This window comes from Paraburkholderia sp. (genome assembly GCF_049581445.1).
Classification (GTDB): Bacteria; Pseudomonadota; Gammaproteobacteria; order Burkholderiales; family Burkholderiaceae; genus Paraburkholderia.
The window spans coordinates 1-55984 of the sequence record NZ_JBAURZ010000143.1 but is presented as its reverse complement, the minus strand read 5'-3'; the positions used below and the strand labels follow the sequence as shown (position 1 = coordinate 55984).

Here is a 55984-nt window from a genome sequence, read left to right as displayed (position 1 = left end):
GTAATGCGCCAGCGTCGTATCGGTGACGAGCGTGTCGATGATCTGTAACGCCGCGGCCGGACCGGACGCCATGCCAACCGCCACCGCGCGGTTCAACTCCACAACCGGCGACGGGCTCACCTGAGCCAGGGTGTCGTAGAGTGCGACGATCTGCACCCAGTCGGTCTGCTCAGCAGTGTGAGCCCGTGCATGACACGCCGCCAGCGCCGCTTGCAGCGCATACGGCCCACTTGCCCCGCCAAGCGTTTGCGCACGTTCGAGCGCCGCGAAGCCGCGCCGGATCAACAGCGTATCCCAACGGCTGCGGTCCTGATCGAGAAGTAGCACCGGGCGCCCTTGTGCGTCAGTGCGCGCGTGCAGGCGCGATGCCTGGATTTCCATCAGTGCGACGAGTCCATGCACCTCGCTTTCTTCAGGCACGAGTCCCGCGACCACGCGGCCCAGCCGGAGCGCTTCTTCGCAGAGTGCGGGACGCATCCAGTCATCCCCGGCGGTGGCGGAATAGCCTTCGTTGAAGATCAGATAAATCACTTGCAGCACCGAGGCAAGCCGTGGCGCGCGTGCTTCCGCACGCGGCACCTCGAACGGGACCTTGGCGGCACTTAGCGTACGTTTGGCCCGCACGATGCGTTGCGCGATGGTCGACTCGGCCACCAGAAACGCACGCGCAATTTCGTCGGTCGTCAAACCACCCAGCAGACGGAGCGTGAGAGCAACGCGGGCGTCGGTGGATAACACCGGATGACACGCGGTAAAGACGAGCCGCAGCAGGTCGTCGCCGATATCGTCTTCGCGAGCGGCATCCAGTGCATCGACGAAATCCGGCACAAGGTGAGCCTCCTGCGCATCCAGATCGCGGCCGAGCTCCTCGCGCTTGCGCGCATGCAGCACTTCCTGGCGCAAGCGGTCGAGCGCGCGGTTTTTGGCCGCTGCCATCAACCAGGCTCCCGGGTTGTCGGGCACGCCAGCGTCGGGCCAATGCTCTAGCGCCGCTACCAGCGCGTCTTGCGCAAGCTCCTGTGCGACACCCACGTCGCGCACCATGCGCGTAACGCACGCAATGACCTTCGCGGACTCGATGCGCCAGACGGCTTCAATCGCGCGGTGGGTAGCGGCTGACGTCAAGAGCGCCCCAGTTCCGGTTCGCGCGAGGACGCCGTTGAGCGTGTCGGTCTCGAATCACGGACGATGAGCTTCGCGTCGATTTGCTCGTGCATACCGTGGTCTCCTTGAGCGCTTTAACGTTTCGCTGCGTCCAGTTCGCGAAACCGCTCTACCTCTGGGCCTGGCTCGAAGTCGTCCAGCTCGAACAGCTGGCGCACTTCGATTTCACCATCGGCCTGCTCGCCGAACGGCGCAGGAAAGCGTCGTGCCCATTCCATCGCTTCTTCGCGCGAGCGAACCTGAATCAGCGTGTAACCGGCAATCAGCTCCTTCGTTTCAGCGAACGGTCCGTCGATCACCGTGCGCTGCCCCTCCGAATAGCGAATGCGCCAACCCTTCGAACTCGGCTGCAAGCCGGTTGCATCGAGCAACACGCCGGCCTTCGCCAATTCCTCGTGATAGGTTCCCATCGCTGCCATTAGGGACTCTTCCGGCATGGCGCCGGACTCGCTCAGCGCCGTCGCCTTGACTATGATCATGAATCGCATCGCTGTTGCTCCTTTTTTCTTCGTTGAGTTGATGGGGCCGTTTCGTCCTGGCTTTCATGTACACGACGAGCGACACATTCACAAATCGACACCACAAACCTCTGACGAGGGAAAACCCTGGAACGCATCGGCGACAGATCCATGGCCCCGAATCGTCGGGTCATTGCTTCATCACTGATAGCACGGCCCGATTTCGCGCACTTCAATCGAGCACCACCGGGCGGCCGGACATGCGGTAGCAATAGCGATCGCTTCCTCGCGGGTATCGCAGTTCACCAGCAGAAAGCCACCCACCATTTCCTTCGCTTCCGCAAACGGTCCGTCGAGCAGACGGCGCTCGCCATGACGCACTTCCACCCGCACACCGTCGTTCGGTGACTTCAGCGATTCGCAGGCAAGCAGTATCCCGCGCTCCTTCAGGCCCTCGGCATAGTTGGCCATTTCTTCGAAGCGCGCCCGTCCTTCATCGTCGGTGCGTTCGCCACGTTGATTCATGGGTTCGATCACGAGCAACAGATAAGCCATAGAGAACTCCAGTAGATCGCCAGGCCACTAGCGGTAACGGCAGGCGCGGTGGAACCATGCGAAGAGACGGGACAGGCGTCCGGTCCGCAGGACTAGGCAAGCTTTGAGAAAGGCAGTCTAGCAAGCACGTCGTGCTCAACGCAAACCGGCAGGATGAAGTTCGCAAGCGCTACGCGAGTTCAGCTACTACAGAACAAAACAGGCCGATACGCTGCTGCGCCGCCGCATCGGTTGACGGCACGTGAATTGCTTCGTGGAGGGTATCTCGCAGGATAGTGGAGGCAAAAAATGAACAGCCGATTCAGGTGGATGGGCGTCGTCACGCTAAGCGTTCTGGCATCGCTGGCGACGGGTTGCACGGTCGGCGGCGCGGCAGCAGGCGGCGTCGTCGGCAATGAGGCGACGAATCACAGCACGGCCGGCACCGTGGGCGGCGCGGTGGTAGGTGGTGTGGTGGGTTACGAACTCGGCAAGTAGCGCGGGCGCGTAACCTGGTCAGTTTCAGGCGAATGCGCGCAAACTGGCTTATGCTGATGGCCTTTTCGCACGCATACTGACCATGACCTATTCAGACGTATCGACAATCCAGAGTTGGCACGCTCACGTGTACTTCGATGCCGGGCATCGCGACGCCGCCTGGGTTCTGCGCGAGCAGATCGAGGCGCGCTTTGCGGGCAAGATGGAGATGGGTCGCTTCCACGAACGCCCTGTTGGACCGCACCCCATGTGGTCCTATCAATTGGCGTTCGAGCAGCCCCACTTCGCTGAAATCGTTGCCTGGCTCACGCTCAATCACGGCGCGCTGGACGTTTTCATGCACCCCAATACGGACGATCAACTCAGGGATCACCGCGACGCCGCTGTGTGGATTGGGCACTCGCATCAACTTAAGCTCGAAGTCTTTAACGATTGAATGCCTTTGGGGTGTCAGCCGAGGGTGCCAAAGAAGCCCGATTCGCGCGAAGGCTCGGCTTCGACCCTTCACATATTGCTGTAAGAACTGCACCAGCCAGTGGCCGCCACCTGCTTGTCGCCGAACAGCATGCAACCGCCCCACGCGTCCGTTGACTTACCCTGGAACAGCGAACAGTTGCTGCAATTCTGCCCAGCGACATAGTTGGAAAATTTTGTCTTGTCGACGGTTGAAGCGACCTGCTTATAGCCGAGCGCTTGCGCCTTCGGATCGGTCTCGCTGACCTGTGCTGCATCGGCGGATGCACCGCGCGTCAAAGCCAGCGACGAAGCCGCGCTAATGCTGAAAAGAATAAAGCTGCGACGCGATGTTTTCATGGCTAGGGACTGTCAAGGAGCATTGTTTGCAAAGGACGGCCGCCCGTTACAAAAGCTTACGGAGACACCACCGCCGTCAATGTCAGCAGTATCGCAGACATAGACAAGAGGTGCTGCGAGACACGCGCAATACGTCTTGTTCATGTCTTTTCGGCTTCGTTGGTTTAGTACCGATAGCAATCCCTACAAATAATTTCGCACTACGGATCGTCACTAACTGCGAGTAAGCCTTAAACAGTTACGCGAGCGACTTAACGGTCAGCACGCGCACAAGACGCACATCGTCTTACAGCAACAAGGCGAATCACTTTCTCCGCCTTACAAACCATCAAACCCGACACCGTTATCACCGATAACCTGTTCGATCAGGCTCGCGCCACCGAAGTGCGTTCGTCTTTCGATCGCGTGCGCACCACTGTTATCCAACCTGTTTATCTGGAGGAGAAGGACCATGTCGACTGAATCGTTTGGGATGGCGTTGTCGTCGTTGCCCATACCTACGCTGCCGTCATCGACGCCAGCCGACTCGTCATCGAAGAAGCCAGTCGCCTCAAGCGCTTCGTCCGGCACATCGAGCGCTGGTACAGACCCGCTGCTGGCCGCGCTGTCGCAGACGCTCTCACAACTTGGCTACACGATGCCCGCCGGCTCGCTCGACACCAGCTCTAGCGCGGACAAGTCCACGGACAGCGCCGCGACCACCACAGGCGCTCAGTTCCTCGCCGCGCTTTACCAGGCGCTGGCGTTGCAACAGTCGATTGCTTCGAGCAACGGCGGTGCCTCGTCCTCGGGCGGATCAGCAAGTGCAATAGCCAGTCTTGGCGATGCAACCTCGTCGAGCAGCAGCGTCGGTGCCTACCGCGACCTCAGCTCACGCATCGCGGACCTATCGAACGCAGCTCAGGGCGCCGATGATGCGGACAGCGACGCGGGCGAATGGGACGTCGAGTTCGACGACGTATCCGAACCTTCGGATGAAGATGAATCGGATGACGCAGATCCGTTGGGCAGCGCCGTCTCGAGCCTCAACGATGCGCTGCAGGCCCACGTGGCCGCACTCGATCAGGATCCCAGCGCAACGGTCACGCTGTCGGACGTACTGGAGGGTTTGTCGAACAACGCCAGCAGCCTGAACTGGCAGCCGGTGGGCGTGATGGTGGATGTGGCGATCTGAGCGTGACGATCCAGGAGCGAGCGCGCCGGCGCCTAAAGAACGCCGGAAAGCTGGCGGCGGCCGAGATCGCCAGATCGCTCCAACTCGCATGTGCCCCGCCGCTAAACACGGCGATGAGCGTAATGATGGCGACGTGTCTTACGCGGCCTTACCAGCCCTAAAGATTGCTTTCCCAATGGACGACAAATCGAGGAAGGCGGCCCTGCGCTGCATCTTCGGTTAGGCGAGCGCCGGGACGTTTCGTCAAAGTCGCGTAGTCCTGATACAAGGATGAGGAAAGATTGCCATGCAAATCAGCAATGCCGCGTCGTCGCCCACGCTGACGCAACCGGCCCAGGCGGGGACGGGCGTCGCTTCGAATGTAACGACGTCAAACAGCGGCACGGCCGAGTCCAGCACCTCGCGAGCAAGCCCAAGTCAGGACGCGGCCGTCAACATTTCAGCCGAAGGCACGGCTGCGCTTGCCGGGGATCAAGGCAGCACAGCGGCGAGTTCGACTACGACGCAAACCGGTACGACATCGGGCGACACCACGACCGACACCGACACCGACACGGACACAGACCCTGACACCGCCACCGCCACCGCCACCGCCACCGCAGACGATACGAACAGCACAAATCAATCCGACAGCGCAGATGATGCCGCCAACGATGGCAGCGTCTCAGGCGGGACCACCAGCGTCTCGCCGTTGAAATCGTTTGCCTACGGCTCGCTCGGGCTTGAGCGCCCCGATCAGACACAGCAGGAAACCAACTCGTTCTACACCGCTGGCCGCTGGCTGGCAGCCGGTATCACAATTGGCGGACTCATTTCGCTACTCGTCTGAGGCCATCGATGCGGCACGACCCATCACGTCGCCCCCTTTCCTGATCTGCTTTAGCTCGGGCACGCCGCATGCTATCTCCAGACCAATACAAGCCGCGCCGCGGTCCGCCATGACATAACAAAGTAGCGACATCACCCCGATATTGGCGCACCGCTGGCTTTTTAAAAGGAAGCGCTATGTCCGCCACACCTCATGGGCTGGCAGCGAAACATGCTGCACACCCGCACACCCGCTTTCACGTTGTCCTGACCAGCGTAATCGCCGCACTGGCTGGGCTGCTGTTCGGTCTCGACATTGGTGTGATATCGGGCGCATTGCCCTTCATCGCGCGTCAGTTTCACGTCGGCGATCAGATGCAGGAATGGATCGTCAGTTCGATGATGGTCGGCGCGGCGCTCGGCGCGCTCGGGTCGGGCTGGCTGGCCAAAGCGCTCGGACGCAAACCTTCGTTGATGATCGGCGCCGCGCTGTTTGCCTGCGCTTCCGCCCTGTGTGCCTTTGCATGGAGCCCTGAGGTGTTGATCGGCGCGCGCGTGTTGCTCGGCATCGCAGTCGGCATCGCATCGTTTACCGCGCCCCTCTATCTATCCGAAATCGCACCGCCCACCATGCGCGGTGCGCTGATCTCGCTCCATCAGTTAATGGTGACGGTCGGCATCCTCGCGGCTTTCCTCTCCAACACGGCCTTTAGCGGCTCCGGCGACTGGCGCTGGATGCTCGGCGTGATCGCCTTCCCGGCCATCGCGCTACTGATCGGCTTGCTGTTCCTGCCGCGCAGCCCACGTTGGCTGATGAGCAAGGGCCACACTGATGAAGCGGAGAAAGTGCTCGACCGTCTGCGCAGCGACCGCAAGACGGTCGAAACTGAAATGCATGAGATCGCAGATCAACTGAAGGTCGAGTTTCAAGGCTGGGGCCTGTTCCGCAGTAATCCGAACTTTCGACGTTCGGTATGGCTTGGCGTCCTGCTGCAGGTTATGCAGCAACTCACGGGCATCAATGTGGTGATGTATTACGCGCCGCGTATCTTTGGACTTGCGGGTTACGGCAGCGCGCACGATCAATTGTGGGGAACAGTGATCGTCGGCGCGGTGAACGTAGCGGCCACCTTTATTGCCATAGGACTCGTGGACCGCTGGGGCCGCAAGCCGATCCTTTACACCGGTTTTACAGTGATGGCGCTCGCGCTCGCCACCCTCGGCGCCATGCTGCACGTGGGCATCTCGGGCGGCACCAGCCAGATGATTGCCGTCGCAATGCTGCTCATCTTCATCGCGGGTTTTGCGATGTCCGCCGGTCCGATGATCTGGATTCTTTGCGCGGAAATCCAGCCAATCAAGGGACGTGACTTCGGTATCGCCGCATCGACCTTCGTCAACTGGGTAGCCAATACGATTGCGGGCGCGACCTTCCTGACCTTGCTCAACACGCTTGGCCATGCACAAACGTTCTGGCTCTACGCGGTCATGAATGCTGCGTTCGTGTTGCTCACACTCTGGCTGGTGCCTGAAACCAAGGGCGTTTCGCTTGAGCAGATCGAACGCAATCTGATGGCGGGTCAACCGCTGCGACAACTCGGCGAGTAATACGCCAGCGCGTCATTGCAAGTCATACCTTGTCGATGCGGGAGACGCGATCTTCAGTGTCCCCCGCTTTCGTCTGGAGCTATCGCGATCAGATCGGCAGGCGCGGTAAATGAGGCTTCGGGACGCAAGCGCAGCAGCGCATCGAATTCCGTATAGCCCCATGCCACCGCACCAAAGCCAATGCCGATCTTGCGGGCCGCATGCGCGTCGCGAATCTCGTCGCCGATATAGATCGCTTGCGTCCTCTCAACCCGCGTCACCTTCAGAATCTTGCGCAGCCGGTGCGCTTTGCCGAACAAGGCTGAACTGCATTCAATCGCCGCAAAGCGGGCAACCAACTCCGTCCCCAGCACCGCCTCCACATTGGCACGCGAGTTGGACGTGGCCAACGCGAGCACGATGCCGCGCTCCGCGAGTTGTTTCAAGCCATGCTCGACGCCGGAGAACGGTCTGATTTCACTTAAGCGCCGTTGCATGATGGACCTGAAATCGAGGACCACCTTAGGGACGCGGTGCATGGGCAATTGCAGGTCACGCAGAATGTCGCGCGCGGCCATCCCGCGCAAACGATCAACCTCGTGCGGCGCAACCTGTCTGAAGTCATGGTGCGCGGCGAGATCGTTGATCGATTCGATGAACAACGGGAAGGTATCGGCCAAGGTGCCGTCGAAATCGAAGATGGCAAGTTTTATCGACATGGACCCAACGCTATGCTTTCAGCCATGCCATACCGCGTTCGATCGAATCATGCGCATCGTTCAGAATCAGATCGCCGTGCGCGACCACCACGCGCTCGAAGGGCCATTGCAACAGACGGTCCATGGAGGCACGCGCTGCTTTTCTGTCACGGTATAGCAGGCGATACGGACGGCCCCAAGTGATCTTGCCTTCCAGGCCGCACGCCTTGAGGTACATCCGCGTCGGCCAGTGCGGCGAGGACGTGAAGTTCTCAACGAGATCCGACGTGATCAAAGAACGACTCGGCACGTGAAAAAACACCGTTTCCGCGAGCATGCAGCCGTGGATAGAAAGCGGCACCAGTTCGCCCGACCAGTCTGCGTGCGGTGTTTCGGAGAGATCCGCGTCCAGACGCAAGTCCTTGCGCTTGAGCCGCAACGCCTGCGGTCCGTGCAGCATGGCTTGTGGATAGGCCGCCTGAGCATCGCCCGCGTAGACGTGGTGATAAAGGTTAGGACACACGATGTGCGAAATGGGACCGAGTGCGTCCAACTCGGCGCGCACAGCCGCTGACATCGCAACGGGCGAATGCAACCACAAGCCGCCGTTTGCGAGACGAACTACCGTCATGCGCGTGCCGAGATGCATTGCCAAAAACGAGTGAGGCGTTGCGACAGTCCAGATGTTTTCCGCAAGGCGCTCTAAGTGCGACATAGGATTGCTCCCGTTTGGGATTCGAAGCGCGTCTCATAGGTTAAAGCCACCACGCTACTCCGCGTGTACCGCCACCCAACTTCAGGGGCGGGCAAATCCTTATATTGACAGACGTTGGCATGCCGTACGAAACAAAGCTAAAGTTACGCGCCTGACTTGCGCTGCACGGCCACGCCACGTTATCCGCCATGCATGAAAGGCGCAACCCGGCACGTACCACTCCTTGTCGCCATTGGAACGGAGGCTTTCTTGGACGACTCAGTCACGCAGTCAGCAGAACAGAAGAAAAATCAGACTCCCTCGATTCGGCACAAACGCGGGCTTCGCTGGGTCTTCACCGGCAGCAACGGGATTCGAGCCGGCTGGGGTATTGTCCTTTTTGCCGCGATTTTGGTTTCAGTCGTGTTAGCCATTAGCAAGCTGTTACACCATTTGCTAGGGCCTACGCCGCATAAAACCTCGTTGTTGACGCTGAACTTAATCTCCTACGTCGAGCTTGCCGAGTTCCTCGGGCTGCTGGCCGCGCTGGCCGTGCTGGCCAGGATCGAGCGGCGCTCGTTGCTTTCGTTCGGCTTGCAAGGAACCGCGCGCCTCGCCCGGTTTACAGGAGGCCTCGTCTGCGGCTTCGGCGCGATCAGCGCAGTGGTGTTTTCGCTTGTGAGCATGCATGCCATGACGCTCGATGCGCCATCCCCGGCGGACCCCCAAGCCTGGGTCCACGCACTCGGCTGGGCAGCCGCATTTCTGATGGTAGGTCTATGCGAAGAGTCGGCGCTACGCGGATATCTGCAATTCACGTTTAGCCGCGGTATCGGCTTCTGGTGGGGCGCCTTGCTGCTCTCCCTGGCGTTCGGCGCCCTGCACGGCACCAACGTCGGCGAGACCCCCGTCGGCCTCTTTTCTGCTGCGGCCGTCGGTTTGGTGTTCTGCCTGAGCCTTTGGTACACCGGCTCGCTGTTTTGGGCGATCGGCTTCCACGCTGCATGGGACTGGGGCCAATCGTACTTCTACGGCACGTTCGACAGCGGCATGGTGGTCAATGGCCGTTTGTTTACCGCACATCCGCTGGGTAACGCGTTGATTAGTGGCGGCACGACGGGTCCGGAGGGGAGCCTGCTGGTATTCCCGCTCATTGCGGTTATGGTGCTCGTGATGTGGCTGTGGTGGGGCCGTCGCGGCACGCCAGCCTTCAGCGGCGGCGCCTGGCGGCCTGTGCGGCGGTAATCCGAAAGCCGAACGCAACAATGCCGCTGTAGCCTCCAAAAACCGGGCGATAGCGGCAAAGAAAAATTACACGGGATGGTTGAACGCCGTTGCGTCGCGCAACGGCGGTGATATTCGATGCTGCCGTGCTACACGGCAGCACCGTTTCACTGAACCGAGTTGCCTTGCTCGGTACTGCTGTCTTGCGTGACAGCGTTGTCTTGCTGGACGCTGCTGTCTTCATTGGTAGTTTGCGGCGCGGAGTTGCTTTGCCCGGCACCACCGTTCTCATTGCCGTCCTGTGCGACGGGCGTGTCTGACTGGGCCGCGTTGCCTTCTTGCTGAACTGCGTTGCCTTCTTGCGGAGCAGCGTTGCCTTCTTGCGGAGCCGCCCCGGCCTGCGCCGCATTTTTCGTCTTTTGCCGCTTGGCCTGCAAGCCGCGCGCGCGTGCCGCTTCCGCCGGCAGCACCTGCCCCGCATCCTCACCGTTCAGATCGACGCGCATCGCGTTGTCCACCACGCAAGCCCAGTAGCGGCTGCCCCAGCACCACACCTTGATCGCATCGCGCAGGGCTGCTTCGTTCAAGCCGAGTTCTTCCGCGTGCAGCAGCAGGTCTTTGAAAATACCCACCTTGAGCGGCACCTTCGGAGCCGGATTCTTGGGGAACGCTTTCGGGAACCGCTTCTGCAGTTTACCGATGGACAGCACCACGGGATCGACCGGCTTCGATTTTTGCGCCGGTGCACCCTGGTTTGCACCGGGCGCGGGCCGTCCTGCCCTGGCGTGTCTGGCTTGCTTAGCTTGCGCGTCCGGCCTGGCTTGCTTGGCATGCGCGTCTGGCCTGGCCTGCTTTGCTTGCCCGTCCGGCCTGGCTTGCGCCGTTTGCCTGGATTCCGTGGCCGGCTTCGGCTGCCTGGCGTGCTGCGGCTGCTTTGCCTGCTTGGCCGCGCGTTTCTCAGCCGCCTGTTTCGCCAGTTGCTCTTTCAGTGCAGCGAGTTGTTCAAAGCCCATGATGCAATCTACGACGAGGAAAATGCGTGGATTGTAGCAGTTCAACCGGAAAGCGCTCTGCGCGTAACCGCGTGCCAACGCGACCCAATGCGAGGAGCTTCCGCCTGCAGCGCGCGCAGGACCGCGCACGGGTGCGTTGCGGACTGCGTCAATAGCTGCTTTAGCGATGTCGCTTCAACTGCTTTCCTAACGTGACGCTTGCGCAGATTGTTGCGCTGACCCCAGATAAACGCGTACCAGAAGCCGGATTTCCGCCTGAAGCAAGCGGCGTGCCGCGGCTTTGTCTACGTCGATGGCGTTTAAGCCTTTGAGTACGTGCAGTAGCACGGCTGCCACGGTCTCCGACTTCGCTTTGGGTAAGGCCGGCATCGCGGCCCGCAGAACGCGCCCCAAGCCCTCACGCGCGGCCTGTCGAAACCTTGTTCGTCTCACCTCGCTGCCGCCACGCGCATCGAGCAGCGCAACGGTAAAACCGCGCTGTGATTCTAGCGACAGCATGAAATCAACCAGTTCGTCGGCAAGTTTGTCTTGCGCCATCGACGACGCCCGCTGCGCGAGTGCGTCGAGTTGACCGGTGACGTGTTCCGCATAGCGGAGCAGCAACGCATCCGCGAGCGCTTCCTTCGATGGGAAAAAGCGGTACAGCGAGCCAATCGCCGTCTCTGAGCGTGCCGCGATCTCGGTCATGGTGGCCGCGTCATAGCCCTTTTCGGTAAACACCGCGATGCCGGCTTCCATGATTGCGGCGACGCGCAGGTGTCCGCGCTGCCGCTTCGGTTCGTGCGCGCCTGCAGCGCGTTTGACTGGCATTTCAGATCGTCCTTCTACCGGAGATTTGCGAGGTGTGCCTCGCATGTTAGCGCCGCTCGCGTCGCTGGCCAAGGTTGTACGAGGTAGACCGATGGGGTCGACGCGAGCTTGCACCAGCCAGCACAGGGAGCGTGTTTGACAAATGCGAGGGTAGTCTCTACTATCTTATGCGAGGATATCCTCGCATAATGGCAGCGCTGTGGCGATTTTCTGAAGACTGTTCCATGTCCTCTGGCACACGCGTCGCGTGGCTTCTTTCAGTCATATGACATCTTCACGATCTATGTCGATGCTTCGCCGATTCACACCACTTTTTCCAGGTACAACTGCATGCACTACGTCGCCGCATTTTTCGCCGGGGCTTTTCTTTGCAATTGCATCCCTCACCTCGTTGCCGGTCTGCAGGGCATGCCATTTCCGTCGCCGTTTGCAAAACCGCACGGCGTAGGTGACTCCCCGGCATTGGTGAACATGCTGTGGGGGTTTTTCAATCTCGTAGTGGGTCTGTACCTGTTGTCGCGTCACCCGGTCGCAATCGACTTCGGGCCCGATCTGCTTGCGCTGCTCGCTGGCGTGCTGGTACTTGGCGTAGGTACTTCCCTTCACTTTGGCAAGGTCTGGCAGAGCAAGCACACCCACTAACGGCGTGCCGAACATTGCCGCAGGGTGTCCCGGTCAGCTTCCCGGCGGTCCGTCCATCTTCGGATTCTTGTGGGACACTTCGGGCCGCGCGGGTTCTGGCTGATCCGCCGCAGGGGTTGAAGCCGGCATGGACGCGCTCAGCGCCTCGCGCATCGCGACAATCTCCTGCTGTTGCTGCGCGATGATCTGTTGCGCAATCTGGCGAAGCTTTTCGTTATGTCCGTAGCGCAGTTCGGATTGCGCCATTTCGATGGCGGCCTGATGGTGCGGCTGCATCATCGCCACGAAATCCTCGTCGACGTTGCCCGAGGGTGTAACGTCCATATTCTTCATCATCTTGGACATGGCAGCGTCATTCTCTGCCATGAAGGCCGCATCGTCGGAAGATGGACCTGCCGCATTGACGGTGCTCATCGAACAGAGACATAGCGCCATGAGCAGGCCTCCTCGCGCTGCGCCAGGCAATCGTGATCCTCGACTCATGATGGATGCTCCTTATCCACGGGATTTTCTGGCGCGGGGGTTGAATTACTTACAGCGAGTAGCGCGAATACGTTTCGATCGGAATGATCGACTGAGCCGGAACGGTTCGGGATTCACATGCGCCTCGCAAGTGCTCGACCGCCGTACGCAGCATGAGCCGAAGATCCTGAGTGAGCAAATAATCAATTGCGTCAGCCCGCAAAAGCGGTTCCGTGACGCGGTTGACTTCATGAGTGACATAGACCGTCTGGCCCGCCAGGTTGTATTCGCGCAGCGCTGCCGCCAGACCTTCATTGCCACCCGCTACGTTGTAGATGCCATCGAGCTTGCCATGCTCGGCGAGAAAGCGCCGGGTCGCCTCGTAGGTGGCAGCCCCCGAATCCGCACCCTTGATCACCTCGATGAGATTCACGTTCGGGAAGCGCTGCCGGATCAGAGAACGAAAGCCGATCTCGCGATCTTCGTGACAGGTATAGGAAAACGTTGCGACGACCACCGCGACGTCGGGCGAAGCGTGCGCCTGCAAATGTCGCCCGATGAGAAAAGCCGCGGACTGTCCGGCAGCCCGGTTATTGACACCCACGTAGGTGTGACGGGCGTCGGCATCGACATCGGTTATCAGCGTCACGACTGACTTGCCGGCCACCATACATTTGCGCAGCGCTGCGGTGGTCGCCGCCGTGTTCGTGCAGATGATTGCGATGCCATCCATCTCGTCGGCGGCCTCGCCCACTTGCGCGGCCACGTCCTGATCCGACGCACCTACACAGTTCACGACATCAAGCCGCACGCCTGACGCAGCGAATTCCGCCTCGAGGGCGACCGCGGATCGTGTCAATTCTTCGGTGAATGCGTCCCCTGCCTGCGCCAGCAACCTGAACGCATAGTTGCGCTGCGCAACCGGAAGCGCCGGGCGTGCCGGCGCCCCCGCATCCAGTTGCCGCAATGCCGCGTCGACAGCGCTGCGCGTCCGTGGATGCACCCCCGGCCGGTTGTTCAACGCGCGATCGATTGTCGCCCGGCTGAGCTGCGTCATTTCCATCAATTGCTTGAGGGTCGGCTTGCCTTTCATCTTGCATTCCCAAGGGTCGAAATGCGGACAAGACCGCACGTTCGACATTTTGCCTCAAAAACTGAGTCTTTTGAGACAAGATGCAACGGCATATGACGCAGCAAGGACCAGAAGCTAGTTTCATTGGTTGAAGGAGCCGTCATGGAATACCCTAAATGCTCATAATGAGGCGTTTTAGCGTTTGACGATGGCTCAAAACGAGCCTTAAATGAACTCAAAGATGATCAATGCTTCACCAGACTCATCTCATCGTCAAATCAACCTCACGTACAGGGTGCGCTTCATGTCCGTACAGCAAGACAGCAGGAAAACGATCACCATGGACGACTGGTACAAATGCCGGCTCGACAGGAAGGTGCTCAAGGAGGTCACGCGACGCAACGACTCCGCTGCGCTGCTCCGCTTCGGAGGCTTCATTGGACTGGTCGTGGCAAGCGGCGCGCTCGCGTGGCTGTCGCTCGGCTCGCTCTGGTGTGTCCCGGCGTTTCTCCTCTACGGAACACTGTATGCGTTCGCCGAGGCGATGGAACACGAGCTGCGCCACCGTACGCCGTTCAAGACCGAATGGCTGAACGAGTCGGTTCATTGGTTGATCTGTTTCATGACATGGCGTGAGCAGATTTACAGCCGCTGGTCACACGCGCAACATCACACGTACACGCATCTGACCGCCACAGTTCCGGTCGACGTCGAAATTGCGGTCAAGCGTCCACCGAACTACCTGAAGCTCGCCACCGATTTCTTGCGTGTTTCGCACGGTATTCATCACTTGGGCAACATCGTCCTGCATAGCTTCGGCATTGTCTCGACGAGTGCCAAAGCGGTCGTACCGCCCACCGAATATCGCGCCATGTGCCGCAACTCGCGGGTGATCCTCGCGCTGTACGTTGGCGTCGTCGCTTGGGCGGTCGTGGCTCATAGCTGGTTGCCGGTCATCTTTCTGCTGTTGCCCCGCTCCTACGGCGCCTGGCTGCATGAACTGCTAGCAATCACACAGCACACTGGCTTGCGTGAGAACGAGCTCGACCATCGCTTCTCGACGCGGACCATCAAACTCAATCGCGTGCTTCAGTTCCTGTACTGGAACATGAACTACCACGTCGAACATCACATGTTCCCCAACGTACCATTCCACGCGCTGCCGAAACTGCGCGCGGCGATCGAAGCGGACCTGCCGCCCGCATACGAAGGTCTGCTGAGCACCTGGGGCGAAATACTCCACGTTTTTCGCATGCAGCGGCACGATCGAGAATACATGATCACGCCGTGCGTCCCCGGCAAATCGCCGGCCGTCACGGCAGAAGCCGACACCGCCGCGCCGCTTGCGGCCCAGATACGCTAACTGCCGAGAGACGCAATGAACATCCTGCAATGGCATGAGGTCTGCTCGTGCGATGACATCGACGAAGAGGACGTCCTCGATTTTCGCCACGAAGACAAGCTGTATGCGATCTATCACACCCCCAGCGGCTTTTACGCAACCGCCGGTCTTTGTACCCATGAAACTGCGCGCCTTACCGAGGGACTCGTGTTTGGCGAAATCATCGAATGTCCGATGCACATGGGCCGTTTCCATATTCCGACGGGCGCGGCGAAAGGCGCACCTGTCTGCGTGAATCTGATTACCCACCCGGTGAAGATCGAGGACAACAAGGTGTTCATCGGATTGGCAACTGATTGACCGCTGCGCCTCAACCAAGAGTTGAAAGGCAATGCGACCCTGGCCGGTTTCCTCACGCCGGCTACCAGCAGGATGATAAACAAGGAGACAGCTATGCAATCCACCCTGGGAAAGGCGCTCTGCCTGACCGCCACCGTGTTGAGCCTGGGACTGTGCACCGGCGCTTTCGCGGAACCCGTCGCTCATTTTGATTTCATCACGCACGCACCGGATTCGGATGCGTGGTGGAACACGGTGAAGAACGGCATCACGCAGGCCGATCAGGATTTCAACGTCCAGACCGACTACCGCAACCCGCCCAACGGCGATATCGCGGACATGGTGCAACTGGTCAACCAGGCGGCCGCACGTAACTATGACGGTGTGGTGTTGACGATCGCCGACTACGACCTGCTAAAAGGTGCTGTCTCCAAGCTGAAGGAGAAGAACATCCCGTACATCACCGCCAATACCGGTACGGAGCAGCAGAGCGCTGACCTCGGCGCCATCATGCATGTGGGCCAGCCGGAGTACCTGGCGGGCAAGGAAGCGGGACTGCGTGCGAAGGCGGCCGGCATCAAGACGTTTCTCTGCGTGAACCACTATGCGACCAACCCGCTTTCGTTCGAGCGCTGCCGTGGATTCGGTGAGGCGATCGGTGCCGATACGAAAGCATCGTCGCTCGACGTCGGCACGGACCCGACTGGCATCGAAGCGAAAGTAAGCGCCTATCTGCGCGCTCACCCGGATACTCAGGCTGTGCTGACGCTGGGACCGACCTCCGCAGACCCTACCATTCGTGCGGTGACCAAGATGGGTCTTGCCGGCAAGATCTGGTTTGCGACGTTTGACATCGACCCTGACGTGGCCAAGGCGATCAAGGATGGCACGATCAAGTTCTGTACCGACCAGCAACCCTACCTGCAAGGCTACATTCCCATCGCCATGCTGGCGATCATGCACAAGAATCACAACACGGACGTCGTGGCGGCTCGCACGGAACTCGAAAAGGATCCGAAGTTCATGAAGCGTCTGCAGTCCTATGGACTTAAGCCGGTGTACGAGGCTCGCAACATCAGCTCAGGACCGGGGTTCATTACGCCGCAGAATATTGAACAGGTATCGGCGCTGGCTGGCCGCTATCGGTAACTGAAACGCATGGGCTGTGCTGATAAACCCGGAACTCAAACGAAGACATTTGCGGCAGGCGACCGATTATCCCGATCGGTCGCCGCCAACCCATCAGCGGTAACAATTCACCCCTTCGGCAGCACGGATTGACTGCGACGTTTGCGCGGTTTCGGCTCAACCCCAATGCGCGGATCACGCGCCAGCACAAGGGCCGTCAGCCGTTCCGCAGTGTCTTCAAATGCCGGGTCGTCTTGCGGCACATAAACCCATTTCCCTAACACCGGATGTCGCCGCAAAGCAGGCATCTCGTCGATCAGCGCAGCGTGTCGCTCCTGCGATGTACACACCAGCAAGCCGTTCCACGGCGTGTCGCGATCAGCGGCAACCAGACATAACAAACCGTCGATATAGGCGGCATCGCTGCCGAACATCCGTTTGCTGAGATAGGTTGGCTCACGCTCGAAGGCGTCAAAGATCCAGACGAGCGAATTGCGGATGGTAGATGGCATGGATGCAAGTTCTTTGGCAACGGATGCGAAAACGAGCTTACACACATTCATTGACCTTCGCAGTGGGCGTGCAACGCTGGACGTCTATTTCAAAAGCAAAACGGCCCGGGCGTGTGTCCGCCTCGGGCCGTCGTGCAACCGCTGGCTATGGAAAACCAGAGGCCACTGCTTTCGTGCGCTAACTCTGCTGCTGCGTCTGCCAACCCATCCCAAGGCTCTTCTGTAGCGACACAAAGTCCTTAAGCAATTCAGCCTGCCCCGCGACGACATTCTGCTGCGCCGTAAACTCCTGGCGCTGCGTATCGAGCAGATCGATCAGCGTGGAGACGCCTGAAGAATAGCGTTGCCGCATCAGCGTGGCCGAGTGGGTGGCGGACACCTCCACTTTTTGCAGCGTGACGACATGCTCGCGCTGATGCCCATAGCGTGAAAGCGACGAGTTCGCGTCCTGCAGCGCGCCAAGCACGGTCTTCGTATAACGCGCCTCAGCTTCGTCACGCGATGCCTGCGCCGCGTGCACACTACCCAGCGTGCGACCGAAATCCAACGCATTCCATTGCAGATACGGCGCGCCAATCCAGCTGAAGTTGCTCTTGCGCACGAGATGACCCGGATCGCCAGCACTGAAGCCGATATCACCGAGCAGGGTCACCTTCGGGAAAAAATCGGCGACGTGTTCGCCGATCTCCGCATTACTCGACGCGAGTCGCCGCTCCGCTGCACGAATGTCCGGACGCTGCTGCAGCATCGCTGACGGATCGCCAATCGCCACGGTCTCGGGCATCGCGGGCAGCGGTCGCGTGGCGGCGAGCTGTTCATCCAGCGCCCCCGGCTCGCGGCCTGTCAGCACAGCAAGGCGATCCAGCGTATCGGTCACTTGCGCGTCCAGCGGAATCAGCGTCGAGCGCGTGTTTTCGATCTGTGTAGTCAAACGTTCGACATCGATGTCCGCTGCCGTGCCGTGCTCGCGGCGCTGCTGCGTGAGCGTCAGCATTTTCTGTTCGGTCTCCGCCTGGCGCTGCGCCAGTTCAAGCCGCGTCTGCTGGTCGCGCAGGTCAATGTAGGCCTGTGCAACCTCGGCCGCGAGCGACACCTGCGTGTCCGCGAGATCGGCGTCGACGGCTTGCGCGTCCGCTGATGCCGCTTCGATGGCGCGTCGCGTGCCGCCGAACAGATCGATCTCCCACGAGGCGTCGAAACCAGCTGTATAGAACTGCAGCGGACCTCCTCCTGACGAATCGAGGAAACTCTCGTCAGGCCTGCGCACGCGCAGCGCCGCAGCATCCCCGGACACTTTCGGCAAAGCGTCCGCGCGTTGCACCTGCAATTGCGAACGCGATTCACGCAGCCGTGCCTGGGCAATATGCACATCGGGACTGTGAGCGAAGGCAGCCGCGATGAGGTCGTTCAGTTGTGGATCGTTGAATGCGAGCCACCATTGGCTCGGTGCGGGCGTCGCAGCCGTGCCGGAAGCCGGCGTTCGCACGAACGTCGCGCTGCTGCGCGCGTCCTGCGCAACGGGCGGCGCACCGTGATAATCCGGGCCGACCGTGCAGCCCGACAAGGCGGACATCAGCGCGACGGCGGCGAGTGCGAAACACGAGAGACGGTTGGACATCATGGGGCGATTGAAGAGCATTAGTGTCCGGCGGACGGAGGCGGCGGCGCATTCCTGCGCGGCGTTTTCAGGAGCAGCGCAAGCGGTATGCAGGCGAGCAGCGCGATGCCGAGCAGGTAGAAAGTTTCCGAGTAGGTCATCACAATCGCCTGCTGCTGGATCTGCACGCCGAGTTGCCCAAGCGCGCGCATCTGCGAGTAAGCCATGTCACCCGTCTGCGAGAACCAGTTCGCCGCGTTCGCCGCCAGGTTTTCCTGGCCGTTCAGCGAATTTGCGGTGACCGACTCGCGGATCATGGCGGTATGAAACGTCGTGCGCCGATCGATCACCGTACCGATGATCGCCAGACCGATCGAGCCGCCGAGGTTGCGCGCCATGTTGTAGAGACCCGCGGCGTCGCCGGAATCCTCACGTGCCACGGCCGCCATCGACGCCTGATTGAGCGGCATCATCGCGAGCATCTGTGCGACGCCCCGTATCAGTTGCGACCAGACGAAATCGTGCCCGACGCTCTGCGCCGTCAGGTCGATGTCGATCATGCAACTGATCCCATAGAGCACCAGCCCGGTGATCACCAGCAAGCGGAAGTCGACCTTGCCGAGTAGCCGCGGCAGGATGGGCATCATGAGGAACGCTGGCAGCCCGGAAAGCAGCATGATCGCGCCGGCCTGTTCCGCGTTGTAGCCCGACACGATTCCGAGAAACTGCGGCACGAGATACGACACGCCATATAGCGCTGCGCCGACTGCTGAGACGATCACGATCACACTCGCGTAATTCGGATTGCGCATCAGGCTCAGGCGCACGATCGGCTTCTTCGCCGTTATCTGCGAAGCGGCGATCAGCATCATGCCGAAGACCGATACGCAAGTGAGCGTCACGATCATCGACGATTCGAACCAGCGCTCGCGTTGACCTTCCTCGAGCACCACCGTGAGCGAACTGAGACCGATCGCGAGCCCGACGATGCCCAGCCAATCCGCCTTGAAAAACGCCTCCCAATGCGGCCTATCCGAGGGCAGGCCGACGATCAGCAGTGTCATCAGCGCGAGGCAGATCGGCAGATTCATGAAGAAACACCAGCTCCAGCTGATGTTCTCCGCGAGCCAGCCACCGACGACCGGTCCCAACAGCGGCCCAAGCAACACGATCAGGCCGAACATGGTCATGCCGACCGGCATCTGGGACAACGGCAAACGTGTGCGGATGATGGTCTGCGCAGTCGGAATCAGCGCGCCTCCCGTGAAGCCCTGGCCGATGCGTCCGGCGATCATCATCGGCAAGGTGTGCGACCAGCCGCACATCATCGAGAAGGCAATGAACAGCGCTGAGTTGGCAAGCAGGAAATTACGCAACCCGAAAACGCGTGTGAGCCATGCCGCCAGCGGAATCATCACGATTTCCGACATCAGATAGCCGGTCGAAATCCAGGTGCCCTCGGTGCCGGTGGCGCCGATTTCGCCCTGAATCTGCGGCAGCGCGGAATTGGTGATCGAGATGTCGAGTGTCGCCATCAAGGCACCCAGCGCGCCAGCGGCGACGGCGATCCAGTCGCCCACGCTCGCGCGCTCCTCAGCGTGCGGTGCCGCTGGCACTGCGGCGGTCGAGTTAGTCACGATGATTCTCGGCATCGATGCGCGCATCACGATCGCGCGCGGAACGCGTGTCGACATCCACAGTCACCGACAACCCCGGCAACAGCACGCTGCGCGTTTCCGCTCCCGTGTCGATCCGAATCCGCACGGGCACCCGCTGCACGATCTTCGTGAAGTTGCCGGTGGCATTTTCCGGCGGCAGCAGCGCGAATTGCGAGCCCGTACCCGGCGAGAAACTGTCGACTACGCCATGCAGCGTATGACCGGGCAACGCGTCAACGTGCATTTCCACCGGTTGACCGACACGCATCTGACCTACCTGCGTTTCCTTGAAATTGGCCACCAGATAGGTGTTTTGCACCGGCACAACCGTCAGCATGCGCGTGCCAGGTTGCACGTATTGACCGACACGCACGCTACGATCTCCGACCTTGCCGCCCAGGACGCTGCGCACCACCGTGTTGTCGAGATCGAGTTGCGATTGCTGTGCGCTCGCCTGCGCAGCTTCGAGTTGTGCGCGTGCCTGCCCGAGTTGCGCGGTGGCCGAACCGATCTGCGAACGCGCTGCATCTACGGCGGCGGCGTTCGCGGCGAGCGTGGCATTCGCCTGGTCGCGGCTGCTGGTCAATTCGGACAGCTTTTCGGTGGTCTCAGCACCCGTTGCGACGAGCGGGGCGTAGCGCCGCACTTCGTCACTTGCGTGCTGCGCGCTCACGCGCGCCACCTGCTGCTGCGCCTGTGCTTGCGAAATAGTGGCCTGCTGCTGCTTGATCTCGGCCTGCGCACGTTCGATGTCGGCCTTGCGCGCGTCGATCGTGGCCAGCGCCTGGTCCAGCGCGACTTGATACTGACGCACATCGAGGCGCACGAGCGGATCGCCCGCCTTGACGACCTGATTGTCCGAGACGTAAACGTCGGTGACATAACCGGCGATCTTCGGCGCGACCGTGACGCTGTCAGCCTGCAGATAGGCGTCGTCGGTACTTTCGATGAAGCGCCCGACCGTCCACCAGCGCTCCAGCCAGACCGCGCCGACGATCAGCGCGACAATGCCCAGTGCGATCAGCACGGTTCGCCGGGTGGAACGCCGGGTGCCCGCTGCGGGCGGATCGTCGGCCGGAATTGGGCGTGAGGGAGAGCCTGCGGTCGTTGACATCGTATTAGTCCAATTGTTTCCAGTTGGCACAATTATTCCAGTCGCTAAAATTGTGTCAAGTGATATATTTGTGCCGATGTAACGGAGAGAAAGGCATGAACCCCGCAAAGAGACTGCGCCGCCCCTCTGAGGGCGGCTACGCACGCGGCGACGAGACGCGTCAGCGGATCATCGAAGCGGCCATCGAACTGTTTGGCGAACACGGCTTTGAGGGCGCGTCCACGCGTGACATCGCGGCCCTCGCCGGCGTCAACGCGCCCGCGCTGCAGTACTACTTCGAGAATAAGGAAGGGGTGTATCGGGCGTGCGTGGAAGCGCTCGCCGACGATGCGATGAAGACATTCGGACCGGCCATCGAGCATGCACAACAGGTGTTACGCGAGAACGCCGACACACAGGCGTTGATCGATGCCTTTATCCGCGTTCAGGAAGCGATCGCGGACGGCGCCTTCGCAAAAGCAAGCAATCCTGGCCGGCGGATGTTCTTCGCGCGCGAGCAGGCGGGACACGAACCGGAAAGTGCCACGCAAATTCTTGCCTGCCGGATCCGCGAACCGCTAAACCGGACGAGCGCCGCGCTGGTGGCGCGAATCTCCGGGCGCCCTGCGGATGACACCGTCACGCTAATCCGCAACTTCAGCCTGATGGGGCAATTGGTGATTTTTCACGTCGCACATCGCTCGACGCTGTCGGTGCTCGGTTGGGAAGATATCGACACAGAGAAGGTCGACCTGCTCAAGTCGGTCGTACGGGAGCAAACACGCACGCTGCTTGAAGAGTGGGCCCGGGAACGTGACGCGGAGCGCACAGCAGTTGTGCGCTCCAAGAGCCCAGGAAAGGGTTAAAGACGGATGACGTCCAGCACCGCATCGGCAAATGCCTTCGGCGCCTCTTGCGGCAGGTTATGGCCAATGCCGCCGTCGATATTCCGGTGCTGATACTTGCCGGTGAACTTCTTCGCGTAGGCTGACGGCTCAGGATGCGGGCGCCGTTCGCGTCGCCTTCCATCGTGATGGTGGGAACTGCGATGGTCGGTCCGGTAGCCAGACGCGCTTCGAGCGAATCATATTGCGGCTCGCCTTGAGCCAACCCGAGACGCCAGCGGTAGTTATGGATCACTACGGCGACATGGTCCGGGTTGTTGAACGACTCGGCCGAACGGTCGTAGGTCGCATCGTCGAAATTCCATTTCGGCGAGGCCAATTTCCAGATCAGCTTATTGAAGTCGTGGCGGTTTGCTTCGTAGCCCGCATAGCCGCGCTCCGTGGCGAAATAGAACTGATACCACCAGGCAAACTCGGCTTTCGGCGGCAGCGGCTTTTTGTTGGCTTCCTGACTGCCGATCAGATAGCCGCTCACTGACACCATCCCCTTGCAGCGTTCCGGCCACAGAGCGGCAATGATGTTGACCGTACGCGCGCCCCAATCGAAACCGCCAAAGGTCGCCTTCTCGATCTTTAATGCATCCATCAACGCGATGATGTCCACCGCTACTACTGCCTGCTGCCCGTTGCGCGGCGTATCCGCGGACAGAAAGTGCGTCGAACCATAACCGCGCAGATACGGAACGATGACCCGATAGCCAGCGTTGGCAAGGATCGGCGTGACTTCAGCGAAGCTATAGATATCGTACGGCCAGCCGTGCAGCAGGATCACGACCGGGCCGTTCTGCGGGCCCGCCTCTGCGTAACCAATATTCAGTGTCCCTGCGTTGATCTGGCGAATGGTGTCGAACGATGCCAAACGGGTTGTGCCCAACGGGCTGGTCGCAAGCGCATTGGTCTGCGCCTTCGCAAGTCCACTCAAGCCCAACTCAAGCAAACTGATACCCGCAACGGCCGTACCCAGCACAAGGCGACGACGAGTATTAATCTCTTCCGACATCGGTGACTCTCCTCAAAGATTGGACATCCATTAGCCGCACATGCACCGTGCATGTATCGCTTGCTACGCCAGAACATTCTGGCGTTGATGTATTTGAACCCGTGGATGTATCTGGCGTGTGTCTGTCAAGGCGCGCCAACGCAAGGTCATGTAACTGGCGACGTTGTAGACACAGAGCGATACAGAGACGGCGGGGTGGAAGTTCGCGCCCGCCGATGACAAGCAAGCTGTCGCATCCAGCCTGATCAATGCGCTACGGATACTGGGTTGCCGCTCTTCAACACGAGCTTGGCTTCCAGGCCACCTTCGGGACGGTTATCCAACGACAGCACTGCATCCATCGCCAAGGCGAGTTGCCGTGCAATCGCAAGCCCGAGCCCCGTGCCGCCCGTGCCGCGATTACGCGATCCTTCCAGCCGGTAGAACGGCTCAAACACGGCTTCCAGCGACTCAGCCGGAATCCCTGGCCCGCGATCGAGCACAGAGACTGTCACCTGCCCGCCTGGCGAAGCAGCGAGCCTGATCTCAGCCGACCCGCCGAACTTCAGCGCATTGTCGACGAGGTTGCCGACGATCCGGCGCAACGCCTGAGGGCGTGTTACAAGGGCCGTGTCGATGCGCCCGTGCAGCGACACGTCTTTACCGGCATCCACGTAGTCGAGCACGAGGCTGTCGAACAACGCATCCGGGTCGATACGCAGCGGCGCCTCACTGGCGCCGTGCATGGTCCGCGCATACGTGACGCCTTCCTTGACCATCGTCTCCATTTCATGCAGGTCTTGCTGCAGCTTTGCCCCCTGCGAGCTGTCGTCCATCACGTCGACGCGCAAACGCATGCGGGTGATCGGCGTTTGCAAATCGTGGGAGATTGCCGCGAGGATCTGCAGGCGCTCGGTCATGTATAGCCTGATGCGGTCCTGCATGGCGTTGAATGCGCGTGCCGCGCGTGCCACTTCGTCCGGTCCATCCTCAGGCAGGCGCTCCGCTTTCAGGTCGGGCCCAAGCGTATCGGCTGCTCGCGCCAACTGGCTCAGCGGGCGCGTGGCCAGCCGTACCGCGACCCAGCAGCAGGCGGCCAGCACCACCAGTTGCAATACCAGCACCAACGACAACCACGGCGACAGCGGCGTGCTCGGCATGGGTTGATAGTCGATCGTCAGCGGCGTGCCGTCAGTCAGTTGCAGATGAACCTGCAGACGATCCGGTTCACCCGGGACGGCATTGACCGTCAGCGGATACCGCTTGCCAATGCCTTCGTTGATAGATCGCGCCACCTTCGCCGAGAGCTTCGCATCCGGTGGTTGACCGGTCACCCCAGGCCCCAGAATAAAGTGATAGGTACGCCGCGCCAGCCTCGGCACCCATTCGGCGCGCTCATCAGGCGGCAAGTGATCGAGCAGCGCGACCGAACTTGTGACCTCGCGTTCGATGTAACCCATCATCACGTTGGTCATGGTCTGATCCCGCTCAGTCATGGTGAGCCAGACCGAAGCCGTTTGCGCCAGTGCAAGGCTGACAAAGAGAATCAGGGCGAGCCTTGCGAACAGCGTGCGCGGCCAATGCAGCAACGCATTCAGCTTCATTGATTGCCTTCGGTCATGGTAACGGCCGCAGAGAAGACATAGCCTTCGCTACGCAATGTCTTGATGTAACGCGGTTCGCGCGCGGTGTCCTGCAGACGTTGGCGCAAACGGCTGACCAGCAGATCGATCGAGCGGTCGAACGGATCGGCCTGGCGGCCTTGGGTCAGATTGAGCAGTTGATCCCGCGTAAGCACGCGTTGTGGATGGTCGAGAAACACGCGCAGCAAGCGGTACTCCGCGCCGCTTAACGCCACCATCGTGCCTTCGGCGTCGAGCAAATGCCGCGCGGTGGTGTCGAGCCGCCAGTCGCCGAAGCTGATCATCGGCGCGGTTTCGGTCACCTGCATGCCAGGCGGCAGCATCCTCGCGCGGCGCAGCACCGAGCGGATGCGGGCCAGCAGTTCGCGCACGGCAAACGGCTTGGACAGATAATCGTCAGCGCCCATTTCCAGCCCGACAATGCGATCCGTCTCCTCACTGCGGGCCGTCAGCATCAAGACCGGCACCGCGCGAAACTTGCCAGCGCGCAATTCCCGGCACAACACCAGACCGTCTTCGCCAGGCATCATCAGGTCGAGCACGATCAGATCAGGCGCGCCCTGCTCGAGGACCGTCCGCATCTGGCGGCCGTTCGCGGCCAGCGAAACGCGCATGCCGTTCTTCTCGAGATAGGTAGCGATCAGTTCGCGAATGCCGCGATCGTCGTCGACGATCAGCACGTGATCAATGGTTTCCATCAATGAATCGGTCCTTCCGGCGTTTGATGCGCACGCGGCTCACATTGACCAACGTACAGTGCACGGGGTGCGCCATCTCCGCTGCAAGTCCGCCCGCCAGAAAGGCGAGGATCGCCATTAGCCGTCTCATGCATCCTCCACCACGGACAGGCTGGCGCCATTGGCCACGCTGGCCTCCAGCGTATACGGGTCGACGCCTTCCAGGCAACCGATGTTCACGCGCCAGAGCTGGGGATCCTTGCGCGTCTGGTGGAACGGATAAATGCCGCAGTGCTTGCAAAAGTAGTGCTTTGCCGTGCGCGTATTGAACTGATACAGCGTCAGGGACTCCTTACCGCTCAGGATTTTCAGTTCGCCCGCAGCGAACGCCGGCGACATCAGCGCGCCCTTGCGCCGACACAGGCTGCAATTGCATCGCGAAGCCGGGACGAGGCCGGTCCGCACTTCAAATTTCACGCTCCCGCAGTGGCAGGCCCCGTGCAGCAGGTCGATATCCGCTTCCGAGTTCGATTGGGTGCTCGATTGGGTGTTGGATTCCGTGTTCATGTGGCTCTCCGCGTTAGCAATGCCTGCTTTATAGCCCAGTACGCGCGACGCTTTGTATCCCAATGTATCTGCCCTCTCCCCGGACACAAAACATTGCACCCGCGCCCCTCTCGCGACACAAGCCAGATACGAACGGGCGTTCAAATACGGCCATGCTCACCACGGGTATGCCGTCTGTATCCCTCCCTGAAAGGACTCTGACATGTTCTCACGACTCAAAATCGCCGCTACCGTCGGCGTACTCGCCGCGGCGGTTGTAACCAGCGCCCTCGCCATCGCCAGCCTCGTTCCCAATCCCGCGACCGATAGCTTTGCAAGCCGGGCAAACGTCAACCAGACAGCGCCGGAATTCACCGGCATCGATCATTGGCTGAACAGCGATCCGCTGACCATGCAGCACTTGCGGGGCAAGGTCGTGCTGGTCGATTTCTGGACCTACACCTGTATCAACTGCATCCACGTGCTGCCGTATGTGGAGACCTGGAACCAGAAATATAAGGACCAGGGGCTGCAGGTCATCGGCATCCACACGCCCGAGTATCCGTTCGAGCGCAATACCGACAACGTCAAGAAGGCCATCAAGCGCCTCGGCGTGACGTACCCGGTCGCACAGGACAACCACAACGCAACGTGGAACGCCTACGACAACCAGTATTGGCCTGCGTTCTATCTGATCGACAAGAAAGGGCATATCGCCTACACGCATTTCGGCGAAGGTGACTACGACCAGACGGAGGCAAAGATCAAATCTTTGCTGGCAGAAAACCCGTGATTCGTATCGCAATGTATCTAAACGACGCACAGGTACAGAACAATGCAATCCACCGATTTCCCGACACAAGCCAGATACGTTGACCGGTTTAAATACATTCAACGCCGGACGACAGATGCAAGCAACACCGAGGAGCCTGACCGGATTGCACTTTCAGCTCCCCTGGCGCCTTCCTTTTAACTGACTAATGTACGGATAACGACATGAAGAACTCAATCATCGCCTTGGCTTTTGCTGCATTCGCTACAGTTGGCGTTGCCCACGCCGCTAATGTAACCGCCGATCAACAGGACGCTGCACAAACGCAGCAATGGAGCGCCAGCCAATCCGGTGCGATGCAAAAGACGCGCGCCCAGGTTCGCCAGGAACTGGTGGAAGCGCAGAAAGATGGCCAGCTCGCTGCGCTTCGCAAGCTGTATCAGGGTGCCTGATTGTCGGGACACGGGGGTTGCGTAAGGGCTCCAATACGCTCAGCAATCCTCTTGATTTAAGGTCATATCGATGATACGAATTGGCCTGTCGAAACCGAGCACGATCAAGTTCCAGATACAACGCGCAATCGAATGCGGGAGACAGTCTCGCCATCGATTGCGAACCTGGCTTCACCGCACATCGGAGTCTTTGTGTCAGACGATACCCGTCCCCAATCACCGGCCCGCCGACGCTTTGTGAGTGTGGCAGCTGCGGCCGTTGCTGCCGGTTCATTGAGTCAGCTCGCCTTTGCAGAAACGAATCAGTCGATCACCGAAGCGCCCCAACCGTCTGGCGGCGACAAGACGGCGATTCGTCCGCTACGCGTGCATGTTCCCGAAGCGCAACTTATCGATTTGCGTAGACGAATCAAGGCAACGCGATGGCCGGATCGCGAAACAGTCACGGATGATTCGCAAGGCGTGCCGCTCGCGATGATCCAGGAAGTCGCACGCCATTGGGCGACCGACTATGACTGGCGCAAGGTTGAGGCGAAGATAAACTCGCTGCCTAATTTCGTTACCGACATCGACGGGCTGGATATTCACTTCATCCACGTTCGTTCGAAGCATGAAAACGCCATGCCGCTGATCGTCACGCACGGGTGGCCCGGTTCGATCATCGAGCAGTTCAGGATCATCGATCCACTCACCAATCCCACGGCTTATGGCGCGAGCGCGTCGGATGCATTTCATCTGGTCATTCCGTCTTTGCCGGGCTACGGATTTTCAGGCAGGCCTACAGAGACTGGCTGGGGTCCTGAGCGCACAGCGCGCGCCTGGGTTGTGCTGATGAAGCGGCTTGGATACGAGAAATTTGCTTCACAAGGCGGTGATCTGGGTGGCATCGTCACGAATGTCATGGCTAAACAGGCGCCCCCAGAATTGCTGGGCATTCACACCAACTTCCCTGCGACGATTCCACCGGCCATTGCCAAGGCGCTTCAAGACGGCGACCCATCGCCGGCCGGTCTCTCTGACGATGAAAAGCATGCTTACGAGCAATTGAGCAGTGCGGCCAAGAAGCGACGCGCCTATGCATTGGAGATGGGAACCCGTCCGCAAACGCTCACCGGACTGGCCGACTCACCCATTGCGCTGGCAAGCTGGCTCCTTGATCACGGGGATGGGTATATCCAGCCGGCGGCGGCACTGACCTCGGCGGTGTATGGGCGTGACGTCAATGGAGAATCTGCGGGCGCACTGACACTCGACGACCTCCTCGACGACATCACGCTGTACTGGCTGACGAATACAGGCGTGTCCGCGGCGCGCTTCTATTGGGAGTCGCACTCCAACTTCATTGCCGCCGCTGACGTGTCCGTCCCGGCTGCGATCAGCGTGTTTCCTCGCGAGAACTATCAAGCTCCACGGAGTTGGACCGAGCAGGCCTATCACAACCTCATCTATTACAACCGTCCCGACAAAGGCGGACACTTCGCGGCGTGGGAACAACCCCTGTTGTTCGCCCAGGAGGTTCGTGCCGGTTTGAGGCCGCTGCGGACGTAATGGATCGGCGGTCACGTCGAACTGGCGCGTGACGCTTCTGATCGCCTGTATGATATTGCGCTGTGTCCGCTCGAAGGCGCGCGAGCGTGGTCCGCCTGGGTCGCGTATCGCCCGCTGACGCGACGCGGCGCAAACGCACTCATTCACGCTGAACCAGAGGAAGACCGCCATGACGGCCGCAACGCAATTCGATCAGGTTTCCGTTATCAAACGAGCCAACGTTTACTTCGACGGCAAGTGTGTCTCGCACACCGTCCTCTTCGCTGACGGCACGCGCAAGACACTCGGTGTGATCCTGCCAGGCGCGCTCAACTTCGGCACCGACGCGCCGGAACTCATGGAGGTGCAGGCCGGACAATGCCGCATCCGCCTCGAAGGCAGTGACGAATGGAAGACGTACAGCGCGGGCGACTCGTTCTCGGTGCCCGGCAAGAGCCGCTTCGATATCGACGTGATCGAAACGCTCGATTACGTCTGCAGCTATCTGTAAAGACAGGCGGGAAAGTGAATGGACATTGTCTGGCCGCCAGGCGATGTCCCATCCGGACCGACGCCCCTCACGCGCCTGGTGGGTGGCTAACGTTCGACCTGCTCTGCTGCAATGTCCTCAAGCGATCTCCCGCGCGTGGGCACCCCCATGAGCAGCACAGCCATCGCACCGATCAGCAGCACAAGCGTCGTCGCACCGAACACCCCGGCGAAACCCAGCGGCGGATAGACGTAGCCGACAAGGATAGGCGCGGCAATCGCGCCCAGCCGGCCAATTGATGAAGCGAGCCCCGTGCCGGTTGCGCGCACGTCAGTGGGAAATACCTCCGGCGTATAGGCATACACGCCGGCATAGGTGCCGTTCATGAAGAACGAAAGCAGAATCCCCGATACCATGATCCCGGTGTCCGTACCGGTCAGTGCCAGTCCGAGTGCAGATATTCCGCCTAATATCATGTACGACGAGATCGTCGCCTGCCGGCCGATCTTCTCGTTGAGCCACGCGCCTGAGAAGTACCCTGGGATCTGTCCAAGATAAATCACGAGCGAATACGAAAAGCTCCGCGTAATCGTCATGCCGCTCTGAACCAGCAAGCCGGGAATCCACGTAAAAAAAGCATAGTAGCTGAACGTGATGGATAGCCACATCAGCCATGTCATTGCAGTAATCCGCGCCAGCTTCGCCGACCACAACGCCTTGACGTTCGCCACAACCGATGCGCGTCCCGCTGCACGCGGCACGTACCCGTCGCGCAAGGGAACCGGCGGCTCTAACTGCAGACCCGCCTTCGTCGCTTCGGCCTCCATCTGCGACACGATCGCATCGGCCTCCGCGTGACGCTCGCGCACCTCGAGCCAGCGCGGCGATTCTGGCAACGCCCGGCGCCACCACAGCAACATCAGGATCGGTAGCGCCGTGATGACCATGACCACTCGCCACGCGTCAGGTGCCAGCGGGATCACCAGATAGCCAAGCAACGCGGCCGCCACAAAACCAAACGAGAAAAACCCCGCGAGGCTGCCCGTGAAACTCCCACGATAGCGACGCGCCACGAACTCCGAGAGAAACGGCGCGACGATGGCGCTTTCCGCTCCCGTTCCCAGGCCGGCCACAATGCGCGTGGCGAGAAAGAATCCCCAATCGTTCGCCAATGCGCTGGCAAGCGATGCGGCACAGTAAATCACCAACGCATACATCATGACCTTGCGCCGGCCGATGATATCGCCCAGCATGCCCGCCAGCATCGCACCGACGAAATAGCCAATGAACGTGCCGCTTCCGAGTACGCCTGTCTGTACGCTTGTCAGCCCCCATTGCGCACGTAGCACCGGCAACAGGAAGGCGAGGACGGCAGCGTCCATTGCATCGAAGGTGTAGCCGAGCCCGCCCATCAACAGCAGGCGACGGTGAAAACCTGAAAACGGCAAGCGCTCGATGCGGGCGGAAATCATCGACATAGGCAGACTCCAGAATGGGCTAGGCGCTATAGACGCAGGTTCACAACCTCATGCATGTTCGAGTTCGTTGACGAAGATCCGGCCATCCTTCATCACCAGCGGGATATGGTTGCCCTGACCTAACAGGCAATCGACAGACTTCAGCGGATTGCCATCAACCACCAGCACATCGGCATGGGCGCCTGGCATGATTCTGCCAAGCTTATCCTGCATGCCGAGCACTTCCGCACCAATCAGGGTCGCGCTCGCGATCACCTCTGCTGGTGCCATGACTTCAGCCAGAATCCGGAATTCGTCGCTTTGCAGACGCTGGGCCTCGCCGAGCAGGTCGGTGCCGAAACCCATCTTGACCCCAGCGCGCTTCATGATTTCGATCGACCGCATGCCGGCTCCATGCACGTCCTCGACCTTGGCAATGCTCGCCGGCGGCAGGCCGTATTTTTCGCCCTCGCTTGCAAGGGCGTCGTAGGTGACGAGTGTGGGCACGACATACGCGCCGTACTCGGCGACGAGGCGAGCGGTCTCGTCGTCAATCAGATTACCGTGCTCGATCGTGCGCACGCCACAACGCACAGCACGCGCGATTGCGGCTGCCGTATAGGCATGGGCCAGCACATAAGTGCCACGCCCTTGAGCCTCCGCGACAATTGCGCGGATCTCGTCTTCGGAATAACCGAATGCGCCGACAGGATCGGTCGGCGATGCAACACCGCCCGACGCCATAATCTTGATCTGGTCGGCGCCCATCTGCAGTTCTTCGCGTACGGCGCGGCGCACTTCATCGACCCCGTCTGCGACGCGGCCAAGCGCACCCACACGAACACAGCATCCGCAGGGTGAATCGGGCGGCATGTAGTCGGAGCGGGCACGGGCATCGGCATGGCCGCCTGTCTGACTTAACGCGCGGCCGGATACGAAGAGCCGTGGACCTTCGATCAGCCCTGACTCGACCGCCTGCTTGAATGGATGGCCCGCACCACCTGCGTCACGCACCGTCGTGAAGCCGCGACGCAGCATGGCGCGCATGATCGGCACGGCGCGCAAGGTAACAAGCACGTTGGGCAGCGTTGCGACGCGCGGAAGATTGAATTCGATTGCAACAACATGCACATGCAGGTCGATCAGACCCGGCATGATCGTTTTACCTTTGACGTCAATGACGCTTGCACTGCTGCTCTTGATTGGCTTGTCGGAGACTTCGCGGACGAAGCCATTCTCGATGAGGACTTCGAAACCTTCCTGCAGATCGGGAAGGGTGGGATCGAGAAGCGAGCCGTTGCGTAGGAGAAAGGCGGTCAAGATTTGCTCCCTCAGGTTTCGCTGACAGCGCCCGGCATCCGGGCTGCCATCAAGTATGCAGGCTTGTTGGTGGAGACGCTGCCAGGATATTCATCAGGATCGGTTCATTACGTATCAGGTTTGAAAAAATCTTCCCATATATTGACCTGTGGCGCATCACAGTTGCGGCCGCGCGAATGCCAATTCATCGCGGCTGTGTACAGCACAACGCACACGCGGAACACGCAGAATAACTGCACGGGGTCATTCGACGCCCGGCAGCTACGCCGTTTCCTTTCGAATGAGAACTCTACCGATTTGTTCCGCCGTCTATGCCGCGAATCTTCGCCGCGCGACTACCATTCACGTTTCCACGCCGCCTGCGGCGCGTTCCTGCCATCGGGGGCTGTTCCATGAGTCTGATCATTCGCTTGTTGCTTTTGCTTTTTACCAGCCGTGGCCGAAGCAGGCTGCATGTGCTCGACACCTGCGTTACGCCTTTTCGCGTCTGGCTGAACGACCTCGACGTGTTGCTGCATATGAACAACGGCCGCTACTTCACGATCCTCGATCTGGCGCGCGTCGATCTGATGATGCGTAGTGGCTTGTGGCGGCAATTGAAGGCACAACGCTGGTATCCCGTTGTCACCCTGGAAACGATGCGCTTTCACCGCTCGCTCGAACTTGGTGATCGCTATGACGTCCAGACCCGCGTGATCGGCTGGGACGAAAAGCACATCTTCATCGAGCAAGGGTTCGTGCGCGATGATGTGCTAGTGGCGCTGTCCGTCGTGCGAGCGCGGTTCCTGAAGCGAAGTGGCGGCATCGTGACGACTGCCGAGTTGATGCAACTGTCGGAGGTGACGCAGCCGTCGCCAGTGTTGCCTGAGTGGGTTGCGCGCTGGAGCGAGGCGGAAGGAGGCATGACGGCGCCTTGATCTTCTTTCGCACGGACAGACGTTCAGTCCGTTGCAGACGCTGAACGCTGGTTGCCCGTTCAGGTGCGAAGCAGGTATTCCATCGGAGTACTTGACCCCCAGCGGGGCTGATCTTCCAATACCGCGAAACCCATTGCAGCGTAAAAACCGACTGCGTTCGCCGACGAGTTCACCCGGACGTACGGTCTCACCTCGTTTGACGCGCACTTCAAATGCACGCACTCCTGTGGGTTATCCAATGACAGCCGCAGGTTCTTTAAGACATTTTGAACGACGGCTATTTTCTCTGCTTCCTCAGCGCGCACGCTCGTGTTGATCACCTGGATCATCATTTGTTCGAGTTCGCGCTCGTCAGATGTCTGAACCTCTTGTATCAGCATAGAGTCCCTTTCGATCTGTAGAACCGGCATGTTGGCCAGATGCCGCGGAAATGGAGTTGATCGTTGCTCGCGCGCAAGGTTGACGTGAGATCAACCTTCGCCGCAAGTTTTAGTGAATCGGCCGAGTGCCGATTGTGGACGATCCGGGTGGCGATGTCGAACTGTCCCGGTGGCCACCCGACGCTCAGCGATCAAGCGGCATGAACGAGTTGCTGTAAGGCGATTTGGCCGTTCTGTCATAGTAGGCTGGCATGATGCATGATCGCCTGTCCGGCACTTACTGCGCCTCGACCAGGGAAGAAAAGACCGCCCGGGCGAATTTTTCCCGTGTAGCCTATGCGCATGCCCCGTCGTGCACTTGCACTCCATACCACCCACGCAGGACAACAAGGAATCGAGCCCATGAGTTTCGTGCACTTTATTGGCGGAGAAAAAGGCGGGGTAGGGAAGTCGCTCGTCGCCCGTGTTCTGGCGCAGTACTTCATCGATCGCAATGTGCCGCTTCTCGGCTTCGATACTGACCGCTCGCACGGCGCGCTACTGCGCTACTACGGAGAATTCACCGCTCCCACCGTCCTCGACGACCACGACAGTCTCGACCCGGTGATCGAACACGCGCTTGAACAACCCGAGCGCCGTATCCTGGTCGACCTCGCGGCACAAACGCAGCAATCGGTTTCGAAGTGGTTCGACGACTCCGACGTGCTCGGCATCGCGCAGGAAAGCGGTATCGCGCTCACGTGGTGGCACGTAATGGACGCTGGGCGCGACTCGGTCGACCTGCTGCGGCAATGGCTCGACCAGTTCGGTGGCAAGTTACGCCTCGTGATCGTGCTAAACGAAATCCGTGGCGAACGCTTCGAACTCCTGGAAGCATCAGGCGAACGGCAGCGCGCGGAAGCGCTGGGTGCGACCTTCGTTTCGCTGCGCCATCTGCCCGACGCGACGATGCAGAAAATCGACCAGCGCAATTCGAGCTTCTGGGCTGCCGCGCATCATCCGGATCGCGCAAGCACAGGTCTTGGCATGCTGGAGCGTCAACGGGTGAAGGTCTGGCTCAATCGCGTCTATGAGGAAATCGACAAGATCGCGCCCTAACCGGTCAACGGAAGGGATGCGTCGATGACAAGCAGCACTTGTCAGTTGACGAACACCCCGTTCGTCGATATTGTTCAGTCCATGGCCGATTCAGAATTCATCCATCCAGGCATTACCGTCCGGCAGAACTGTCTGGAGCGGTTCAATTTGACCGTCACTGAAGGTGCGCTGGTGTTGGGCGTCAGTCGTCAGGCTTTAACGAACCTGCTGAGCGGCAAGGCAGGCATCTCACCCGAGATGGCTTTGCGGCTCGACAAGGCATTTGGCGGCGGCGCGGAAACCTGGTTGCAAAGGCAATTGCTTCACGATCTCGCCAAGGCACGCCTGCGGCTCGACGAACTCAACGTCGTGCCCGTGGTGTCCACCCAGCAGCCGGCGCTGTTCTAGGCGCTGGCTACTTGACGATCGGCACGACCCGCATCACTGGAATTAGCCGCTGCACCCATTAGCAAAAAGTTCGCCTGAACCCGCGTGCAATCGCGGGTTTGCTTAGTCTCGTCCTATTTAATTAGCATGCCTGATTTTATCCATTCGACATACGTCGAAGGCCCTGTTGCGCCCCGGCGTTTTTAAGCCGGCCGTGAAAGCCAATCAACTGCCTATGCGCTGAGAGTGAGTATGCCGAATAGCCGTCGCTTTTATCTGTTTCTCGTCGGGAGTTTTTGTGCAAGCTTTGGTGGCTGGATTAATTTCCTCGCGATTCTGAACATCGCTACTTATCGGTTCCAGGCCACCCCGTTCGATCTGGTCATTTTGAGCGCGGCGCTACTCGTCCCGCCCATCTTGCTCACTCGTGTCATTAGCCAGGTATGCGGTCGTTATTCAAGCACGCGGGTGATCGTCACCGCGCTGGCACTCACGCTGTTCACGACGGCAGCGCTGTTGTGGATCGGCAACTTCGTGGCCTTTCTCACGGTGGTGGCGTTCAAATCGGCAGCACTCGGTTTCACAGACCCTGCGGAGACCCGTTACGTCACCACGAACGTCGAAGACGCTCAGCAAGGCCGCGCGTTCCGGCTTCTCAGTCTGGCGCAGAGCATGGCCAAGATCTGCGCGCCCGCAGCCGGCGGCATCGTGGCCGCATGGGCTGGCGACAACCGCACAGTGCTTGTTTCGCTTGTGTTCATCGCCGCGGCGATCGTATTGATGGCGGCGTCGGCAGCGCGGGTACAGGCGACACCCGAAGCCGCAGGCAAAGACACTGCCCCGCGCGCCACTTTCACCGGCGCAATCGTGCCGCTCCTGCTCTGCGTCGGCATTTCCTTCGCTCTGGGCGCGGCGATCAACAACCAGTTTCCGTTGATGCTCAGAAACCAGGGCTTCGACAAGTCAGTGCTCGGTATCGTGGTGTCGTGTTCCGCGCTTGGCGGCATGCTCGGCAGTCTGTTGCCGACGGCACGCCCCGCACAGCGCGAAGGTCTGGGCGCACTCCTCTTGCCTGTGTTCGTGACGTCGGGTGTATTCGTCGCGATGGGCGGCATCTTCCGTCTTCCGCTGCGGCCTGCTGAGCTTCTGCTGGCGATGGCGTTCTTCGCGACCGGCTTCGTTGGCGCGCGTTTCCGGATCGAGTGCCGCCTTTTCATTGCGCGCCGACTTGCGAATCAGGTCGCAAGCGCCAGTGCAGCGCTTCAATCCACGGGCATGTTCATGCAGTTCGTCGCGCCCTGCTTCGGTGCGGTGCTGACCAGCATCCTTTCTACGAGCGAGGCATTTATCGTGTTGGGCGGTATCTCATCGCTTTGTCTCGCGGCGGTGGCCATGCGTTATGGCAAAGAGCCGCGCTCTGTTGAACCTTCGCCAGCCGTTGTTCCCGACTGATGCCTTCGTGGCAGTCGTCGCGCGATCGAGACGGGTGCCGTCCCCGCCGACGTTGATCGCCGATACACGTTATGCTTTTCGTTAAGCGCATTCTGGCAATCTCACCTCTAGCGGAGTCCATCATGCAATACCGCAAATTTGGCCGCACTGGCCTGACTGTCTCTCGTCTGTGCCTCGGCACAATGACATTTGGCTTGCAGACCGAAGAGCGAATTTCGCACGGCATCCTCGACAAGGCAACCGACGCCGGCGTGAATTTCATCGATACCGCCGACGTCTATCCGCTGGGCGGCAGCGAAGAGCTGGCGGGCCGCACGGAGGAGATCGTGGGCCGCTGGCTGAAGGGCAAACGAGAGCGCTTCATCGTCGCAACCAAGGCAGTGGGTAAGGTGGGGCCGTCTCCGTGGGATCAGGGCGCGTCGCGCAAGCATCTGCTCGATGCCATCGACGCGTCGTTGCGCCGGCTCGGCACCGACTACGTCGATCTGTATCAGTTGCACTCCGACGATCGCGACACGCCGCTCGACGAAACACTCGAAGCGCTCGACATCATCGTTCGCTCAGGAAAGGCCCGCTATGTCGGCGTGTCGAATTTTCTCGCGTACCGCCTCGCGCGCGCCTTAGGACGTGCGGATGTGTTGCGGGTGGCCCGTTTCGTTTCCGTGCAACCGCGCTACAACTTGCTGTTCCGCCAGATCGAGCGCGAACTGCTGCCGCTAGCCGACGAGGAACAACTCGCGGTGATGCCGTATAACCCGCTAGCGGGTGGCCTGCTGACTGGCAAGCATCGCCTCGACGCCCAGCCGGAGACAGGGCGTTTCACCGCCACCGTGGGCAAAGCCGGCGCGATGTACCAAGAGCGGTACTGGCACAAACGTGAATTCGAAACGATCGACAAACTGATCGGTATCGCCAAACAATCGGGGACGTCGCTGACGAAAACCTCGCTTGCGTGGGTGCTGGCCAATCCGCTGATCACGTCTGCGATTATCGGCGCGAGCAATCCCGATCAGCTCACCGACACGCTCAGCGCGATTGACCTCACGTTAGACGCGGACCTCAAAGCCCAACTCGACGATGTGACCGTTGAATATCGTTGGGGCGACGCCGCGCGATAAAGCTGGCTACTTGAAAGCACCCGTACGCTGCGTAGCTTCCGGCAACTGCCGCGTTTCGCGCAGCGAGCGCGGATGCCAGAGGCGCGCGCCGCCTTCGATACCCGCATCGTTCGACACTACCGCGACATTCTCCGGCAGCTTGAACGTGAGGCGCGTGGCATTGCCTCCACCAATCCACAGCTTGTCGTAGTTTACGAGCGACGCGAGGATGCCGATCACCTTTTCGACGCGGACGTTCCAGCGTTTGTTGCCAGCCTTCATGCGCGCGGCGTCGCCAATGTATTCGTCGTAAGCGTATTTTTTGCTGACCGGGTGATGCGCCAGTTCGAGATGGGGCATCAGTTCGCCGTCGCGAAAGAGCGCTGTGCCAGCACCTGTTCCAAGCGTCAGCACGAACTCAATACCGTGACCTTCGATAGCCGCGAAGCCTTGCACTTCAGCGTCGTTGATCATGCGTACCGGCAAGCCGCCGAGCCGTGTCGCAAGCGATTCAGCCAGCGGAATGTCATGCCACCCCTCGTTGCCGAAATGGGGCGCGGTTAGCACGCGATTGTTGCGTACGACGCCCGGAAAACCAATCGAAATACGCGTAGGGGGATGCTGCGCGACGATCGGCTCGGCCAGCTTCACCAGTTCGTCGACCAGTTGATCCGGCGTGCACGGATGCGGTGTCGCGACACGCACCCGCTCGGTCAGCATCTTGCCATGCGCATCGATGATGGCGGCCTTCAGGCCCGTTCCGCCCACGTCAACGGCAAGAATCCGCTCTCCGCCGCCGGTATGGCTACTCTTAGCGCTTCGTTTCGCGCTGGTTTTCGTTTCGCTTTTGGCAGTGCTCTTGCGTGTCGCCACGTCGGCCCCCTTTTGGTGTGCGAGTGATTCAGTCTCTTGATGATTCGGGTTTTACTTCTTGCCGTCCGTTTCATGCTGCAACGGACGCCAGGCGTGTCCGTCACGCGCGAGCAGCGCATCGGCTTCGGCCGGTCCTTCGCTGCCCGCCGGATAGCCGTGTACCGCTGCCGGCTTGCCTTTTGGATGCAGCACGTCGTCCACCACGGCCCAGCTCGTTTCGATGCTATCGGCGCGTTGAAACAGCGTCTCGTCGCCGAGCATGCAGTCGTAAAGCAGCGTCTCGTAGCCCACATTCGGGCGTTCCGCGAAGAAATCGTTGTAGTTGAAGTCGGACTGCACCGCACCCATCTGCATCAGCGGCCCAGGTGTTTTCACGTTGAAATCGAAACTCGTGCCGTGGGTGGGGTCGATGCGCAACGTCAGCACGTTGGGCGTCAATGCGTCCACCGGCGTATCACGAAACATCCGGAACGGCACCGCCTTCAACTGCACCGCAATCTCCGTGCGACGCGCGGCGAGGCGCTTGCCGGTACGCAGATAAAACGGCACGCCCGCCCAGCGCCAGTTTTCAACGAATACGCGCGCCGCGGCATAGGTTTCCGTGTTGCTGTCCGGTGCAACGTCCGGCTCCTGACGGTAGCCCTGCCCTGCCGGTCCCTTTTCGTACTGTCCGAACACCACATCGTCCGGCTTCAACGGCTGGATCGCGTCGAAGATCTCAGCCTTTTTGTCGCGCACCGCTTTTGCATCGAAGGAATTGGGCGGCTCCATCGCTACCATCCCAAGCAACTGGAACAGGTGGTTCGGCACCATGTCGCGGAACGCGCCGGTCTGTTCGTAGAACTTACCACGTGCCTCGATGCCAAGCGTTTCCGCCGCGGTGATCTGCACGCATTCGATGTACTCGCGCCGCCACACCGGCTCGAACAAAGCGTTCGCAAAGCGTACCGCGAGAATGCTTTGTACCGTGTCCTTGCCGAGGAAGTGGTCAATGCGATAAACCTGCTCCTCTTTCGCGTACGTGAGAATGTGTTCGTTGAGATCGCGCGCCGACGCCAGATCGGTGCCAAACGGTTTTTCGATCACGAGACGGCGAAAGCCGCTACCGCTTCCGCCATCGCCTTCCTTGAGCAGGCCCGCTTTGCCCAGGCGCTCGGCAATCGGCTTAAAGAAGCGCGAGGTTACCGCGAAATAAAACACCACGTTTCCGCCCGGCGTCTTGTCGAGCTTCTGTTTCAGGTTCGCGAACGTATCGTCGTTTTCGAACTCGCCCGCCATATATTCGAGGCGTTGTGCGAGCGAGCCCCACGCCTTTTCGTCGAGGTTCGCGGTATGGAACGTACTGGCCTTGTCCGCAGCAAACTCTTGCAACGCCTTGAAGAGTTCGTCGCGCCATGCGCTGGTTTCCTGCTCTCCCTGATTGACGCCGATGATCTTCATCTGCGCATCGAGCAGGCCGTCCACCGTCAGGTTGTAGAGCGCAGGCATCAGCAAACGCTTGGTGAGATCACCGGCTGCGCCGAATATGACCAGCGTGCAGGGCGGCGCGGGCCGCTTGCCTGCAGGTGCGGCAGTGGTGGACGAATTCGGGTCGGCAGGCAGTTTGGCGCTGGCGGCGGGAGAGGAATCGGGCGCGTTCGGGGTGGTCGGCATGGGGTTCACTTTGCTAAAAGAACTAAAGGAAGCCAATGGAACGGATGTGGCACTACATGAAAGACCAGGCCCGGCGCCGGACAGTTCAAAAACAGTAGCGAATCACCGGTTTGCAGGGGTTCTGTAATGCACCGAATCCCGCACGCGCTCCTCGCTTCGGGCCGCTCGAACCTGACCAGACCTAATCGAACGGGTAAAACCCACCAACAACCCCTACTTGGTCGCGAACGCCGCTTCATTCTCCGCCGAGACCGGCACAATGCCCGCCTCGTCCATCACACGCGGTTGCAGCAATAGCGCGACAAGCCCGCTCCACCCGGTCTGATGCGACGCACCCACGCCGCGACCATTGTCGCCATCGAAATATTCATGAAACAGCACGAGATCTCGAGAGCGCGGATCGGCTTGCAGCAGCGGATAGGCACCCATCACCGGACGCACGCCATCGCGGTCCTTGAGAAATAGCGTCGTAGCACGTTGCGCGAGTCGGTCCGCGACTTCGCTCAGCGAGAACTTCTCACCTGAGCCGGTGGGGTACTCAACACGGAAATCATCGCCGTAATAGCGGTGAAATTCATAGAGCGATTCGATCAACAGATAATTGACCGGCATCCACACTGGCCCGCGCCAGTTGGAATTCCCGCCAAACACGCGCGAGTCTGATTCCGCCGGCAGATACTTCACCGTGAAGTTGCAGTTGTTGTATGTGAACACAAACGGCTCGTCACGATGGACGCGCGAAAGCGCGCGCACGCCGTGATCGGAAAGAAATTCTGATTCGTCCAGGGCGCGCCGCAATAACGCCTTCATCCGATGTCCGCGCAGCAGCGACAACAGCAGATTGTTGCCCTTGCCGGGGTCGTTCCAGCGCGACACCAACTTGGCGAGATCAGGCCGATGCTCGAGGAACCACAATAGCCGGCTGCGCAATTCAGGCAGCGCGCCGTGCAGGCGCTCCTCGAGCACATGCACCGCGAAGAGCGGGATAAGCCCGACAATCGAGCGCATCCGCAACGGCACGCTGGTGCCGTCAGGCAGCTTCAGCTTGTCGTAGAAGAACTGGTCCGCGGTGTCCCACAGGCCCGTCTCGCAGCCATCGTCGCAACTCACGGCCTCGGCGATATACAGGAAGTGCTCGAAGAACTTGATGCCGATATCGATGAACACATGATTGGCAAACGCGAGTTCCAGCGCAATGCGCATCAGGTCGAGCGCGTAGGCTGCCATCCAGGCGGTGCCGTCGGCCTGATCGAGATGGCCGCCGGTCGGTAGTGGCGACGAGCGGTCGAAGATGCCGACGTTATCGAGCCCAAGAAAGCCACCCTGAAAAATGTTGTGGCCGTCCGCGTCCTTGCGGTTCACCCACCACGAAAAATTCAGCAGCAGCTTGTGGAACACCAGCTCGAGGAAATCGCGGTCGCCTTTGCCAGTTAGCGCGCGGTCGATCTCATAGACCCGCCACGCGGCCCATGCATGTACGGGCGGATTCGCGTCGCTGAAGGCCCACTCATAGGCGGGCAACTGGCCGTTGGGATGCTGGTAGCGGTCCTTCACCAGCAGCAGCAATTGACGCTTGGCGAACTCTGGATCAATCAGCGCAAACGCCGCTGCGTGAAAAGCCAGGTCCCAAGACGCGTACCAAGGGTATTCCCACTTATCGGGCATCGACACGATGTCCGCGTTACACAGATGTCGCCAGTCTGCGTTGCGGCCGCGCTTGCGGCCCGCGGACGGTGTGGGCTGGGCGGGGTCGCCGTCCATCCAGCGTTGGACATCGAACTGGTAATACTGCTTCGACCACAGCATGCCTGCTAGCGCCTGGCGCTGCACGAGGCGTGAATCGGGATCCGGCATGTCGTGCTGCAATGCCGCATAGAACGCGTCGGCTTCTGCGATGCGGCGAGCGAATAGCGCCTTCACATCAAGCGGGACCTCGTCCGGCGCCGAGCCGGGGTGCCAGCGCAGGTAGATCACCGCGCGGCCATGTGGCTCAAATTCCAGCGGCACGTGCGCCGCCGCCTTGGAGCCCGCATCGTGCCGAACGGCTTGCGCGTCGCCGTGAATGAGGTAGTCGTTGAAACCGTCTTTAAACGGACCTGCACCGTCCATGCCAAAGAGGCGTTTGACGTTGGTGTCGTTTTCGCAGAACAGCCACGTCAGGTCCGGCGAATCGTCAGACCATGCGGTGACGATCATCGGATCACGTCCGTGCTGCATCCCCAGCAGATGCGTTTCGCCGTGCGACGTATGCAGCGCCAGCGACGGCCGCTCATCAAGCGCTTTCCACGACCAGCTGTTACGCGCCCAGATCTGCGGCAGCACGTCGAGCGATGCGGATCGATCCCCGCGATTTTCGACCGTCACGCGCATCACGATGTCTTCGGGGGTGTGCTTTGCGTACTCGACCTGTACGTCGAAATAGCATTCGTCGTCGAACACACCGGTATCGAGCACCTCGTACTCGGGCATATCGGCGCCGCGCCGTGCGTTCTCCTGAACAAGATCGTCGTACGGATAGGCGGCATGCGGGTACTTGTACAGCATGCGCATATAGGAATGCGTGGGGGTACCGTCGAGGTAGAAGTACAGCTCCTTAACGTCCTCGCCGTGATTGCCCTGCGCATTGGTGAGGCCAAACAGGCGCTCCTTCAGAATCGGGTCCTTGCGATTCCAAAGGGCCAGCGAGACGCACCAGCTGAGCTTGTCGTCACCGAAACCGGCAATGCCATCTTCGCCCCAGCGATACGCCCGGCTCCGCGCATGATCGTGCGGGAAGTAGTCCCAGGCGGTACCGTCAGGACTGTAGTCCTCGCGCACGGTGCCCCATTGGCGCTCGCTCAAATAGGGGCCCCAGCGCTGCCAGTGGGCGCACTCCTTGGAGTGCAGGCGGGTCCCTTCGATGGTGGCGAGCAGATTCGCGGCACGCAGCGGCGGCATGGCGATGTCCCTTGCATCAAGGCTTGGCGGTGGGATTCACATCCTAGCGCGTTTTGCACTGGTAGGTGATGATAGCGGGCACCACCTACCCGGTAGCCAGCATCCGCTTGACGCGCAGCAGTTCGCCCAGCGACCACGCCTGAAACGGCGTACCACCCGGCTTGTGCGGCGCATCACCGTCCGCAACTTCCGAAACGTGGTCGAGGCCAGCATGATCCAGATGTTCCTCCAGCGGCGCGAGAAAGCGCGTGCGCGCCAAGGCGCGCGCGCTGGCATCCGGTTGATGCACGCGCAACCATGCTTCGACAAACGGGCCGATCAGCCAAGGCCACACAGTCCCCTGATGATAGGCGCCGTCGCGCTCCAACTGACCGCCGCCGTAGTGCCCACAATAAGCGGGATCGGACGGCGCGAGCGTACGCAGGCCTAGCGGCGTCAGCAGATACGTCTCGACCTGTTCGACCACGGCGCGCGCAGCCGCCCCTTCAAGTAGCGGAAACGGCAGGCCCCCGACGGCGAAAATCTGATTCGGCCGGATGGACCGGTCCACGTTGCCGGCCACATGATCCACGTCCACGTTATCAAACAGGGCGCCGCTCGCCGGATCTGTGAAACGCACGAGAAAAGCCTGTGAGGCGCGATCTGCTGCGTCTTGCCACTGCAGATTCCAACGCGCCGCAATGCGCAGGGCATTGATCCACAGCGCCTGCACTTCAACCGGCTTGCCAATACGCGGTGTCACGACCCAATCGCCGACCTTCGCGTCCATCCACGTCAGTTGAACGCCGGGAACGCCCGCGCGCAACAGCCCATCTTCGTCGGCGCGAATGCCGAAGCGCGTGCCATGCGTATAGCCGGCAAGAATCGCCTCTACGGCCTGCTGCAAGCGATTGCGGGTCGCATCGGACGCCTGCTCCTCCGTGAGGTACTCGTGCACCGCCACCACGAACCATAACGACGCATCGACCGCGTTGTACTCCGGCGTGCTGCCAAAGTCGGGGAAGCGATTCGGCAGCATGCCCTCGGAGATCGTCGTGGACCATTCGAGCAGGATCGCTTCCGCGGCCTCGTGCCTGCCCAGGGTCAACAGCAGGCCACGCATGGCAATGAAGGTGTCGCGGCCCCAATCGGTAAACCACGGAAAGCCGGCGATGAGGGTGCGGCCCTGATCGCGTGTCACGAGGTAAGCATCTGCAGCGCGATGCATGCGCGACGCAAATGTCGTGCGGCGCGTATATTCGGTGTCCGCAAGATCTTCGGCACGCTGGACGGCGGGCGCAGGAGCCGCCGTATCGGTTTGCGTGCCGGCACGTAGAATCATTAGCGCTTCGCGATCGGCCAGCTCAAAGCTGAATACGCCAGGCGTCGCCAGATCCTCGCTGAAATCGAGTCCGCGTTCGCGCTCGCGGACATAGCAGAAGTTTCGATACCAGTCGGGCGCGTGCGCATATACCCCGTTGGTCGATGCGTGGATGACGGGCAGATCACCATAGGGCTGCCAGCTCACCTGAGCCTGGTCGGTGTCGATCTCCGCGTTGAAGTTGAACGCAGCGTTCTCATGGTGCAACGCATGATAATCGCGTCCCGACAGCAAGGGCCGTACCTTCAATGTGTAGCGATGCGACGGCGCGCCACCCTCGGCGCCCTTCGCCACATGCCAGCGCAGCACGGTTTCGCCGGTGGCCTTGGTAACAAATACTTCGGCCGTCAGCACGGCATCCTCGTCGAGCTGAAAGCGCCAGGTGGGCCACGGCGTGGTGTCGAAGCCGAGCAAGCTGATGCTCTCCGGATACACCAGGTCAGGCACATACCGCTGCATCGTCAGCGGGTACCGTTGGCCGTTCGCCTCCAGCCACGCTTCAATGCCGTTGACGAGGACCACGCGCCCGCCCGGCGGGTGCGTGGCCGCCAGCAGCAGAGCGTGATAGCGGCGCGTGCGCGTCGTGCCGACCGTACCCGAGGCGAAACCGCCGAAGCCATCGGCCTCGAGCCATTCGTCTTCGAGGCGGTCGGGATCGAAAGGTTTTTCGATGCGTGTCATGGGATCACCGTCTGTTCCTGCTGACTTCGATCTTATCGGTTTGCCATGAAACAGGCCCGCATGCACGTGTATTACTGCATTTTTATTTCCGTTTGCTTTCGAACAGCAAACGGTTGCGACCCAGGCTAACTGACCTCGCAAACGTTTCACAATCTTTCATAATATTTTCTTCAAGTCGCTAGAGACTGCATCCGCTACCCGAATCAGGATGCAGACATGAGACGACACTTCAATGCGGCCACGGCCGTACTCGTTGCACTCTCAACCATCACGCTGAGCGCCTGCGGACCGGACGACGGCACATCGGCAAGCGCCAATCAGTCGAGCGCCACGGCCGATGCGGCTACACCGCCGGTCACGCAGCCAGTCGCCCAGTTGCCACCTCAATTTGCCACGCAGTCGCCCACGCAACCAGCCGCACCGGCGAGCCCCCCCTCGATTCCATCCGGCGCCTCCGCTGCGTTGAGCAGCACGCCCGACGACGTGACGGATATCGCCGTGCAAAACGTTGAAGCGAGCCTCGCAGCGGACAGCCAGCAAGTCCCGCCAGTGATGCATTTCGCACCTGGCGACAGCGATCCGAACAGCAGTCGCAATTAGTAATGCAGTAATCCCAAGGCGCAAGACCCGCTGATCTTCCTCCCCGCAGAAGGTGATTACCCATGACCTCAAATAGCCGTCGCCGTTTCCTGCAAACCGTTGCCTCATCCGCTGGAGCAGCCGCTACGCTAGCCGCATTCCCCGAATCGATCCGCAATGCGCTGGCAGTGCCGGCGAATTCGCGCACCGGAACGATTCAGGACATTGAGCACATTGTCGTGTTCATGCAGGAGAATCGCTCGTTCGACCACTACTTTGGCCATATGCGCGGCGTACGCGGTTACAACGACCGCTTCCCGATTCCGCTGCCGGGCGGCCAGCAACCGGTGTGGTATCAGCCGTCGAAGGAAAATGCCGCGCAACCCGTGCTGCCGTTCCATCTGAACACGCAGACGACGAGCGCGCAATGTATTGGCGACCTCGACCACTCGTGGTACCCGACGCACTACGCGATCAACAACGGCGCGTACAACCAGTGGCCGCAGTACAAGACCGACATGACGATGGGCTACTACCTGCGAAGCGACATTCCGTTTCACTACGCGCTGGCCGATGCGTTCACCGTCTGCGATGCCTATTTCTGTTCGCTGGCGGGACCGACGCACCCGAACCGCTCGTATCTGATGACGGGCATGATCGACCCCAGCGGCACGATGGGCGGCCCGCTGCTCGACAACAACGATTACGTGGACGGTGACGGTCCCCCGAAGTATGCGCTGCTGTCATGGCAGACCTACCCGGAGCGTCTGCAAGCCGCGGGCATCTCCTGGCAGGTGTATCAGCAGGGCCTGACGGGCGCCGATCCGCTGAACGGCAACTACGGCACCAACATCCTGCAGAACTTCGTCAACTTCATCGACGCGCAACCGGGTTCCGCGCTATACGAGCGCGCACAGACGGTGCGTACGATCGTTGATCTGAAGAACGACGTGCTCGCGGGCAACCTGCCGCAGGTGTCATGGTTGTGTCCACCAGCCGCCTACTCGGAACACCCGAGCTACACGCCCGCTTATGGTGCGGAATATACGTCGCAGATTCTCGATGCGCTCACCTCGAACCCAGAGGTGTGGAGCAAGACGGTGCTGTTCATCATGTACGACGAGAACGACGGCTTCTTCGATCACATCGTGCCGCCGCAACCGGCCACGACGGCGGCTCAGGGGCAATCGACGGTGAGCGTCGAGGGTGAAATTCACAACGTGGTCAATCCGCTGCGTGGCGGCACCTATACCGCTGATGGCCTGCCCTTCGGCCTTGGGCCCCGCGTGCCGATGACGATCGTCTCGCCGTGGACCAAGGGCGGCTTCGTCTGCTCGCAAGTGTTCGATCACACCTCGGTGATCCGCTTCATCGAAACCCGTTTTGGCGTGACCGAGCCGAACATCACGCAATGGCGCCGCGCGGTTTGCGGCGATCTGACTACCGCGTTCGACTTCCGCACGCCGGACGTCAAGATGCCACCGCTGCCTGATACCAGCAATTACATCAGCATGGCCGACAACCAGTGCGCCGTGAATCCGGCACCGGTCGTCCCGACCACGCTGGGCGCGATCGATCCGCAAGAGGCGGGCATCCGATTCGCTCGCGCGTTGCCGTATGAACTGCATGTGAACGGTCATGTCGATGTCGCGCACAACACGTTTGCGATCGAACTGGCCAACACCGGCGAACAGGGCGCGCACTTTTACGTGTACGCCACCAACCGCACCGATGGTCCGTGGCGCTATACCGTCGAAGCGGGCAAATCCTTGCAGGAAGCCTTCGATCTGACGACAACGAGCGGCGTGTACACGTTCGAGGTCTTCGGCCCGAACGGATTCGTGCGCAAGTTCGCGGGCAATACGACTCAAACGCCAACCCAGGGGAGAAGCAGCAAGCCGTCGCTGCCGGAAGTCAGAACGCACTACGACGTTGCGAATGGCAACGTGTTCCTCAAGTTCATCAACAAGGGCAGCGGCATCGCTCGTCTGACGGTGAACGACAACGCGTACGGTGCCCGTCCGCGCCAGGTGCTGGTACCGGCCGGTGCCGAGATCGAAGAGGCGTGGGTGCTGGCGTCGAGCCATCACTGGTATGACTTGACGGTCAGCAGCCAGGAAGATGCGAGCTTTGCACGGCGTCTTGCCGGTCACGTTGAAAACGGCCGGCCGAGCATCAGCGATCCAGCTGCTGTAGCGCCGATGTTGACGGTAGTCTGAAGTCTCTGCGGTTGCGCCGGGCATCGGTCAGCGTCAGCATGATATTGGATGGCTGGGTATGATCGATGTTCGGCGAGTTCAGCGGCACGTTTTTTGCGGCGTCTCGTCCACGTTTCATGGCAAGCGCTAACCGCTGAGATACAACCAGGAGGCGACATGGAACGCGAAGCATTTGTCGGCATCCTCGAACAAGAGGGCTTTGCCGAGGTCGTGACAGTGAACCGCGAGCCCGGCGGCTCACTCGACGCGCACGAGCACCCGTTCGAGGCGAAGGCGCTGATCGTCCAAGGCGAGATGTGGATTCGCGTGGGCGAGGAGGAGCAGCGCTACCAGGTAGGGGACGTGTTCCATCTGGCTGCGCATATCGCGCATGAGGAACGGTATGGACCGAAGGGCGTGCAGTATCTCGTGGGTAGAAAGTAAAGGCGAAGGCGGGGGCAGCATCCCGCCACTCGCCCCACCTCACCCTGCCTTTTCTTAAGCCCCCAGCAACACGCCCGTTCGCACCGGCTTCGTTCCCGTCACTCGTCCAAGCGGCACCCCCGCTGTTACGAAGCGAATCGCACGGCGCATGTAGAAAATGCCATCGGTCTTGCTGCTGATCGTGATGGTTTCGTCAGTCAGCGGATCGACGATATCGAACAGCGGATCGCCGGCGCGAATCATGTCGCCGATATTCGCGCGGTGCACGAGAATGCCGCTGACCGGCGCATAAAACTGCTCGCTGCCGGCGAGCGGCGTGGCCGGCTGGAGCAATTCAGGCAACGGCAGTGCCTCCGCGCGAATGGCCTTGCGCCAGATCAGATAGTTGACGATCGCGTCCGCGTCCTGCTGCGCTACGGCATACGAGACATCGCGTTGGCCGCGACATTCCACCGTTACTGCAATGGTCCCGGTGTCGACCGGCTTGGTGGCCGGCAGGCTTTGCTGCAATTGCCACCACAGCAGGCTGTGCGTCTCATCGAATGCGCCAGCGCCAGAGTCCGTCGCGAGCAGCGAAGCGCGCGCCCCAAGGTAGCGGGCTAGCGGTTCGAAATCGGCCCACGCAGCTTCGCTCGTGTACACATGCATCACCGCTTCCAGCGAGCAATGCAGATCGATCACGACGTCCGCATCAAACGAGAGTTTCAACAGCGCCAGTTGCAGCGATTCGAATTCGGTCAGCGGCGTTTGCCGATCCAGTTCTTCGCGCATGAATTGCCGGACCATCTGGCGGTTGGCGACTGGGTCTGCACCCAGCGCCTCTTCGGCGCGTTCAATCAGTTTGTCGAACTGCAGGAAATGGCGATTGAAATTCTTGCCGCTGCCCAGATCGAAGCGTCCGACAAACTGGCCGAGCACCGATTGTCCGAGGCTAACCGGATTGGCCACCGGAACCAGCACGATTTCAGCGGCCAGCGCGCCTTGCGCCTCCAGTTCGAGCAGACGGCGTTTCAACAGCACGTTGGTCAGCATGGCCGGAGTTTCGTCCGCATGCAGCGTCGACGAAACGAAGATCTTCTGACCGCTATCCGACGGGCCGAAGTGGAAGCTCACCAGTTCGCGGTGCGTGCCGATAGCGGGCGACAGAAGCGGGATCGATTGTTTTTTCATGATCGAATCAAATGAGGTATCGCGTTGGACGCAGAGATTTGACGCAGCCGCGGCTTAGTTGCCGTACGGATCGAAATCGAAATACTTGTGGGCGATTCGCGCATACGTGCCGTCCTTGCGCATCGACGCAATGGCGTCATTGATCGAAGCTTGCAGCGCCGTTTCGTTCTTGCGCAGGCCGATACCAACGCCGCGATCGCCCATCGAAAGCGGCACGCCGACAAACGCAAAGCCCTTGCCGGCAGGCGTGCGCAGAAAGCCCTGATCGGCCTCCACCGCGCCAAGCAGCGCGCCGTCGAGGCGACCGTTGACGAGGTCCGTGAAGACCTCATCCTGACTCTTGTACGCCACCACATTCACGCCGTGAGGCGCCCAGTTGGCTTGCGCATACGTTTCGAACTGCGTGCCCGACTGCACACCGATCTGCTTACCCGCCAACGAGGCAGGCGCGTCGCTCAGCCCCGAACCCTGCTTCGCCACCAGACGCGATTTGAACTGGAACAGCTTCGACGAAAACAGAATCTGCTGCTCGCGCTTTTCCGTGATCGCCATCGACGACATGATCGCGTCAATCTTGCGCGCCTGCAGCGCCGGAATCATGCCGGAGAATTCCAGCTCGACCCATTCGCAATGCGCGTGAATGCGGCGGCAGATTTCGTTGCCGAGATCGACGTCGAAGCCTTGCACGCTGCCGTCGGGGGCTTTGGCGTCCATCGGCGGGTAGCTTGGATCGATGCCCAGCCGCACCGTGCTGGTGTCACTGGCGAATGCGCCGCTGCTGAAGGTCAGCGCGGCGATCAGAATCATCAACGGAGTTTTCATGGCGAACCGGAGGGCGGAGGGTGAGCGTGAAAGCGGTAGCTTCGGCGCATGCTAAAGGGTGTGGGTGCACTGAAGAAGTCCCATACGGACTATCATGATCATATTTACTGATCACCACGCCCTTTCCCCGCTATGGCCCTGACGATTGCCCAGTTGCGCGTATTTACCGCCGTCGCCGAGCACGGCAGCATCCGCGCGGCGTCGCGGGCGCTTGGCACGGCGCAGAGCGGCATCACGCAGCAATTGCAGAATCTCGAACTGATCCTTGGCGCTACCCTTTTCACCCGCACGAATCGCGGCATTGCGCTGACCGCCTTGGGGCAGCGCCTGCTGCAACGGGCCGGCGCGATTCTCGGGGAATGCGAGCGGGCCGAGCAGGAGGTGCAACAACTGCGCGGGGACTTTGCCGGCGAGGTCACATTCGGCATGACAACCGAGCCGCTGATCGACGCGCTGGCGCCCGTGCTGATGGAGTTTCGCGCGCGCTTTCCACGGGTCTCGGTACATCTGCGCACCGGCACTTCACGGATGATGATCGCGTGGATTCGCGAAGGCACACTGGACTTCGCCGTGGCGCTGGTCTCGCAGTACACGGATACGACCGACTTATCGGTGACGCGGCTGTATCCGTCCGATCCGGTAGTCGTCTGCCGGCGTGGCCATCCAAAAGCAGGCGCCACTTCACTCGCCGAACTGAGCGACTGCTCGTGGATCGCGACCCGCTCGCCAAACCTGACCGACGACCCGCAAGCCAATCGTTTGAGCACCCTGCTCGAAAGCCACGGCCTCCCGCCGCCCAACATCATCGCCACGGTGGAAGGGTTGTTCGAAAGCCTGCATCTGGTGAGCGAAACGGATTGCCTGTCACTGGAGTCATCGATCGTCGCGAGACACCACCTCTTCGCTCATGCGCTGACCTCTATCGCAGTGCGCGAGCGAGCGGTCGAACAGGATGTCTGCCTGCTGCAGCGTGCCGCGATTCCGGTGACGCCAGCCGCTCAGGAACTGGCCACGATGATTGCGTCGTACACGCGCACGGTGCGGGCGCGGGGCGGCTAGCATTGGCGCATCACCGTCACTCGCCGCATGGCGTTTTGCGAACCTATTCAGATTTACCCGCCAAAGCTTCGCTATTGCCGGACAGTACATGGGTCGACGCGACTCACGGGTTACGATGACTTCCAACCCAACCCCAATCCTCAGCCTTCCCATGCGAGTCCTATTTGTCGTCGGCAATCTGGGGGACTATCACGTGCCGCGCTATCAGGCCCTCTTGCGCCTTGCTCATAGTCGCGGTCATGAGGTGTTTCTGGTTGAAGTCTTCGGCAAATCTGGCGTCTACGGCTTTCCGCAGGATCGTCGCGCCGCGTTCTTCAATACGCATCCCGCGAACTGTGTCACGTTGATCGAGCATGCTGGTGAGAGCGATGGCCATACCGCCCGCGTCACCGCCGGATTGCTGAAGGTGTGTCGCGATTTCGCGCCGGACGTGGTGGTCACGCTCGGCTACAACACCAACTATTCCGTCGTGCTCTGCACGTTGAAAGCGTTGACGCGCCGCTTCGCGCTTATCTATATGTCGGACTCCAAAGCCGACGACGGCAAGCGTTACGCCCTCAAGGAGCGCCTTAAGCGACTTCTGGTTGGCCGCTTCGATGCGGCGCTCGTCGCTGGCGAGAAGCATCGCGTATACGCGGCATCATTGGGCATACCCATGGAGCGCTCGCGCATCGGTTTTGATGTGATTGATGTCGATTACTTTGCCAGATTGGCGCGCGAGGCGACTTCAAACGCCGAAGAAATCCGCGAGCGTTTCGCACTGCCAGCGCGCTATGTGCTGTGCGTCAGCCGCTTTGTCGCGCGCAAGAATATCGATCTTCTCATTGCAGCCTTCTACCAGTCAGGACTCCACACGACGGGAGTGTCACTCGTGCTGGTCGGGCAAGGTCCGTGCAAGCAGCAGTTGCTCGATCAGATCGACCGGCTCGGCATGGCGAGGCACGTCGTCATTCTGAGTTCGGTGCCGAACCAGCACATGGCCGGCCTCTATGCCCTCGCGGACTTCGTTGTGCTTGCAAGCCAGTTCGATCAGTGGGGCTTATGCATCAACGAAGCGTTTGCCGCCGCCCGGCCCGTTATCGTCACCCGGACCTGCGGCGTCGCGGATGAACTGGTGCTGGATGGCGTGAACGGGTTCATCGTCGAACCCGGCGACGAATCCGCGCTATCTGCAAGAATGATGCAACTGGGGAAAGACGCCGCCTTACGGGAGCGATTCTCGGCAAACGCGCTCGCGACAGTAAAACGGTGGACGCCGTTGCTATTTGCGTCGAACACGATTGAACTGGCTGAATCCATGATCAATCCAGCGCGCCGTACCCAGGAAGCAGCCTAGCGTTCATGAGCCAAGCTTGATCGCATCGATTGGGACGCATGTCCGGGGACCCGAAACTCTCGACGCTTCAAATATTCATTACCTCGTGTTCCACAGAATCGGTTGTTATGAGCATGTCTGCGCGTTGCCGTGGACATTCCTAACAGCGAAGCGAGGTGAGCATATGTTTACTCCCGTCAGCGGTACGGACTTCAGCGCATGGTCCGGTCAGTCATCGTCCGATAGCCAGCCCCCCCCACAGACCCTGCAATCGAAGTCGATCCCGCGAATCCCACCGATCGAGGCGACACAACTCATCAATGGCAACGAGAACGGCCAGGGTTACCCGGACGACAGCACGAACGCCAAAGCGCTGGCGGATCTGCAGGAGGACGGCCTGCGCGGTATGCCGCAGGATGCCATCAAGCTTGAAACCCAGCAGACCCTCAATCGCCAGAAGATCGAAGCGTTGTCGCAGAAAGACCGGGACCTGTATAGCCGCAGGCAGGCAGAGGGCATCAACATGTATGAATCGGCGACGTCGGCATCGGATCGCCAGAGAATTGCGCAGGCCATGGCCAACGACATGGATAAACCCCTGAATGCGCTATATGCAAAGTGCATGGCCGACTCAGCGCAGCGTATACGGCTTGAATTCACCTCGCCATTCGGTGCGCAATACTTGGGATCGGCGGGCCAGCAACAATCGGCGCTACTCGAACACCTGGGCACCCAGTTTGATCAGGCAAGAACACCGGAGGAGCGGGCGTCGCTGTTCCGTCAGGCCGCTGGAATACGTCACGATATGCAACTGCAGATCCAGGCCCGCACCTCGCAGGGCAGAACACAGACCGATCAGCAGTGGGCCGAAGCCGATAACGAGTTGTTCGCAGCGCGGGACTATGCCAAAAGCCTGCAGATTGCGACTTTGGGCGACTTCGACAACATGAGTCCCTTCGAACGGCTGACCGCGTTTGCCCAGAAAGCCTTCACGTCCCAGCGCAACGTGCAGGAGTTTCAGTATTTGGCGCAGCAGCATCCCGAAAGTTTCAAGGACGTCAAGAACTGGTATGAGGACGCGTCAGCCAAGACTGAACAAGCGCGCTCAACAATCCACAGCGATCCTTTCCGGCGCACTCCCAATTTGCCGCCCCCGCTTGCGGACTTTACGGACACGAAGACCGACGACCTCCACGTGGGCAACTACGGACCGGAACTGCTGGATCGCTATCAGCAGATGAACAGGGGTGTTCTCGAGGACGGCAAGATGTATCACGCAGCCAGCCAGGGTGGACCGATCAAGGCCGAGTATCTCGACGCGCATACGCCGCCGAAGCCGGTGTGGCAACAGCAGACCGAAGATGTGCTGGGACGGTTCTTCGTCGGACTGATTCCCGGCGTAAATCTGTTCACAAACCAGATCGTTCCGGCGAAGTCGCTTTCCCAGGACGCGAGGGACGGCATTGATTTTCTTTCAGGCATTTCTGGGGGGATGTTGGGGGAAGCGAAAATTCCCGGCGGTAAGTTGTTCGGTAAAGGCGAAAGTGGAGAGCCTGGCGTGCGTGGGTCGAACAGGAGTGAAGTGGAAACCCGAGACGGAAACTCGTCTGGCGATGCCAGCGGCGACAAGGCGGGCGTTCCGGAAGGCAAAGCCGGCGCGGCCAGTGGCCTGAATACGGGGAACACGGGTGCGCAGCCCCCCGCGAACACATCGTCGAGCATTCCTCAGGTACCCAGTACCTACACGAGCAAACCATACGAAGTCATCACGCCGGATCCACAGTTCCGAGGCATTTACCGCGACAGCAAGGGAAATGCCTACATCCAGCAGGGTGACCAGACCTTTTCGGTGAGTTATCAAAAGGATAACGAAACATGGGCCGTGAAACCGCCTCATGGGGGCACCGCACCGCCCTATCCTGTGCGGCTGGACAACAACGGGAACTGGGAGCTGAATTCGGATACCGGATTGCCGGGAGGGGCGGGAACGGAGAAGTACACTGATGCGCTCGGTCGCGATGTATACGAAAGTTATTGCACCGGCGCAAGTTACAAGGAGATAGCATCTCAAATCGGCGTGAAAGATAAGACGGTAAAAAATTGGGCAACGAGATATGCGAAGGATCACGATTTACTGCCCCCCTACGAAGTCAATCCAAAGACGGGAGCGCGGTGGCAGAGTTACCACGTCGGAGCGTACATCTATACAGACTTGTCAAAGGGAGCTTCGTTGCAGGATGCGGCAAACAAATACACGGGTGGCAATACGTTCGCAGCATATCGCAGTGCGGTGCGATATGCGCGGACCTCTGGATTCCCGGTTGAACCGGTTACGCACGTCAGGCCAGCAGAGCTTGGCCCAGCTGCCGGAACAACACCCCAGCCGCAAGGAGCGCCATCAACCAGCCTACAGCCACAAGTCGAGCCGATGACGCGCCAGCAATACGAGCAAACACAGCAACTCGATGACCAAGGCGCTTTGCAACCCGGACAAATTGCCAAGCAAACAGGCGTCCCGGAGCCGTGGGTCAAAGACGTCGAAAAAGGGGACGGTTACTTTTCGCCGTCCAAGCAGGCCTATATCGAACCCACCGACGCCCCGGGCAGTCTGGGAACGGAGCCACCGGCGAAGAAGGCCCGTATGGAGGGCGACACCGCGACGGACGCTGGACCCGCTCCGGCGGCTCCAGCGTGGGGGCGTAATGAGCTTCGACGGTACCTCAATGATCCGCTGCAGCTTGACGACGCTACTTTCGACAGCATCAATGCATGGCTTAGCGGCAACGGACCTGCGCCAGCCGGCTTGCAGCAGCAGATGATCCATGATGGATATCCGAACCTGACTCCGGACCAGGTGCATGCGTATCTCGACGCCCATAGTCCCATCCCGCTCTACACGCAGCAGCGCATCATGATTTCAGAGTGGCTTGGGCTTTGATGAATCGTGACGTGAACTCGGATCTGGTCCGAGGTACGTTTTAAGTCGCTAGCAAATTGAGCCGCAAGCGATTCTCACGGACGCCTCGTCGATCAATGCGAGGCGTCAGAATCGAACTTGCGAACGCCTGAAATTTTGCAGCCATGCCGTCATACGCGAGACCGCCCGCCGGGTTTGCCTAACCCACTGCCGAGGGGCGCATATCGAAGGACGACCCTGCGAGCTCAAATCTTGACGACGAAGGCTTCGTCCGCGCGCCGCCTTTAGCCCTCGCCCCGCGACTGCCTGGTGATCTCACGCACGCGGGTCTGCGCCAGCTCAGAAGCATGCATTTCCCGCTGCAGCGCCACGCGGGCGCAATGCAGTTCGACCAGCGTCGCGGCGAGGTTCGCTTCGGCTGCTTCGACGGCCGCACTCAGCTTCGCACCGTGCAAGCCGTGCTGCGCGAGCGCATCGCGCCACACTGGAGCATCGGTAGAGTCATGCCCGCAGCATGCGAGCAGCTGTGACCGTTGCGCAGCCTGGTGCTCGCACGACGCCCTGCGTGCCGCGACTTCG

54 protein-coding genes and 1 pseudogene (1 of these 55 cut by a window edge) are annotated in these 55984 nt (G+C 60.4%); 26 read left to right on the top strand and 29 right to left on the bottom strand.

Features of this window, described 5'->3' with window-relative positions:
• From WCA85_RS13525 to WCA85_RS13515, 3 genes are all read right to left on the bottom strand, one after another.
• A protein-coding gene (locus WCA85_RS13525; protein WP_424064605.1) for an RNA polymerase sigma factor crosses the window boundary here: on the bottom strand, positions 1-1125 show its 5' portion. 150 nt of this gene lie to the left of the window's left edge; 1125 of the gene's 1275 nt are visible here — the first part of the coding sequence; it begins with the start codon at positions 1123-1125; its stop codon lies off the left edge, out of view.
• Positions 1126-1238: 113 nt separating this feature from the next.
• On the bottom strand, positions 1239-1652 hold the full coding sequence (locus WCA85_RS13520; RefSeq protein ID WP_424064603.1) for a YciI family protein: 414 nt from the start codon (positions 1650-1652) through the stop codon (positions 1239-1241).
• A 171-nt stretch (positions 1653-1823) separates the two neighbouring features.
• Positions 1824-2177, bottom strand: a complete 354-nt coding sequence (locus WCA85_RS13515) for a YciI family protein (RefSeq protein WP_424064601.1) — start codon at positions 2175-2177, stop codon at positions 1824-1826.
• 309 nt (positions 2178-2486) lie between these two features.
• Here WCA85_RS13515 and WCA85_RS13510 point away from each other — a divergent pair, with 309 nt between their 5' ends.
• The gene (locus tag WCA85_RS13510) at positions 2487-2654 is read left to right on the top strand and encodes a glycine zipper 2TM domain-containing protein (protein WP_424064624.1); all 168 of its coding nucleotides are present in this window, start codon (positions 2487-2489) and stop codon (positions 2652-2654) included.
• An 82-nt stretch (positions 2655-2736) separates the two neighbouring features.
• Positions 2737-3090: a DOPA 4,5-dioxygenase family protein gene (locus WCA85_RS13505; RefSeq protein ID WP_424064600.1), complete on the top strand. Its 354-nt coding sequence runs from the start codon at positions 2737-2739 to the stop codon at positions 3088-3090.
• 68 nt (positions 3091-3158) lie between these two features.
• Here WCA85_RS13505 and WCA85_RS13500 read toward each other — a convergent pair whose 3' ends face one another.
• A complete protein-coding gene (locus WCA85_RS13500; protein ID WP_424064598.1) occupies positions 3159-3467 on the bottom strand; it encodes a high-potential iron-sulfur protein in 309 nt (102 codons plus the stop codon).
• A 451-nt stretch (positions 3468-3918) separates the two neighbouring features.
• On the opposite strand from WCA85_RS13500, the gene WCA85_RS13495 reads away from it, so the two are divergent.
• The 3 genes from WCA85_RS13495 (at position 3919) to WCA85_RS13485 (ending at position 7056) form a co-directional block, all read left to right on the top strand.
• A complete protein-coding gene (locus WCA85_RS13495; RefSeq protein ID WP_424064597.1) occupies positions 3919-4641 on the top strand; it encodes a hypothetical protein in 723 nt (240 codons plus the stop codon).
• Between the two features lie 286 nt (positions 4642-4927).
• Positions 4928-5470 carry a hypothetical protein gene (locus WCA85_RS13490; RefSeq protein WP_424064595.1) on the top strand — a complete coding sequence of 181 codons (543 nt, stop codon included), beginning with the start codon at positions 4928-4930 and terminating at the stop codon, positions 5468-5470.
• A gap of 176 nt (positions 5471-5646) precedes the next feature.
• Positions 5647-7056, top strand: a complete 1410-nt coding sequence (locus tag WCA85_RS13485) for a sugar porter family MFS transporter (protein WP_424064593.1) — start codon at positions 5647-5649, stop codon at positions 7054-7056.
• A 53-nt stretch (positions 7057-7109) separates the two neighbouring features.
• Here WCA85_RS13485 and WCA85_RS13480 read toward each other — a convergent pair whose 3' ends face one another.
• Together WCA85_RS13480 and WCA85_RS13475 are read right to left on the bottom strand one after the other, a co-directional pair.
• Entirely contained in the window at positions 7110-7754 is a 645-nt protein-coding gene (locus tag WCA85_RS13480; RefSeq protein ID WP_424064591.1) for an HAD hydrolase-like protein, read from the bottom strand.
• 10 nt (positions 7755-7764) lie between these two features.
• A complete protein-coding gene (locus WCA85_RS13475; RefSeq protein ID WP_424064589.1) occupies positions 7765-8448 on the bottom strand; it encodes a DUF4336 domain-containing protein in 684 nt (227 codons plus the stop codon).
• A 249-nt stretch (positions 8449-8697) separates the two neighbouring features.
• On the opposite strand from WCA85_RS13475, the gene WCA85_RS13470 reads away from it, so the two are divergent.
• The gene (locus tag WCA85_RS13470; protein WP_424064588.1) at positions 8698-9672 is read left to right on the top strand and encodes a lysostaphin resistance A-like protein; all 975 of its coding nucleotides are present in this window, start codon (positions 8698-8700) and stop codon (positions 9670-9672) included.
• A gap of 146 nt (positions 9673-9818) precedes the next feature.
• On the opposite strand, the gene WCA85_RS13465 is transcribed toward WCA85_RS13470, so the two are convergent.
• Both WCA85_RS13465 and WCA85_RS13460 read right to left on the bottom strand, forming a co-directional pair.
• On the bottom strand, positions 9819-10664 hold the full coding sequence (locus tag WCA85_RS13465) for a ProQ/FINO family protein (RefSeq protein WP_424064586.1): 846 nt from the start codon (positions 10662-10664) through the stop codon (positions 9819-9821).
• A 186-nt stretch (positions 10665-10850) separates the two neighbouring features.
• Positions 10851-11474 carry a TetR/AcrR family transcriptional regulator gene (locus WCA85_RS13460; protein ID WP_424064584.1) on the bottom strand — a complete coding sequence of 208 codons (624 nt, stop codon included), beginning with the start codon at positions 11472-11474 and terminating at the stop codon, positions 10851-10853.
• A 330-nt stretch (positions 11475-11804) separates the two neighbouring features.
• Here WCA85_RS13460 and WCA85_RS13455 point away from each other — a divergent pair, with 330 nt between their 5' ends.
• On the top strand, positions 11805-12116 hold the full coding sequence (locus WCA85_RS13455) for a hypothetical protein (protein ID WP_424064582.1): 312 nt from the start codon (positions 11805-11807) through the stop codon (positions 12114-12116).
• Positions 12117-12149: 33 nt separating this feature from the next.
• Here the strand turns inward: WCA85_RS13455 and WCA85_RS13450 are convergent, their stop codons facing one another.
• Positions 12150-12599, bottom strand: a complete 450-nt coding sequence (locus tag WCA85_RS13450; RefSeq protein WP_424064580.1) for a DUF305 domain-containing protein — start codon at positions 12597-12599, stop codon at positions 12150-12152.
• 49 nt (positions 12600-12648) lie between these two features.
• Positions 12649-13671, bottom strand: a complete 1023-nt coding sequence (locus tag WCA85_RS13445; protein WP_424064578.1) for a LacI family DNA-binding transcriptional regulator — start codon at positions 13669-13671, stop codon at positions 12649-12651.
• A gap of 283 nt (positions 13672-13954) precedes the next feature.
• On the opposite strand from WCA85_RS13445, the gene WCA85_RS13440 reads away from it, so the two are divergent.
• The 3 genes from WCA85_RS13440 (at position 13955) to WCA85_RS13430 (ending at position 16480) form a co-directional block, all read left to right on the top strand.
• Entirely contained in the window at positions 13955-15013 is a 1059-nt protein-coding gene (locus WCA85_RS13440; RefSeq protein ID WP_424064576.1) for a fatty acid desaturase, read from the top strand.
• A gap of 15 nt (positions 15014-15028) precedes the next feature.
• Positions 15029-15352: a non-heme iron oxygenase ferredoxin subunit gene (locus WCA85_RS13435; protein WP_424064574.1), complete on the top strand. Its 324-nt coding sequence runs from the start codon at positions 15029-15031 to the stop codon at positions 15350-15352.
• Positions 15353-15445: 93 nt separating this feature from the next.
• Complete coding sequence (locus WCA85_RS13430; RefSeq protein WP_424064572.1) at positions 15446-16480, top strand: sugar ABC transporter substrate-binding protein; 1035 nt, start codon at positions 15446-15448, stop codon at positions 16478-16480.
• A 107-nt stretch (positions 16481-16587) separates the two neighbouring features.
• Here WCA85_RS13430 and WCA85_RS13425 read toward each other — a convergent pair whose 3' ends face one another.
• From WCA85_RS13425 to WCA85_RS13410, 4 genes are all read right to left on the bottom strand, one after another.
• Positions 16588-16971 (bottom strand): hypothetical protein, encoded by a 384-nt coding sequence (locus WCA85_RS13425; protein ID WP_424064571.1) that lies wholly within the window; start codon positions 16969-16971, stop codon positions 16588-16590.
• A 178-nt stretch (positions 16972-17149) separates the two neighbouring features.
• The gene (locus WCA85_RS13420; protein WP_424064622.1) at positions 17150-18592 is read right to left on the bottom strand and encodes an efflux transporter outer membrane subunit; all 1443 of its coding nucleotides are present in this window, start codon (positions 18590-18592) and stop codon (positions 17150-17152) included.
• Positions 18593-18609: 17 nt separating this feature from the next.
• Entirely contained in the window at positions 18610-20220 is a 1611-nt protein-coding gene (locus tag WCA85_RS13415; RefSeq protein WP_424064620.1) for an MDR family MFS transporter, read from the bottom strand.
• The gene (locus tag WCA85_RS13410) at positions 20198-21340 is read right to left on the bottom strand and encodes an HlyD family secretion protein (protein ID WP_424064569.1); all 1143 of its coding nucleotides are present in this window, start codon (positions 21338-21340) and stop codon (positions 20198-20200) included. Before WCA85_RS13410 ends, WCA85_RS13415 begins: the two co-directional genes overlap by 23 nt.
• 95 nt (positions 21341-21435) lie before the next feature.
• Here WCA85_RS13410 and WCA85_RS13405 point away from each other — a divergent pair, with 95 nt between their 5' ends.
• The gene (locus tag WCA85_RS13405; protein WP_424064568.1) at positions 21436-22185 is read left to right on the top strand and encodes a CerR family C-terminal domain-containing protein; all 750 of its coding nucleotides are present in this window, start codon (positions 21436-21438) and stop codon (positions 22183-22185) included.
• On the opposite strand, the pseudogene WCA85_RS13400 reads toward WCA85_RS13405, so the two are convergent.
• From WCA85_RS13400 to WCA85_RS13380, 5 genes and pseudogenes are all read right to left on the bottom strand, one after another.
• Positions 22182-23224: pseudogene (locus WCA85_RS13400) on the bottom strand (alpha/beta fold hydrolase). The gene WCA85_RS13405 and the pseudogene WCA85_RS13400 sit on opposite strands and share 4 nt — an antisense overlap.
• Before the next feature lie 245 nt (positions 23225-23469).
• On the bottom strand, positions 23470-24807 hold the full coding sequence (locus WCA85_RS13395) for a sensor histidine kinase (RefSeq protein ID WP_424064566.1): 1338 nt from the start codon (positions 24805-24807) through the stop codon (positions 23470-23472).
• Positions 24804-25544 (bottom strand): response regulator, encoded by a 741-nt coding sequence (locus WCA85_RS13390; RefSeq protein WP_424064564.1) that lies wholly within the window; start codon positions 25542-25544, stop codon positions 24804-24806. Before WCA85_RS13390 ends, WCA85_RS13395 begins: the two co-directional genes overlap by 4 nt.
• A complete protein-coding gene (locus tag WCA85_RS13385) occupies positions 25531-25662 on the bottom strand; it encodes a hypothetical protein (RefSeq protein ID WP_424064562.1) in 132 nt (43 codons plus the stop codon). Before WCA85_RS13385 ends, WCA85_RS13390 begins: the two co-directional genes overlap by 14 nt.
• An 8-nt stretch (positions 25663-25670) precedes the next feature.
• Positions 25671-26090 (bottom strand): GFA family protein, encoded by a 420-nt coding sequence (locus tag WCA85_RS13380; RefSeq protein ID WP_424064561.1) that lies wholly within the window; start codon positions 26088-26090, stop codon positions 25671-25673.
• A gap of 202 nt (positions 26091-26292) precedes the next feature.
• Between WCA85_RS13380 and WCA85_RS13375 the strand changes: the two genes are divergently transcribed.
• From WCA85_RS13375 to WCA85_RS13360, 4 genes are all read left to right on the top strand, one after another.
• On the top strand, positions 26293-26862 hold the full coding sequence (locus WCA85_RS13375; protein ID WP_424064559.1) for a thioredoxin family protein: 570 nt from the start codon (positions 26293-26295) through the stop codon (positions 26860-26862).
• Positions 26863-27065: 203 nt separating this feature from the next.
• Positions 27066-27293, top strand: a complete 228-nt coding sequence (locus tag WCA85_RS13370; RefSeq protein ID WP_424064557.1) for a DUF4148 domain-containing protein — start codon at positions 27066-27068, stop codon at positions 27291-27293.
• A 192-nt stretch (positions 27294-27485) separates the two neighbouring features.
• Positions 27486-28841, top strand: coding sequence for an epoxide hydrolase family protein (locus tag WCA85_RS13365; protein WP_424064555.1), 1356 nt, complete (start codon positions 27486-27488; stop codon positions 28839-28841).
• A gap of 169 nt (positions 28842-29010) precedes the next feature.
• Positions 29011-29331: a pyrimidine/purine nucleoside phosphorylase gene (locus WCA85_RS13360; protein WP_424064553.1), complete on the top strand. Its 321-nt coding sequence runs from the start codon at positions 29011-29013 to the stop codon at positions 29329-29331.
• An 86-nt stretch (positions 29332-29417) separates the two neighbouring features.
• Here WCA85_RS13360 and WCA85_RS13355 read toward each other — a convergent pair whose 3' ends face one another.
• Positions 29418-30788: an MFS transporter gene (locus tag WCA85_RS13355; protein WP_424064552.1), complete on the bottom strand. Its 1371-nt coding sequence runs from the start codon at positions 30786-30788 to the stop codon at positions 29418-29420.
• A 48-nt stretch (positions 30789-30836) separates the two neighbouring features.
• The gene (locus WCA85_RS13350) at positions 30837-32087 is read right to left on the bottom strand and encodes an amidohydrolase family protein (RefSeq protein ID WP_424064550.1); all 1251 of its coding nucleotides are present in this window, start codon (positions 32085-32087) and stop codon (positions 30837-30839) included.
• 392 nt (positions 32088-32479) lie between these two features.
• Here WCA85_RS13350 and WCA85_RS13345 point away from each other — a divergent pair, with 392 nt between their 5' ends.
• The gene (locus WCA85_RS13345; protein ID WP_424064548.1) at positions 32480-33004 is read left to right on the top strand and encodes a thioesterase family protein; all 525 of its coding nucleotides are present in this window, start codon (positions 32480-32482) and stop codon (positions 33002-33004) included.
• Positions 33005-33063: 59 nt separating this feature from the next.
• On the opposite strand, the gene WCA85_RS13340 is transcribed toward WCA85_RS13345, so the two are convergent.
• Positions 33064-33384 carry a hypothetical protein gene (locus tag WCA85_RS13340; protein ID WP_424064546.1) on the bottom strand — a complete coding sequence of 107 codons (321 nt, stop codon included), beginning with the start codon at positions 33382-33384 and terminating at the stop codon, positions 33064-33066.
• Positions 33385-33786: 402 nt separating this feature from the next.
• Here WCA85_RS13340 and WCA85_RS13335 point away from each other — a divergent pair, with 402 nt between their 5' ends.
• The 4 genes from WCA85_RS13335 (at position 33787) to WCA85_RS13320 (ending at position 37418) form a co-directional block, all read left to right on the top strand.
• Complete coding sequence (locus WCA85_RS13335; protein ID WP_424064544.1) at positions 33787-34482, top strand: mobilization protein; 696 nt, start codon at positions 33787-33789, stop codon at positions 34480-34482.
• Positions 34483-34563: 81 nt separating this feature from the next.
• Positions 34564-34869: a HigA family addiction module antitoxin gene (locus tag WCA85_RS13330; RefSeq protein WP_424064618.1), complete on the top strand. Its 306-nt coding sequence runs from the start codon at positions 34564-34566 to the stop codon at positions 34867-34869.
• A 231-nt stretch (positions 34870-35100) separates the two neighbouring features.
• Complete coding sequence (locus WCA85_RS13325; RefSeq protein ID WP_424064542.1) at positions 35101-36300, top strand: MFS transporter; 1200 nt, start codon at positions 35101-35103, stop codon at positions 36298-36300.
• Positions 36301-36422: 122 nt separating this feature from the next.
• Positions 36423-37418, top strand: a complete 996-nt coding sequence (locus tag WCA85_RS13320; RefSeq protein WP_424064540.1) for an aldo/keto reductase — start codon at positions 36423-36425, stop codon at positions 37416-37418.
• 6 nt (positions 37419-37424) lie between these two features.
• On the opposite strand, the gene WCA85_RS13315 is transcribed toward WCA85_RS13320, so the two are convergent.
• The 4 genes from WCA85_RS13315 to WCA85_RS13300 all read right to left on the bottom strand — a co-directional run bounded on the left by WCA85_RS13315 (position 37425) and on the right by WCA85_RS13300 (position 44901).
• Positions 37425-38180, bottom strand: coding sequence for an ROK family protein (locus WCA85_RS13315; RefSeq protein ID WP_424064617.1), 756 nt, complete (start codon positions 38178-38180; stop codon positions 37425-37427).
• A 141-nt stretch (positions 38181-38321) separates the two neighbouring features.
• On the bottom strand, positions 38322-39923 hold the full coding sequence (zwf, locus tag WCA85_RS13310; protein ID WP_424064538.1) for a glucose-6-phosphate dehydrogenase: 1602 nt from the start codon (positions 39921-39923) through the stop codon (positions 38322-38324).
• Positions 39924-40136: 213 nt separating this feature from the next.
• Complete coding sequence (locus tag WCA85_RS13305; RefSeq protein ID WP_424064537.1) at positions 40137-42860, bottom strand: MGH1-like glycoside hydrolase domain-containing protein; 2724 nt, start codon at positions 42858-42860, stop codon at positions 40137-40139.
• A gap of 85 nt (positions 42861-42945) precedes the next feature.
• Complete coding sequence (locus tag WCA85_RS13300) at positions 42946-44901, bottom strand: amylo-alpha-1,6-glucosidase (RefSeq protein ID WP_424064535.1); 1956 nt, start codon at positions 44899-44901, stop codon at positions 42946-42948.
• A 216-nt stretch (positions 44902-45117) separates the two neighbouring features.
• Here WCA85_RS13300 and WCA85_RS13295 point away from each other — a divergent pair, with 216 nt between their 5' ends.
• The 3 genes from WCA85_RS13295 to WCA85_RS13285 all read left to right on the top strand — a co-directional run bounded on the left by WCA85_RS13295 (position 45118) and on the right by WCA85_RS13285 (position 48122).
• A complete protein-coding gene (locus WCA85_RS13295; RefSeq protein ID WP_424064533.1) occupies positions 45118-45501 on the top strand; it encodes a hypothetical protein in 384 nt (127 codons plus the stop codon).
• Positions 45502-45563: 62 nt separating this feature from the next.
• Positions 45564-47699, top strand: coding sequence for a phosphocholine-specific phospholipase C (locus WCA85_RS13290; protein WP_424064531.1), 2136 nt, complete (start codon positions 45564-45566; stop codon positions 47697-47699).
• A 156-nt stretch (positions 47700-47855) separates the two neighbouring features.
• Positions 47856-48122 (top strand): cupin domain-containing protein, encoded by a 267-nt coding sequence (locus WCA85_RS13285; protein ID WP_424064529.1) that lies wholly within the window; start codon positions 47856-47858, stop codon positions 48120-48122.
• A 54-nt stretch (positions 48123-48176) separates the two neighbouring features.
• On the opposite strand, the gene WCA85_RS13280 is transcribed toward WCA85_RS13285, so the two are convergent.
• Positions 48177-49292, bottom strand: a complete 1116-nt coding sequence (locus WCA85_RS13280) for a succinylglutamate desuccinylase/aspartoacylase family protein (protein WP_424064527.1) — start codon at positions 49290-49292, stop codon at positions 48177-48179.
• A gap of 54 nt (positions 49293-49346) precedes the next feature.
• A complete protein-coding gene (locus tag WCA85_RS13275) occupies positions 49347-50114 on the bottom strand; it encodes a transporter substrate-binding domain-containing protein (RefSeq protein WP_424064525.1) in 768 nt (255 codons plus the stop codon).
• A gap of 132 nt (positions 50115-50246) precedes the next feature.
• Between WCA85_RS13275 and WCA85_RS13270 the strand changes: the two genes are divergently transcribed.
• The 3 genes from WCA85_RS13270 to WCA85_RS13260 all read left to right on the top strand — a co-directional run bounded on the left by WCA85_RS13270 (position 50247) and on the right by WCA85_RS13260 (position 55426).
• Positions 50247-51173: a LysR substrate-binding domain-containing protein gene (locus WCA85_RS13270; RefSeq protein WP_424064523.1), complete on the top strand. Its 927-nt coding sequence runs from the start codon at positions 50247-50249 to the stop codon at positions 51171-51173.
• A 151-nt stretch (positions 51174-51324) separates the two neighbouring features.
• Positions 51325-52509: a glycosyltransferase family 4 protein gene (locus WCA85_RS13265; protein WP_424064522.1), complete on the top strand. Its 1185-nt coding sequence runs from the start codon at positions 51325-51327 to the stop codon at positions 52507-52509.
• Positions 52510-52672: 163 nt separating this feature from the next.
• Positions 52673-55426: a terminase gpP N-terminus-related DNA-binding protein gene (locus WCA85_RS13260; RefSeq protein ID WP_424064521.1), complete on the top strand. Its 2754-nt coding sequence runs from the start codon at positions 52673-52675 to the stop codon at positions 55424-55426.
• A gap of 263 nt (positions 55427-55689) precedes the next feature.
• On the opposite strand, the gene WCA85_RS13255 is transcribed toward WCA85_RS13260, so the two are convergent.
• Positions 55690-55984, bottom strand: a 295-nt coding sequence (locus WCA85_RS13255) for a hypothetical protein (protein ID WP_424064519.1), incomplete at its 5' end; no start/stop codon positions are given.

What these genes read in the sequence shown, in the direction of transcription:
- WCA85_RS13520 (WP_424064603.1), bottom strand. Translation starts at nt 1,652, where the DNA reads ATGCGATTCATGATCATAGTCAAGGCGACGGCGCTGAGCGAGTCCGGC.
- WCA85_RS13515 (WP_424064601.1), bottom strand. Translation starts at nt 2,177, where the DNA reads ATGGCTTATCTGTTGCTCGTGATCGAACCCATGAATCAACGTGGCGAA.
- WCA85_RS13510 (WP_424064624.1), top strand. Translation starts at nt 2,487, where the DNA reads ATGGGCGTCGTCACGCTAAGCGTTCTGGCATCGCTGGCGACGGGTTGC.
- WCA85_RS13505 (WP_424064600.1), top strand. Translation starts at nt 2,737, where the DNA reads ATGACCTATTCAGACGTATCGACAATCCAGAGTTGGCACGCTCACGTG.
- WCA85_RS13500 (WP_424064598.1), bottom strand. Translation starts at nt 3,467, where the DNA reads ATGAAAACATCGCGTCGCAGCTTTATTCTTTTCAGCATTAGCGCGGCT.
- WCA85_RS13495 (WP_424064597.1), top strand. Translation starts at nt 3,919, where the DNA reads ATGTCGACTGAATCGTTTGGGATGGCGTTGTCGTCGTTGCCCATACCT.
- WCA85_RS13490 (WP_424064595.1), top strand. Translation starts at nt 4,928, where the DNA reads ATGCAAATCAGCAATGCCGCGTCGTCGCCCACGCTGACGCAACCGGCC.
- WCA85_RS13485 (WP_424064593.1), top strand. Translation starts at nt 5,647, where the DNA reads ATGTCCGCCACACCTCATGGGCTGGCAGCGAAACATGCTGCACACCCG.
- WCA85_RS13480 (WP_424064591.1), bottom strand. Translation starts at nt 7,754, where the DNA reads ATGTCGATAAAACTTGCCATCTTCGATTTCGACGGCACCTTGGCCGAT.
- WCA85_RS13475 (WP_424064589.1), bottom strand. Translation starts at nt 8,448, where the DNA reads ATGTCGCACTTAGAGCGCCTTGCGGAAAACATCTGGACTGTCGCAACG.
- WCA85_RS13465 (WP_424064586.1), bottom strand. Translation starts at nt 10,664, where the DNA reads ATGGGCTTTGAACAACTCGCTGCACTGAAAGAGCAACTGGCGAAACAG.
- WCA85_RS13460 (WP_424064584.1), bottom strand. Translation starts at nt 11,474, where the DNA reads ATGCCAGTCAAACGCGCTGCAGGCGCGCACGAACCGAAGCGGCAGCGC.
- WCA85_RS13455 (WP_424064582.1), top strand. Translation starts at nt 11,805, where the DNA reads ATGCACTACGTCGCCGCATTTTTCGCCGGGGCTTTTCTTTGCAATTGC.
- WCA85_RS13450 (WP_424064580.1), bottom strand. Translation starts at nt 12,599, where the DNA reads ATGAGTCGAGGATCACGATTGCCTGGCGCAGCGCGAGGAGGCCTGCTC.
- WCA85_RS13445 (WP_424064578.1), bottom strand. Translation starts at nt 13,671, where the DNA reads ATGAAAGGCAAGCCGACCCTCAAGCAATTGATGGAAATGACGCAGCTC.
- WCA85_RS13440 (WP_424064576.1), top strand. Translation starts at nt 13,955, where the DNA reads ATGTCCGTACAGCAAGACAGCAGGAAAACGATCACCATGGACGACTGG.
- WCA85_RS13435 (WP_424064574.1), top strand. Translation starts at nt 15,029, where the DNA reads ATGAACATCCTGCAATGGCATGAGGTCTGCTCGTGCGATGACATCGAC.
- WCA85_RS13430 (WP_424064572.1), top strand. Translation starts at nt 15,446, where the DNA reads ATGCAATCCACCCTGGGAAAGGCGCTCTGCCTGACCGCCACCGTGTTG.
- WCA85_RS13425 (WP_424064571.1), bottom strand. Translation starts at nt 16,971, where the DNA reads ATGCCATCTACCATCCGCAATTCGCTCGTCTGGATCTTTGACGCCTTC.
- WCA85_RS13420 (WP_424064622.1), bottom strand. Translation starts at nt 18,592, where the DNA reads ATGATGTCCAACCGTCTCTCGTGTTTCGCACTCGCCGCCGTCGCGCTG.
- WCA85_RS13415 (WP_424064620.1), bottom strand. Translation starts at nt 20,220, where the DNA reads ATGCCGAGAATCATCGTGACTAACTCGACCGCCGCAGTGCCAGCGGCA.
- WCA85_RS13410 (WP_424064569.1), bottom strand. Translation starts at nt 21,340, where the DNA reads ATGTCAACGACCGCAGGCTCTCCCTCACGCCCAATTCCGGCCGACGAT.
- WCA85_RS13405 (WP_424064568.1), top strand. Translation starts at nt 21,436, where the DNA reads ATGAACCCCGCAAAGAGACTGCGCCGCCCCTCTGAGGGCGGCTACGCA.
- WCA85_RS13395 (WP_424064566.1), bottom strand. Translation starts at nt 24,807, where the DNA reads ATGAAGCTGAATGCGTTGCTGCATTGGCCGCGCACGCTGTTCGCAAGG.
- WCA85_RS13390 (WP_424064564.1), bottom strand. Translation starts at nt 25,544, where the DNA reads ATGGAAACCATTGATCACGTGCTGATCGTCGACGACGATCGCGGCATT.
- WCA85_RS13385 (WP_424064562.1), bottom strand. Translation starts at nt 25,662, where the DNA reads ATGGCGATCCTCGCCTTTCTGGCGGGCGGACTTGCAGCGGAGATGGCG.
- WCA85_RS13380 (WP_424064561.1), bottom strand. Translation starts at nt 26,090, where the DNA reads ATGAACACGGAATCCAACACCCAATCGAGCACCCAATCGAACTCGGAA.
- WCA85_RS13375 (WP_424064559.1), top strand. Translation starts at nt 26,293, where the DNA reads ATGTTCTCACGACTCAAAATCGCCGCTACCGTCGGCGTACTCGCCGCG.
- WCA85_RS13370 (WP_424064557.1), top strand. Translation starts at nt 27,066, where the DNA reads ATGAAGAACTCAATCATCGCCTTGGCTTTTGCTGCATTCGCTACAGTT.
- WCA85_RS13360 (WP_424064553.1), top strand. Translation starts at nt 29,011, where the DNA reads ATGACGGCCGCAACGCAATTCGATCAGGTTTCCGTTATCAAACGAGCC.
- WCA85_RS13355 (WP_424064552.1), bottom strand. Translation starts at nt 30,788, where the DNA reads ATGTCGATGATTTCCGCCCGCATCGAGCGCTTGCCGTTTTCAGGTTTT.
- WCA85_RS13345 (WP_424064548.1), top strand. Translation starts at nt 32,480, where the DNA reads ATGAGTCTGATCATTCGCTTGTTGCTTTTGCTTTTTACCAGCCGTGGC.
- WCA85_RS13340 (WP_424064546.1), bottom strand. Translation starts at nt 33,384, where the DNA reads ATGCTGATACAAGAGGTTCAGACATCTGACGAGCGCGAACTCGAACAA.
- WCA85_RS13335 (WP_424064544.1), top strand. Translation starts at nt 33,787, where the DNA reads ATGAGTTTCGTGCACTTTATTGGCGGAGAAAAAGGCGGGGTAGGGAAG.
- WCA85_RS13330 (WP_424064618.1), top strand. Translation starts at nt 34,564, where the DNA reads ATGGCCGATTCAGAATTCATCCATCCAGGCATTACCGTCCGGCAGAAC.
- WCA85_RS13325 (WP_424064542.1), top strand. Translation starts at nt 35,101, where the DNA reads ATGCCGAATAGCCGTCGCTTTTATCTGTTTCTCGTCGGGAGTTTTTGT.
- WCA85_RS13320 (WP_424064540.1), top strand. Translation starts at nt 36,423, where the DNA reads ATGCAATACCGCAAATTTGGCCGCACTGGCCTGACTGTCTCTCGTCTG.
- zwf (WP_424064538.1), bottom strand. Translation starts at nt 39,923, where the DNA reads ATGCCGACCACCCCGAACGCGCCCGATTCCTCTCCCGCCGCCAGCGCC.
- WCA85_RS13305 (WP_424064537.1), bottom strand. Translation starts at nt 42,860, where the DNA reads ATGCCGCCGCTGCGTGCCGCGAATCTGCTCGCCACCATCGAAGGGACC.
- WCA85_RS13300 (WP_424064535.1), bottom strand. Translation starts at nt 44,901, where the DNA reads ATGACACGCATCGAAAAACCTTTCGATCCCGACCGCCTCGAAGACGAA.
- WCA85_RS13295 (WP_424064533.1), top strand. Translation starts at nt 45,118, where the DNA reads ATGAGACGACACTTCAATGCGGCCACGGCCGTACTCGTTGCACTCTCA.
- WCA85_RS13290 (WP_424064531.1), top strand. Translation starts at nt 45,564, where the DNA reads ATGACCTCAAATAGCCGTCGCCGTTTCCTGCAAACCGTTGCCTCATCC.
- WCA85_RS13285 (WP_424064529.1), top strand. Translation starts at nt 47,856, where the DNA reads ATGGAACGCGAAGCATTTGTCGGCATCCTCGAACAAGAGGGCTTTGCC.
- WCA85_RS13280 (WP_424064527.1), bottom strand. Translation starts at nt 49,292, where the DNA reads ATGAAAAAACAATCGATCCCGCTTCTGTCGCCCGCTATCGGCACGCAC.
- WCA85_RS13275 (WP_424064525.1), bottom strand. Translation starts at nt 50,114, where the DNA reads ATGAAAACTCCGTTGATGATTCTGATCGCCGCGCTGACCTTCAGCAGC.
- WCA85_RS13270 (WP_424064523.1), top strand. Translation starts at nt 50,247, where the DNA reads ATGGCCCTGACGATTGCCCAGTTGCGCGTATTTACCGCCGTCGCCGAG.
- WCA85_RS13265 (WP_424064522.1), top strand. Translation starts at nt 51,325, where the DNA reads ATGCGAGTCCTATTTGTCGTCGGCAATCTGGGGGACTATCACGTGCCG.
- WCA85_RS13260 (WP_424064521.1), top strand. Translation starts at nt 52,673, where the DNA reads ATGTTTACTCCCGTCAGCGGTACGGACTTCAGCGCATGGTCCGGTCAG.